The sequence below is a fragment of the Streptomyces parvus genome (assembly GCF_014648875.1).
Taxonomy (GTDB): domain Bacteria; phylum Actinomycetota; class Actinomycetes; order Streptomycetales; family Streptomycetaceae; genus Streptomyces; species Streptomyces parvus.
In genome coordinates this window covers 56,681-112,375 of the sequence record NZ_BMRY01000014.1, presented here as the reverse complement: position 1 = coordinate 112,375, position 55,695 = coordinate 56,681, and the positions used below count along the sequence as shown (strand labels likewise).

Sequence of the window (55,695 nt, the reverse complement as noted above, 5' to 3'; positions counted from 1 at the left end):
AACGGCCGGTCCGGGGGCCCTGTCCGCACTCGGTCCCCGTACACCCCGCGTGCCGTCGTCGTCCATGAACCACTGCCCCCTTGACCTGCCGGTCCGTCCGCTGCCCCGGCCAATCTAGTGCGCGCGCACGGTGAGTTCAGCAACGCGCCCGGATAGTGACCGTCGGCCCCGCCGTGGAGGCGGCCCGCGCCGGCACCGGATGCACGCCCCCACCTGTCCGCCAAGGACAAGGACACACCCCCCACCACTCCCGATCGGAGCATGCCCGCACCCCTCCCCCACCCCTAGCCTGCAGAAAAGAAGAGCGTCCGAAACACCCCCAGGAGCCCCGCATGACCGCAATCCCGCAGGAGCGCCGCGTCGTCACCGCCATCCCCGGCCCGAAGTCCATCGAGCTCCAGGCTCGTCGTACCGCGGCCGTCGCCGCGGGTGTGGGCTCGACCCTGCCGGTGTTCACCGCCCGGGCGGGCGGCGGGATCATCGAAGACGTGGACGGCAACCGGCTGATCGACTTCGGGTCCGGGATCGCCGTGACCTCCGTGGGCGCGTCCGCCGAGGCCGTCGTGCGGCGGGCCTCCGCGCAGCTCGCGGACTTCACCCACACCTGTTTCATGGTCACGCCGTACGAGGGGTACGTCGAGGTCTGCGAGCAGCTCGCCGAGCTGACGCCGGGCGACCACGCGAAGAAGTCCGCGCTGTTCAACTCGGGCGCCGAGGCCGTGGAGAACGCGGTGAAGATCGCCCGCGCCTACACCAAGCGGACCGCCGTCGTCGTCTTCGACCACGGCTACCACGGCCGCACCAACCTCACCATGGGCATGACGGCGAAGAACATGCCGTACAAGCAGGGCTTCGGCCCGTTCGCGCCCGAGGTCTACCGTGTCCCGGTCGCCTACGGCTACCGCTGGCCGACCGGTGCCGAGAACGCCGGGGCCGAGGCGTCCGCGCAGGCCATCGACGCGATCACCAAGCAGATCGGCGCCGACAACGTCGCAGCGATCATCATCGAGCCGGTGCTCGGCGAGGGCGGCTTCATCGAGCCGGCCAAGGGCTTCCTCCCGGCGATCGCGCAGTTCGCCAAGGACAACGGCATCGTCTTCGTCGCGGACGAGATCCAGTCCGGCTTCTGCCGTACCGGCCAGTGGTTCGCCTGCGAGGACGAGGGCGTCGTCCCGGACCTGATCACCACCGCCAAGGGCATCGCGGGCGGCCTGCCGCTCTCCGCCGTGACCGGCCGCGCCGAGATCATGGACGCCGCGCACGCGGGCGGCCTGGGCGGTACGTACGGCGGAAACCCGGTCGCCTGCGCCGGTGCGCTGGGCGCGATCGAGACGATGCGTGAGCTGGACCTGAACGGGAAGGCCAAGCGGATCGAGGAGGTCATGAAGGGCCGCCTCGCCGAGATGCAGGCGAAGCTCCCGAACGGCGACATCATCGGTGACATCCGCGGCCGTGGCGCGATGATCGCGATCGAGCTGGTGAAGTCCGGCACGAAGGACCCGAACCCGGAGGCGGCGGGCGCGCTCGCGAAGGCCTGCCACGCCGAGGGGCTGCTCGTCCTGACCTGTGGCACGTACGGCAACGTCCTGCGCTTCCTGCCGCCGCTGGTGATCGGCGAGGACCTGCTGAACGAGGGCCTCGACATCATCGAGCGGGCGTTCGGCACGCTCTGATTCCTCGAACCCGGGCTCGTACGGCGGCGGCCCCGCGCCGCTGCCGTACGGCGTCCGGGTGAGGGCCTGTGAAGAACGTGTGCGGGGGCGATGGCGGGAGGCGGTGGCGACTGTCGGCCGCCCCTTCGCTGCCGTACGGTTTCTGCAGATGAGAGAAACACCTCGGCCCCGGGAAACCGCGGCCGACTCCGGGTCGGGGCTTCCCCAGCACCGTCCGGGGCGTGCGTTCGCGCATGCCGGAGCCGATGGCTCCGGGACTCCTCACCGATCGGACGGCCGCCCGCCCCATACCCCCCGGGGCGCGCGGCGAACCGATCCCGCCGGCCATCCCGGAACAACCCCCCCTGTTCCCGGGTGGCCGGCCCCCCTCGTTTCCGGATATGTCCGCGGTGCTCTTGGGCTGCTCGCGGTTCTCTTCGCGGTGATCACCTGGCAGGTCGCCGTCGAAGGTCCACTGTTCCGGCTGGACGAGCGGGTGGGCGGGAAGCTCTTCGGGACCGGCCCGGCCCCGCTGACCCAGGTTCTCTCCGATCTCGGGGGGATGGCGGTGGCGCTGCCGGTGCTGACCGCCGCGATCGCGTACGCCCTCTGGCGCCGTGCCCTGCGGCTCGCGGTGTACGCGGCCCTCACCATGGCGGCGGTGCCCGCCCTGGTGATCCCGCTGAAGGTGGCCACCGCCCGGCAGGGGCCGCTGACGGAGGCCGTCAACTACTACCCGTCCGGTCATACGGCGACGGCCGCCGTGGCGTACGGGGCGACCGCCCTGGTGCTGCTGGCGCTGGAGCGTCCGGCGTGGCTGCGGGGGGCTTCCTGGCCCCGGGCGTGGATGATGCCCGTCGCCGCGATCCTGCTGACCACGGCGACGGGCATCGGTCTGGTGCTGCACGGCTACCACTGGCCGCTGGACGTGTTGGCCAGTTGGTGCCTGGGGCCGCTGGTGCTGGCGCCCCTGTGGTGGGTCAGTTGCCGAAGTAGGCGTCGAAGTTCTTCGAGAACTCCCAGTTGTTGAAGCGGTCCCAGTTGATGGACCAGGTCATCAGGCCGCGCAGATCGGACCAGGTTCCGTGGGTCTGGTACGAGCCGCAGTCGGTCTTCTTGATGAGGCAGTTGAGCGCCTTGTTGACCTCGGCGGGCGTGGTGTGGCCGTTGCCCGCCTGGGTGGAGGCCGGGAGGCCGATGGCGACCTGGTCGGGGCGGAGGCCGGGGAAGACCTTGGTGGTGTCGCCCGCCACCGGGAAGCCCGCGAGCAGCATGTCGGTCATCGCGATGTGGAAGTCCGCGCCGCCCATGGTGTGGTACTGGTTGTCGAGGCCCATGATCGGGCCCGAGTTGTAGTCCTGGACGTGCAGCAGGGTCAGGTCGTCGCGCAGCGCGTGGATGACCGGCAGATAGGCTCCGGCGCGCGGGTCCTGGCCGCCCCAGGGGCCCGAGCCGTAGAACTGGTAGCCGAGCTGGACGAAGAAGGTCTCCGGCGCCATCGTGAGGACGAAGTCGGAGCCGTACTTCGCCTTGAGGGACTTCACCGCGGAGATCAGGTTCACGATCACGGGTGAGGTCGGGTTGCGGAAGTCGGTGTCTCCCGTGTTCAGGGAGAGCGAGTGGCCTTCGAAGTCGATGTCGAGGCCGTCGAGACCGTAGGTGTCGATGATCTTCGAGACCGAGGTGACGAAGGCGTCCCGGGCGGCGGTGGAGCCGAGCTGCACCTGTCCGTTCTGGCCGCCGATCGAGATCAGCACCTTCTTGCCCGCGGCCTGCTTGGCCTTGATCGCGGCCTTGAACTCCGCCTCGGACTCGACGTTCGGGCACTCGGCGACCGGGCAGAGCGAGAAGCGGATGTCGCCGGAGGTGACGGAGGTGGGCTCGCCGAAGGCGAGGTTGATGACGTCCCAGGAGTCGGGCACGTCCGCCATCCGCGTGTAGCCGGAGCCGTTGGCGAAGCTGGAGTGCAGATAGCCGACGAGCGCCCGGGCGGGGAGCTCGGTGCCACCGCCTCCGCCGCCCTCCGTGGTGGTCGCGGTGACGGCGGCCGACTTCGCGGACTCGCCGGCCGCGTTGGTGGCGGCGACCTGGAAGCTGTACGCGGTCGAGGGCGTCAGGCCCGTCACGGTGGCGGACGGACCGGTGGCCGTGGCCACCTTCGCACCGCCGCGGTAGACGTTGTAGCCGCTCGCGCCGGACACGGCGTTCCAGGAGAGCGCGACGGAGGACGAGGTGACCGCGGTGGTCTTCAGGCCCGCGGGGACGGCGGGGATCACCACGGGATCGCCGCCGGGGCCGACGAGGGTGAGGTCGTCGACGTAGTGGGCGGGGGTGCCGTACCAGCCGTGGGTGTAGACGCTCACCGAAGTGGTGTTCGGGCCGGTGGTGAACGTGGTGCTGAGCTGCTTCCAGGCTCCGGAGGACTGGGTCCAGGTGGAGACGTCGGTGGTGCCGGTGCCGGTCGCGCCGAGGTAGACGTAGCTGCCCTGCACCCAGGCGCTCAGTGTGTAGCGGGAGTTGGGCTTCACGGCGACGTTCTGGGAGCACTTGGCGTTGTCGCTGCCCGCCGGGGTGGCCTTCAGCGCCTTGGTCCCGCCGTGCACCGGGGTGGAGACGGCCGACCCACTGGCGGCCGTACAGCTCCACCCGTCGAGCCCCGACTCGAAGCCGCCGTTGCGGGCCAGGTCCACGTCCGCCGCGCCGGCCGTCGGCGCCGTGGCGACCAGGGCACCGGCGGCGAGCACGGCGGCCGTTGCTGCGGCCAGAAGTCCGGAGAATCTGACGGTTGGTCCGGTGCGTTCCACAACAGCCTCCGCGCAGGGGTAAGTCGGCGAGTGACGTGCGCACAACATGGTCCAGACCAATCAGGTTGTCAAGACCTCTGGCAACGGTGCTCAGCCCTCGGGGCGGCGGCGATCGTCACGGGCGTCCCGGGCGGCGGCACCCGCCGCCTCGTGCATGGCGAGTTCGAGGAGCGCGGCGTCGGTGAGGGTTCCCGAGCCGTCCGGCGGGATGAGCCAGCGCACGCCTCCGGTGGCGCGCCCCGGATACGGCACGACGATCCAGGTGCCCTGGCCGCAGCCCCTGACCCCCGTGCCGATCCAGCGGGAGACGGTGCCCGGCGGGACGAAGAAGCCCATGCGGGACTCCCCGAAGTCGGCGAGGACGGGGCCCGGGCGGTCGACGAGGCGGGTGAGGACGTCGAGCGTCGGATAGCCCAGCTCACCGGGGAGGATCAGCACGTCCCAGCGCCTGCCGGCGGGAAGGAGGGCGACCCCCTGCGGGTTGCGCTCCCATTCCCACCGGCAGGCGCCGGGGTCCGGTGCCACCGATGTGAGCCACTCGATCGCGGCTTTCGTTTCCGGTCCCGTCATGACCAGCCTCCCGTGGACGTGATCACCGGCGGGGTTCCGCCGGTGCGTACACGTGCGAGAGAGCGTTCGGCCCCGACTATGACGCGGGTTCGGGCTACCAGTTGGTAGTGAAGTGGGTCACACCGTTGGACGGGGTGTCAGCTGTCGAAGCCGAGCCCCAGCTTGTCCATGGCTTTCAGCCACAGATTGCGGTGGCCGCCGTTGCTGTCGGCGCGGGCCAGGGACCGCTTGGTGATCTCGATCCCGGCCCAGGCGAACGGCTCCGGCGGGAAGGGCATCGGCTTGGAGCGGACCATCTCCAGACGGGTCCGTTCGGTCTCCTCGCCGGAGAGCAGATCGAGCATCACGTCGGCCCCGAAACGGGTGGATCCGACGCCGAGACCGGTGAATCCGGCGGCGTAGGCGACCCGCCCCTGATGGGCCGTTCCGAAGAATGCCGTGAAGCGCGAACAGGTGTCGATCGCACCGCCCCAGGCATGCGAGAAATTCAGCCCGGAAAGCTGCGGGAAGCAGGTGAAGAACTGCTCCGCCAATTTCAGGAAGGTCTCCGGACGCTGGTCGAGATCGGCGCTGAGCCGGCCCCCGTACGGATAGATCGCGTCGTACCCGCCCCAGAGGATCCGGTTGTCCGCGGAAAGCCGGAAGTAGTGGAACTGGTTGGCGCTGTCACCGAGTCCCTGGCGGCCCTTCCAGCCGATGGATGCGAGCTGCTCGGGGGTGAGCGGTTCGGTCATCAGCGCGTAGTCGTAGACCGGCACGGTGTAGGGCCGGACCCGCTTGACGAGCGAGGGGAAGATGTTGGTCCCGAGCGCGACCCGGCGGGCGAGGACACGGCCGTACGGGGTGCGGACCGCCATCCCCTCCCCCGAGCGGACGAGGTCGAGGCCGCGCGTGTGCTCGTAGATCCGTACGCCCAGTTCCTGACAGGCCCGCTTGAGGCCCCAGGCGAGCTTCGCCGGGTGCAGCATCGCGACGCCGCGCCGGTCCCAGAGGCCGCCGAGGAAGGTGGGCGAGTCGACCTCGGCGCGCAGGGCGTCCCGGTCCAGGAAGTCGACGCCGGTGATACCGAGCTCGGTGATCTCCTCGTGCCATTCCCGCAGCTCTTCGAGCTGATGGGGTTCGGTGGCGACGTCGATCTCGCCGGTCCGCTCGAACTCGCAGTCGATGCCGTAGCGGGCGACGGCGGCCTCGATGGCGTCGAGGTTCCGCTCCCCCAGCTCCTCCAGCTTCGCGATCTCACCGGGCCAGCGCTCCACGCCGTTGGCCAGCCCGTGGGTGAGGGAGGCGGCGCAGAAGCCGCCGTTGCGGCCCGAGGCGGCCCAGCCCACCTCGTGCCCCTCGATGAGGACGACGTCCCGCTCCGGATCGCGCTCCTTGGCGATGAGCGCGGTCCACAGTCCGCTGTAGCCGCCGCCGACGACCAGGAGGTCGGTGTGCTCGTCGCCGGTGAGGGCGGGGAGTGCGTCGGGCCTGGCCGGGTCGTCGAGCCAGTAGGAGACCGGCTTGGCGCCGGAGAGGGATTGTGCAGCAGTACGCATGGCAGCTGGGGCCATGGTTTCCAACTCCTTCAGGAATTTCAGTTTCGAGCGTTGCTCTTGCGGCGGTTCGCGATGAGCTGGCCGACAAGAACCATCAGTACCGCAATCACGAACATGGCGGTGCCGATGACATTGATCTGCACGGGCGTGCCGCGCTGGGCCGATCCCCAGACGAACATGGGGAACGTGACGGTGGAGCCCGCGTTGAAATTCGTGATGATGAAATCGTCGAACGAGAGCGCGAAGGCGAGCAGCGCTCCCGCCGCGATACCGGGGGCAGCGATGGGAAGGGTCACCCGTACGAAGGTCTGCACGGGGCCCGCGTACAGGTCGCGGGCGGCTTCCTCCAGTCTCGGGTCCATCGACATGACGCGCGCCTTGACGGCGGTCACCACGAAGCTGAGGCAGAACATGATGTGCGCGATCAGCACGGTCCAGAAGCCGAGCTCGGCGCCCATGTTCAGGAAGAGGGTGAGCAGGGACGCGGCCATGACGACCTCGGGCATCGCCATCGGCAGGAAGATCAGCGAGCTGATCGCGCCGCGTGCCCGGAAGCGGTAGCGGACCAGCGCGAAGGCGACCGCCGTGCCGAGCGCGGTGGCCCCCAGCGTCGCCCAGAAGGCGATCTGGAGCGAGAGGGAGAGCGAGCCGCACAGGTCGGCGACGCCGCAGGGGTCCTTCCAGGCGTCCAGCGAGAACCGCTGCCACTCGTAGTTGAAGCGCCCCTTGGGCTTGTTGAAGGAGAACACCATCACGACGATGTTCGGAAGGATCATGTACGCGAGGGTCAGCAGACCCGCGATGACGACCAGGTTCCGGCGTATCCAGCGCAGTACGGGCATCAGACCAGGTCCTCCGTCCCGGAGCGGCGGATGTAGAAGGTGACCACCATCAGGACGATCGCCATGAGGATGAACGAGAGCGCGGCGGCCGTCGGATAGTCCAGGACCCGCAGGAACTGGCTCTGGATGACGCTGCCGACCATCTTGGTGTCGGTGGAGCCGAGCAGCTCGGCGTTGACGTAGTCGCCGCTGGCCGGGATGAAGGTCAGCAGGGTGCCGGAGACCACGCCGGGCATGGAGAGCGGGAACGTCACCTTGCGGAAGGTGGTGGCGGGGGTGGCGTAGAGGTCGCCCGCCGCCTCGTGCAGCCGGCCGTCGATCCGCTCCAGCGAGGTGTAGAGCGGCAGGATCATGAACGGCAGGAAGTTGTACGTCAGACCGCAGACGACGGCCATCGGGGTGGCCAGGACCCGGTTGGACTCGGTCCAGCCGAGCCAGCTGGTGACGTCCAGGACGTGCAGGGTGTTGAGCACGTCCACGACCGCGCCGCCGTCGGCGAGGATCGTCTTCCACGCCAGCGTACGGATGAGGAAGCTGGTGAAGAACGGGGCGATGACCAGCACCAGGACGAGGTTGCGCCAGCGGCCCGCCTTGAACGCGATGAGGTAGGCGAGCGGGTAGCCCAGCAGCAGGCAGAGGATCGTGGCGGTGCCCGCGTAGAACAGGGACCGGATGAACTGCGGGTAGTACTCACGCAGCGCGTCCACGTACGTCTGGAAGTGCCAGGTCACCTCGAAGCCCTGCTCCAGCGAGCCGGTCTGTACGGAGGTGGAGGCCTGGTAGACGAGCGGCAGGACGAAGAAGACGACCAGCCAGAGGATGCCGGGGAGCAGCAGCCAGTACGGGATCAGCCGTTTGCGGGTGGAGGGCTTGCGGAGCGTGAGCTCCCGGGGCTCCTCAGGGGTCGGCGCGGGCGGCGCCTCCGTGACGCTCATTCCGCGTCCTCCACGCTGGTGGCGCCCGCGCCGATGTCCTGGGCGGCGTCGAGGCCGAAGGTGTGGGCGGGGTTCCAGTGCAGGACGACCTCGGCTCCGGGGACCAGGCGGGTGTCACGTTCGATGTTCTGCTCGTACACCTGGAGGGCGGTTCCGGCCGGGCTCTCGACGACGTACTGGGTGGAGACGCCGATGAAGCTGGAGTCGGTGATGCGGCCGGTGACCCGGTTGCGGCCCGCGGCGATGGAGTCGGCGTCGTCGGCGTGGGCGAGGGATATCTTCTCCGGCCGGATGCCGAGGAGGAGACGGCCGCCGCTGCTGGTGGAGGAGGCCGAACATCGCTCGCGGGGCAGCGTGAGCTTTCCGCCGCCGGCGGCCACCACCAGGTCGCCACCGGAGGAGACGATCTCGCCCCCGATGAGGTTGGAGGTGCCGAGGAAGTTGGCGACGAAGGTGGTACGCGGGTTCTCGTAGAGGTCGGCGGGGGCGCCGAGCTGCTCGACGCGGCCGCCGTTCATCACCGCGACGGTGTCGGCCATGGTCATGGCCTCCTCCTGGTCGTGCGTGACGTGCACGAACGTGATGCCGACCTCGGTCTGGATCCGCTTCAGCTCCAGCTGCATCTGGCGGCGGAGCTTGAGGTCGAGGGCGCCGAGCGGTTCGTCGAGCAGCAGGACCTGCGGGTGGTTGATGAGCGCGCGGGCGACGGCGACGCGCTGCTGCTGGCCGCCGGAGAGCTGATGCGGTTTGCGGCGGGCGAAGTCGCCGAGCTGGACCAGCTCCAGCATCTCGTCGACCTGCTTCTTCACCGACTTGATGCCGCGCCGGCGCAGCCCGAAGGCCACGTTCTCGGTGATGTCCAGGTGCGGAAAGAGCGCGTAGCTCTGGAAGACGGTGTTGACGGGCCGCTTGTACGGGGGCAGGTCGGTGATGTCCCGGTCGCCGAGGAAGACCGTGCCGGTGGTGGCCTCCTCCAGGCCCGCGATCATCCGCAGAGTGGTGGTCTTGCCGCAGCCGGACGCGCCGAGCAGGGCGAAGAAGGAGCCCTGGGGCACGGTCAGGTCGAGCGGGTGCACGGCGGTGAAGGAGCCGTAGGTCTTGCTGATCCCGGCGAGGCGGACATCGCCGCCCGCGGTCTGCTGCTGTGTCATGGGTCGCAGTCCCAGTGTGTTCGGGGGGAGTTCGGAGAGGGCAGGGCCGGTGGGGTGCCGGCGGGTGCCGGGTCAGGCGCCGATGAGCTTGGCGAACTTCTCCTCGTACGCCGTCTCTTCCTCCGTGCTCAGGGAGCGGAAGGAGCGGGACTTCGCCGCCATCTCCTTGTCGGGGAGGATCAGCGTGTTGGAGGCCATCGACTCGTCGATCTTCGCCAGTTCCTCGCGTACGCCGTCGACCGGGCAGACGTAGTTGATGTACGCGGCGAGCTGGGCGGCGACCGGCGGCTCGTAGTAGTAGTCGATGAGCTTCTCGGCGTTGGTCTTGTGCCGGGCCTGCGCGGGGACCAGGAGGTTGTCGCTGGAGGTGATGTAGCCGGCGGCCGGGATCGCGAACCTGATGTCCGGGTTGTCGGCCTGGAGCTGGATGATGTCACCGGCCCAGGCGACGCAGGCGGCGATGTCGCCCTTGCTGAGGTCGGCGGTGTAGTCGTTGCCGGTGAAGCGGCGGATCTGCTTCTTGTCGACGGCCTTCTGGAGCCGGCCGATCGCGCCGTCGAAGTCGGCGTCGGTGAACTTCCCCGGGTCCTTGCCCTGGTCGAGCAGGGTCATCCCGATGGAGTCGCGCATCTCGGAGAGGAAGGAGACGCGGCCCTTGAGCTTCGGGTCGTCGAGGAGCTGGGTGACGGAGTCGACCTTGCGGCCGCCCGTCGCCTTCACGTTGTACGCGATGACGGTGGGGATGCCGGTCCAGGGGTAGGAGTAGGCGCGGCCCGGGTCCCAGTCGGGGGTGCGGAACTGGGCGGAGACATTGGCGAAGGCGTGCGGGAGGTTCGAGGCGTCGAGCTTCTGCGCCCAGCCGAGCCGGATGATGCGGGCGGCGAGCCAGTCGGTGACGCATATGAGGTCGCGCCCGGTGTCCTGGCCGGCGGCGAGCTGCGGCTTGATCTTCCCGAAGAACTCGACGTTGTCGTTGATGTCCTCGGTGTACTTGACCCTGATCCCGGTGCGCTCGGTGAACGCCTCCAGGGTGGGGCGGCTCTTCTCGTCCTCGCTGACGTCCATGTACTCGGTCCAGTTGGAGAAGTTCAGCACCTTCTCCTTCGCCGAGTGGTCGTCGGACGCCAGGCCGGCGTCGGCGCGCTTGGCGGGCGGGATGCCGCACGCGCCGAGGGTGGCCATTCCGCCGACGGCGAGCGCGCCCATGCCGGAGGCGCGCAGCAGCGAGCGGCGGGTGAGGGCGCCGCGGCCGCTGGTCAGGGATCGCCTCATGGCCGCCAGTTGGACCGGCGTGAGGCGCTCGGGCTCGTAACTCTCCATACGCTGTTTGCCCTTTCGGGTGGGAGGCCGCCGGGGCCCGTCGCCGTGGACGGGCCCCGCTCGTGCGGCAGCTGCTATCGGTCCCCGAAGATCGTGCGGTGCCAGTCCTTGCGGGCGACCGCGGTGTTGTCGTACATGACGTGCTTGACCTGCGTGTACTCCTCGAAGGAGTACGCCGACATGTCCTTGCCGAAGCCGCTGGCCTTGTATCCGCCGTGCGGCATCTCGGAGAGGATCGGGATGTGGTCGTTCACCCACACACAGCCCGCCTGGATCTCGCGGGTGGCGCGGTTCGCGCGGTACAGGTCGCGGGTCCAGGCGGAGGCGGCCAGTCCGTACGGGGTGTCGTTGGCGAGCGCGATGCCCTCGTCGTCGGTGTCGAAGGGGAGGACGACCAGGACCGGGCCGAAGATCTCCGACTGGACGACCTCGCTGTCCTGGGCGGCGTCCGCGATGAGGGTCGGCCGGTAGTACGCGCCGGCGGCGAGGTCGCCGCCCGGGGCCTCGCCGCCGGTGACGACGCGGGCGTAGCCGCGGGCCCGCTCGACGAAGGCGGCGACGCGGTCGCGCTGGGCGTGGCTGATGAGGGGGCCGAGGTCGGTCGAGGCCTCGAACGGGTCGCCGAGGCGGACGGTCTCCATGAGGGCGGCGACGTCGCGGACGAAGGCGTCGTAGAGGGGGCGCTGGACGTAGGCACGGGTGGCGGCGGTGCAGTCCTGGCCGGTGTTGATGAGGGATCCGGCGACCGCGCCGTGGACGGCGGCCTCCAGGTCGGCGTCGTCGAAGACCACGAAGGGGGCCTTGCCGCCGAGTTCCAGGTGGAGGCGTTTGACGGTGGCGGTGGCGATCTCGGCGACCCGCTTGCCGACGGCCGTGGAGCCGGTGAAGGAGGTCATCACGACGTCGGGGTGGCCGACGAGGTGCTCGCCGGCGTCCTTGCCCGCGCCGGTGACGATGTTGATGACGCCGTCGGGGATGCCGGCCTCGGTGGCGGCCTGGGCGAACATCAGCGAGGTGAGCGGGGTGAGTTCGGCGGGCTTGAGGACGATGGTGTTGCCCGCCGCGACGGCCGGGAGGATCTTCCAGGCGGCCATCTGGAGCGGGTAGTTCCAGGGGGCGATGGAGCCGACGACGCCGATCGCCTCACGGCGTACGTAGGAGGTGTGGTCGCCGTCGTACTCGGCGGCGGCCTTGCCCTCCAGATGGCGGGCCGCGCCGGCGAAGAAGGCGGCGTTGTCGACGGTGCCGGGGACGTCGAACTCGGTGGAGAGCTTGACCGGCTTGCCGCACTGGAGGGATTCGGCGTACGCGAAGTCGTCGGCCTGCTCGGCGAGGACGGCCGCGAAGCGGTGCAGGGCGTCGGAGCGTTCGCCGGGGGTGGCGGCCGACCAGCCGGGGAAGGCGGCGCGGGCGGCGGCGACGGCCGCGTCCACGTCCTCGGTGCCCGCCAGCTCGTAGCGGAGCACGCTCTCGCCGGTAGCGGGGTTCACGATGTCGTGGTGGCGGCCGGACGTGCCGGGGAGCAGCTTGCCGCCGATGTACTGCGCACCTTCGGCGAAGCGGTCCTGAACCTGGAAGCCGTTGCTCATGACGCTCTCCTCCGCCGTCGTACCCGCTGGGCGGGGTCGGCGTAGCTTCTTCGTGAATTGAGTGCCGATCCTGACAGAGGGGTTCACGCCCAACAAGTGATTCCGTTGTTGCCTTTTGGTTACGCGACGGAATCTGTCGACCATGTGTCGTGTCGGTGCGGAAATCCCCGTACGGAGTGTCAGTGGCGGATGCCACACTCACATGCATGGGACCGATCGATGAGCTTCTGGCGGACGTGGCGCGGGGCAAGCGGGTGAAGTATCTGCCGTTCTGGGGGCACCGTCCGCGCCCCGACGGACGGATCGGTGCGAGCTGTCTGAGCCAGTGGTGGCCGTCGCCGTTCACGGTCGACGGGGTGACGTATGCGAGCGCCGAGCACTGGATGATGGCGGGCAAGGCACGGCTCTTCGGCGATCCGGAGGCCGAGGCGGCGGCGGTGACGGCGAAGAGCCCGGCCGCGGCGAAGAAGGCGGGGCGGCTGGTGCGCGGCTTCGACGAGGACGTGTGGATACGGGAGCGGTTCGCCCTGGTGGTGGCGGGCAGCGTGCACAAGTTCGGGCAGGACCCGGAGCTGGCCGGCTATCTGCTGGGCACCGGGGACCGGGTGCTGGTGGAGGCGTCCCCGCTGGACCGGATCTGGGGCATCGGGCTCGCGGCGGACGACGAGCGGGCGGAGCGGCCGCAGGAGTGGCGGGGGCTGAATCTGCTGGGCTTCGCGTTGATGGAGGCCCGGGAGAGGCTGCGGGTGGGCGCGACGCTCTGAGCCGTCTTCGTACGGACTCCGCTACGGCGACCGGCCGGGCCGGGATCGCTCCCTGCCCGGCCGGTCGTCGTGGCGTTCGGCGCGAGACCCCTTAGCGGCGGTCCTCGACGACCAGCGACGTGGCGAACGGGTCGTCGTAGGGGTCGTTGTAGTCGCTGTCCCGGTCGTCGGCCGTCGTGGCGGCCCAGATGATCAGGCCGAGGATCGCGGCGCCGACGACGATGCCGACGGAACCGAGGATGACCCCGGCGAGCGCCATGCCCCGGTTGGTGGCCTCGCCGCGCTTGGCACGGCCGAGGCCGATGATGCCGAAGATCAGCGCGAGGATGCCGAGGATGATGTTGAGGCCGTAGAGGCAGAAGCCGACCACGGAGATGATGCCGATCACCATGGCGGCCGTGCCCAGACCGTTGTTGGGCGCCGGGCCCCAGGCGGCCGGACCGACGCCGTAGGCGCCGTAGCCGGGGTATCCGCCGTACGGCTGCGCGGGCGGGGCCGGGTAGCCGTAGTGCACGGCGGGCGGCGGGGCCGCGTGGCCGGGGCCGTTCGGGCCGATCGGCGGCGGCGGTACGTCCGAGGGCCCCGGCCCGAAGCCGCCGGCCTGGGGTATCGGTCCTGTGCCGTCCCCCGGACCGGCGCTCGGCATCGACGTCACGGTCGGCTGGTCGTGGACCGCGGGCCGCGGGTGCGCTGCGGGCGGCTCCGTCTGCCCGCCCTGCTTGCCCAGATCCACCCTGGTGCTGTCCGGCGGTGCCCACGGATCGCGCGGCGCGGCCCCGCCCCCGGGCTGCTCTGTGTTGTCTGACATGGGCCTCCCCATCGTGGTCCCGTCATGCTACGGCCAGGCCTGACGGGCCCGGACCCCGCCTGCGATGATCGGTGCGGCCGGTACGCCCGGCCGATGTCACGCCGAACCGGGAGAATTCCGATGACCGATCCGCACCCCTTCATCGCCGGGCTGCCCAAGGCCGAGCTCCATGTCCACCACGTCGGGTCGGCCTCGCCCCGGATCGTCGCAGAGCTGGCCGCCCGCCACCCGGACTCCGAGGTCCCCACGGACCCGGAGGCGCTGGCCGACTACTTCACCTTCACCGACTTCGCGCACTTCATCGAGGTCTACCTCTCCGTGGTGGACCTGGTCCGCACCCCGGAGGACGTCCGGCTGCTCACCTTCGAGGTGGCGCGGGACATGGCCCGGCAGAACATCCGGTACGCCGAGCTGACCGTGACCCCGTACAGCTCGACCCGCCGGGGTATCCCCGAGGTCGGGTTCATGGAGGCCATCGAGGACGCGCGCAAGGCCGCCGAGGCCGAGCTGGGCGTGGTCCTGCGCTGGTGCTTCGACATCCCGGGCGAGGCCGGGCTCCAGGCGGCCGAGGAGACCGCCCGGCTCGCGGTGGAACGGCGGCCCGACGGGCTCGTCTCCTTCGGCCTCGGCGGGCCGGAGATCGGGGTGGAGCGCCCGCAGTTCAAGCCCTACTTCGACCGGGCCATCGCCGAGGGCCTGCACTCGGTGCCGCATGCCGGGGAGACCACCGGGCCGCAGACCGTCTGGGACGCGCTGACCGCGCTGCGCGCCGAGCGCATCGGCCACGGCACCAGCTCCGTACAGGACCCGAAGCTGCTGGAGCACCTGGCCGAGCACCGGATCGCCCTGGAGGTCTGCCCGACGTCGAACATCGCCACCCGCGCGGTCACCGACATCGAGCTCCACCCGATCCGCGAGATGGTGCAGGCGGGGGTGCTGGTGACGGTCAACAGCGACGACCCGCCGATGTTCGGCACCGACCTCAACAACGAGTACGCGGTGGCCGCGCGGCTGCTGGAGCTGGACGAGCGCGGTATCGCGGACCTCGCGAAGAACGCCGTGGAGGCCTCGTTCCTGGACCCGGCGGGCAAGCGGAAGCTGGCCGAGGGGATCGACACGTACACGGCGAACTGGCTCCGGACCCCCGGCCGCTGAACCCGGTCGTCACAATGGCCTCATGGCCAACACCGTCTCCCGCGTCACCGCCGTGGCACACCGCGGCGATCCGTACCTCGCCCGCGAGAACACCCTGCCCTCGATCCGCTCCGCCCTCGAACGGGGGGCGGACGCGGTCGAGATCGACGTACGGGTGACCCGCGACGGGGTGCCGGTCCTGCTGCACGACGCGACGCTTGAGCGGCTGTGGGGCCATGACCGGCGCGTGGACCGGATCGACCACGCGGAGCTGAAGGAGCTGACCGGCGGCGGGGTGCCCACGCTCCGCGAGGCGCTGCTCGCCGCCGGGGCGCACCGGGTGATGGTCGATCTGCCCGGCTCCACGGACGCCTCGGTGAAGAAGATCGTGGGGACGGTCCGCGAGTGCGGGGCGGGCGAGCGGGCGTACTACTGCGCGAACTCGGAGGCGATGCTGCGGGTGCGCGCCGCGGACCCGTCCGCCGAGATCGCCCTGACCTGGACCACGCTGGCCCCGCCGCGCCCGGAGCTGCTGGCCGCGGTGAAGCCGCGCTGGCTGAACTACCGCTTCGGCCTGATCAGCCGGGAGCTGACGGACCGGGCGCACCGGGACGGGCTGCTCGTCTCCGCGTGGACGGCCGACACGAAGCGCACCATGCGCAAGCTGATCGAGCGCGGCGTCGACTCGATCACCACCAACCGGATCGACACCCTCCACCGACTTATCGTCAACTCGCCCGGGCGCGGCGGTTCTTGATCGGTCCGGCATGATGGAGAGCCCGTAGAACACCACAGGAGCCCGCACCGCCCGCCGCCGCACTCAGCCCACGCCGCACGCGGGCCCCTCCGTCACCGAGGAGCCAGCCGTCATGGACCCCCGCCCGCAGACGACCACCGCCCGGATACGTTCCGACATCGCGCACAACGCGCGGGTGTGGAACTACTGGCTGGGCGGCAAGGACAACTACCCGGTGGACCGGGCGGTGGGCGACCGGGTCACCGGGATGTATCCGAGCATCGGTGAAGTGGCCCGCGCGGACCGGGCGTTCCTGGGCCGGGCGGTGCGCCATCTGGCGGGCGACGCGGGCGTCGACCAGTTCCTCGACATCGGCACCGGGCTGCCGACCGGGAACAACACCCATGAGATCGCCCAGCACACCGCGCCGCACTCCCGCATCGTCTATGTCGACAACGACCCGATCGTGCTGGCCCACGCCCGCGCCCTGCTGACCAGTTCGCTGGAGGGCGCGACCGAGTACATCGACGCGGACGCGCACCGCCCCGAGCAGATCCTGCGGGCCGCCCAGCCCACCCTGGACCTGGGCCGGCCGGTCGCGGTGATGATGCTCGGCATCCTGAACTTCGTGCTGGACACGGACGAGGCCCGCTCCATCGTGCGGACGCTGATGGCGGCGGTTCCCTCGGGCAGCCACCTGGTGCTGACCCACCCGACGCTGGAGCTGGGCGGCGAGGGCAACGAGGCGGCGATGCGCTTCTGGAACGAGAACGCCACCCCGCCGATCACCGCCCGCAGCCGCGAGGAGTTCGCCTCGTTCCTGGACGGACTGGAGATCCTGGAGCCGGGGATCGTCTCCTGCTCCCGCTGGCGGACGAACCCGCGGGAGCCGGAGGTCGCACAGTTCGGTGTGGTGGCCCGGAAGCCCTGAGGCTCAGGCGGTCACCGGGAGGGGCTCAGGCGCCCGCCGCGACCGGCGCCGGGTTCGCGGCGCCCGCCGCCCGCTCCAGCACCTCCAGCCGCTTGATCATGCGGCGGACGATCAGCAGCGGGATGACGCCGAAGACCCCGAACGACATGTCGATCACGCTCCACCAGAACGGAATGCCGCGGATCGGGCCGCAGATCAGGGCGAGCGGGATGATCCCGGCGCAGGCGATCATGCCGAACTCGATGACCCAGATGTTGCGGACCGGGTCGCGGTAGGGGCCGTAGAAGGCAACCGCGATGACCAGGTGGGCAAAGGCCAGCCAATCGGTGCCGTACAGCATGAAGGGCTGCTCGCGGTCGATGGTGTCGAGCCCTTCGCGGACCCGGGTGATCCACTCCATCAGACCGGGGAAGTGCTCGGGGACCGGGGAGGCGGAGGCGCTCAGCAGGTCCTCCGTCCAGCGGAGTTCGGTGACGAGCGGGAAGGCCGTGAGACCGCTCAGCACCAGACAGACGATGAAGAAGACCAGCCACCTGCGTATCCCCCGTGTGAGGGCCTGTCTTTCGCTCATATCCGCAGCGTACGCCCGTGTTTACCGCCCCTTTACGGCACCCCTGTTACCGCTTCACAAGCCGACGATGCCGTTCCACTTCTTGGCGAAGTCCATCCGTTCCTCGGAGGTGATGTCGCGGGCGATGGCGAGCCGTTCGCGCATCGCGTCGTCGGGGAAGATCAGGGGGTCCTCGGCGAGCGCGGCCGTCTCCTCGTCCCCGGAGGAGGCGAGGACATCACGGGCGGCAGGCACGGGGCAGACGTAGTTGACCCAGGCGGCGAGTTCGGCGGCGACCTCGGGTTCGTAGTAGTGGTCCACCAGCTTCTCCGCGTTGCGCTTGTGGCGGGCGAGGTTGGGGATCATCAGGGACTCGGCCCAGAGTTCGGCGCCCTCCTCGGGGACGACGAACTCGATGTCGGGGTTGTCGGCCTGGAGCTGGATGACGTCGCCGGAGTAGGCCTGGCAGGCGAGTACGTCGCCGGTGGCGAGGTCCTTGATGTAGTCGTTGCCGGTGAAGCGGCGGATGTGCTTCGAGCGGACCCGCTTCTCGACCTGTTCGCACATCGTGTGGAAGTCGTCGGCCGTCCAGCGGGTGATGTCGACGCCGTTGCCCTGCATCAGCAGCGCGAACGACTCGTCGAGCCCGGAGAGCAGGGTGACCCGGCCGCGCAGGTCGTCGGCCCACAGGTCGCCCGTGGACCGGATCTCGCGGCCGAGCTTCTTGCGGTTGTACGCGATGCCGGTGATGCCGGACTGCCAGGGGACGCTGTGGCGGCGCCCCTCGTCGAAGGCGGGGGTGCGCAGTTGGGGGTCGAGGTACTTGGCGACGTTGGGCTGTTTCGCCCGGTCCATCTCCTGGACCCAGCCGAGCCGGACGAAGCGGGCGGCCATCCAGTCGCTGATGACGATCAGGTCCCGGCCGGTCTGCTGGTGGTTCATCAGCGCGGGGCTGATCTTCCCGAAGAACTCGTCGTTGTCGTTGATCTCCTCGGTGTACGTGACGGAGATCCCGGTGCGCTGCGAGAAGGCGTCCAGGGTGGGGCGCTTCGACTCGTCCTCGTCGTCGGTGTCGATGTAGAGCGGCCAGTTGGCGAAGTGCAGGGTGTGGTCGGTGGCCGAACTGTCGTGTCCGGCCCGGTCCCCCGGCTCGACGAAGGCCGCGGGCACCCCGCAGCCGGCCAGGGTGGCACCGGCCGCTCCCGCCCCGAGGGCGCGCAGCAGGGAACGGCGGGACATGGGGTTCTTCCTGATCGCTCGCACCCGCGCAGAATGCCGGTCGGCGCTCGCGCGGACAATGGACCAAGCGTCCAGCCGGGCGGGTCCGCCCCGCACACCTTGTCCAGACACGCCTGCGGCCCCGGGCCGGAGCCCGGGGCCGCAGGACCGCGACGGTGATGCGCGGATCAGTCCTCGATGGACGTCATCACGTGCTTGATGCGGGTGTAGTCCTCGAAGCCGTACGCGGAAAGGTCCTTGCCGTAGCCGGACTTCTTGAACCCGCCGTGCGGCATCTCGGCGACCAGCGGGATGTGGGTGTTGATCCACACGCAGCCGAAGTCGAGGTTCTTGGACATGCGCATGGCGCGGGCGTGGTTCTGCGTCCAGACCGAGGAGGCGAGCGCGTACTCGACGCCGTTGGCGTACGTGACGGCCTGGTCCTCGTCGGTGAAGGACTGGACGGTGATGACGGGGCCGAAGACCTCGTTCTGGATGATCTCGTCGTCCTGCTTCAGGCCGGAGACGACGGTCGGGGCGTAGAAGTAGCCCTTGTCGCCGACCCGGTGGCCGCCCGCCTCGACCTTGGCGTGGGCGGGGAGCCGCTCGATGAAGCCGCTGACCTGCTTCAGCTGGTTGGCGTTGTTGAGCGGGCCGTACGCCACGTCCTCGTCGTCCGGCTGCCCGGTCTTCGTGTCGGCGGCGGCCTTGGCGAGCGCGGTGACGAACTCGTCGTGGATCGACTCGTGGACCAGGACGCGGGTGGCGGCCGTACAGTCCTGGCCCGCGTTGAAGAAGCCCGCCTCGGAGACGCCCGAGACCGTCTTGGCGATGTCGGCGTCCTCGAAGACCACGACGGGCGCCTTGCCGCCGAGCTCCAGGTGGACGCGCTTGACGTCCTTGGCGGCGGACTCCGCGACCTGCATGCCGGCCCGTACCGAACCGGTGATGGAGGCCATCGCCGGGGTCGGGTGCTCGACCATGGCACGGCCGGTGTCCCGGTCGCCGCACAGGACGTTGAAGACGCCCTTGGGCAGGATCTGCCCGATGATCTCGGCCATGAGGACCGTCGACGCCGGGGTGGTGTCGGACGGCTTGATGACGACCGTGTTGCCCGCGGCGAGCGCCGGGGCGAACTTCCACACGGCCATCATCATCGGGTAGTTCCACGGCGCGACCTGGGCGCAGACGCCGACCGGCTCGCGGCGGATGATGGAGGTCAGGCCCTCCATGTACTCGCCGGCCGAGCGGCCCTCCAGCAGCCGGGCGGCCCCCGCGAAGAAGCGGATCTGGTCCACCATCGGCGGGATCTCTTCACTGCGGGTGAGGCCCAGCGGCTTGCCGGTGTTCTCCGACTCTGCGGCGATGAGGTCCTCGGCCCGCTCCTCGAAGGCGTCCGCGATCTTGAGCAGGGCCTTCTGGCGCTCGGCGGGCGTGGTGTCACGCCAGGCGGGGAAGGCCGCCGCTGCGGCCTCCATGGCGGCATCGACGTCGGCCTGGCCCGAGAGCGGCGAGGTTGCGTAGACCTCTTCCGTCACCGGGCTGACCACATCGATGGTCCGCCCGTCCGCGGCGTCCCGGAACTCTCCGTTGATGTAGTTGCGCAGACGGCGCACCTCGGTGGTCACAACCACCCCTCCTGTCGGCTGTCCGATGGGTGAGACATCCACCCTAATCGCTTGGGCGACGCTTTCGACATACCCAACCGCCCCCAACTTCGGATTCAGTCGGTTCCGAGCACTCACTCAACGAATTTCATCGCTCTGGGGTTGCGAGACAGACGAGGAGCGGTGCATGGTGGGTGCGTGGCCAGTCGCAGCGCAGACTCCAGGACAGGGAACGGATCACCATCGGCGGTCGATGCCGTCTCCCTCGCAATCATCGAGCAGCTCCAGGAGGACGGACGGCGTCCGTACGCCGCGATCGGCAAGGCCGTGGGCCTTTCCGAAGCGGCCGTGCGCCAACGCGTCCAGAAGCTGCTGGACCAGGGCGTGATGCAGATCGTGGCCGTCACGGACCCGCTCACCGTGGGATTCCGGCGCCAGGCGATGGTCGGCATCAACGTCGAGGGCGACCTCGATCCGGTGGCCGAAGCCCTGTCGGCCATGGCCGAGTGCGAGTACGTGGTCATGACCGCGGGCTCCTTCGACCTGATGGTGGAGGTCGTCTGCGAGGACGACGACCACCTGCTGGAGACGATCAACAAACGCATCCGGACCCTTCCCGGCGTGCGCTCCACCGAGAGTTTCGTTTACCTGAAGCTCAAGAAGCAGACCTATATGTGGGGAACCCGATAGCCGTGAGCAAGGACCTCAGCCGAACCGCGTACGACCACCTGTGGATGCACTTCACCCGCATGTCGGACTACGAGAACGCGCCCGTTCCCACCATCGTGCGTGGCGAGGGAACGTACATCTTCGACGACAAGGGCAAGCGCTACCTGGACGGCCTCTCCGGCCTGTTCGTGGTCAACGCCGGTCACGGTCGTCACGAGCTCGCCGAGACGGCGTACAAGCAGGGCCAGGAGCTCGCCTTCTTCCCGGTGTGGTCCTACGCCCACCCGAAGGCCGTCGAGCTGGCCGAGCGGCTCGCCGACTACGCCCCGGGCGACCTCAACAAGGTCTTCTTCACCACGGGTGGCGGCGAGGCCGTCGAGACCGCCTGGAAGCTGGCCAAGCAGTACTTCAAGCTCAAGGGCCAGCCGACCAAGTACAAGGTCATCTCGCGTGCGGTCGCCTACCACGGCACCCCGCAGGGCGCGCTGTCCATCACCGGCCTCCCGGCCCTGAAGGCCCCCTTCGAGCCGCTGGTCCCCGGCGCGCACAAGGTGCCGAACACCAACATCTACCGCGCCCCGCTCTTCGGCGACGACCCCGAGGCCTTCGGCCGCTGGGCCGCCGACCAGATCGAGCAGGAGATCCTCTTCGAGGGCCCCGAGACCGTCGCGGCCGTCTTCCTGGAGCCCGTGCAGAACGCGGGCGGCTGCTTCCCGCCGCCGCCCGGCTACTTCCAGCGGGTCCGCGAGATCTGCGACAAGTACGACGTGCTGCTCGTCTCCGACGAGGTCATCTGCGCCTTCGGCCGGCTCGGCACGATCTTCGCCTGCGACAAGTTCGGTTACGTACCGGACATGATCACCTGCGCGAAGGGCATGACCTCGGGCTACTCCCCGATCGGCGCCTGCATCGTCTCGGACCGGATCGCGGAGCCGTTCTACCAGGGCGGCAACACCTTCCTGCACGGCTACACCTTCGGCGGCCACCCGGTCTCCGCGGCCGTGGGCCTCGCCAACCTCGACATCTTCGAGCGCGAGAACCTCAACCAGCACGTCCTCGACAACGAGAACGCCTTCCTGACCACGCTCCAGAAGCTGCACGACCTGCCGATCGTCGGCGACGTCCGCGGCAACGGGTACTTCTACGGCATCGAGCTGGTGAAGGACAAGGCGACCAAGGAGACGTTCACCGACGAGGAGACCGAGCGCGTCCTGTACGGCTTCCTCTCCAAGGCGCTGTTCGAGAACGGCCTCTACTGCCGGGCCGACGACCGAGGCGACCCGGTCATCCAGCTCGCCCCTCCGCTGATCTCCGACCAGTCCACGTTCGACGAGATCGAGGGCATCCTGCGGGCCGTCCTCACGGAGGCCTGGACGAAGCTCTGACCTCCGCCAGGTCCCCCGGCCGACAGCCGCCCAGCGGTCATTTCATCGGTCCACGCGGCCCGGATACACCCCTTCGAGTGACAAGGGGGTATCCGGGCCGCGTGCCGTGCTCCCGGACCGGTCCGACTATCTACGGTGCCCAGTGACCGATCGGCCGCGTCTTCGTTCCCCCGTACGGGGGACGGGAAATCTGACCTGAACCGAGGTGTACGCCATGGTGGCCCCGCCGGACAACGACGTGATCTGGGCGCGCTCACTGCACCACTCCCACAACGGATCGCCCGGTCTCGGCGGTGTCTCCATCGGCGTCCGGGACGCGGAGATCCTCGCCGTGACCGGCCCGCGCGGCAGCGGCAAGACGACGCTGCTGCACTGCCTCTCGGGCAGGCTCGTGCCCCAGGAGGGCGAGGTCTGGTTCAACAGCGTCCCCGTCCACACCATGGCCCCCCGGGTCCGCGAACAGCTGCGCCGGGAGCGTTTCGGCTGGATCTCCGCCGATCCCGAGCTGGTCCCGGAGCTGACCGTCTGGGAGAACACCGCGCTGCCCCTGCTGCTGCGCGGCGTCTCGCACCGGGCCGCCAGGAAGGCCGCCACCGAGTGGCTGGAGCGCCTGGACGTCGCCGCGTTCGCCAAGAAGCGGCCGCACGCCCTGCTCCAGGCACAGCGCCAGCGGATCTCCGTGGCCCGCGCCCTGTGCGGCGCACCGACCGTGATCTTCGCGGACGAGCCCACCGCGACCCTGCACCGCGCGGACCGCGCCCAGGTGCTGCGCACCTTCACCACGGCGGCCCGCTCGCACGGCATCACCGTCGTGCTGGCCACCCATGACGCGGAGGTCGCGGCGCTCGCCGACCGGACCGTGCCCATGCTCGACGGCCGCTGCGTCGCCACCGTCACCCTGCCCTCGAAACCGGAAGCGGAGGGCCGCGCGGCGTGCTCGCTCTCCGTCTAGCCCGCGGTTCCCATCCCCTCGTCCTGGTCCGGCGGCTGCTGGTGGCCGCCGCGTCGGCCGGTGTCGGATTCCTCCTTCTGTGCGCCCTCGGGTACGCCGCCGGGCACCCCGCGTCCGCAGGTTCGGTGCTGAGGCTGCTGTGGTGCTTCGTGCCGCTGGCCGCCACCGTGCAGTTCGCCGTGGCGGTGGCCCGGACCGACCCGAGCACCCGGCCCCGGCCGGGCCTCTCCTCGCTGGGCCTCGGCCCGGTCCGGCTCTCGGCGCTGGCCGCGGTCTCCACGGCCGTGTCGACCACGCTCGGCTCCGTCGTGGCGCTGCTCTTCTTCCTGCATCTGCGCGGCGATCTGACCGGGATGCCGTTCGACGGGGGCGCGGCGGAGTTCCTCGGCGCGGGCACTCCGCTGCCGCTGGCCGCCGCCCTGATGCTGCTGGCGCTCGTGCCGGTGGCCGCGTCGACGGCGAGCGCGCTGGCCCTTCGGTCGCGGCCCGACCCGGCACGGGACACCTTCGGCTCCGAGGAGCTGCCGGAACCCGCGCCGGCCCCGGCCGGGCTCCCCTGGGGCGTGGCGCTGACGGCGGCCGGACTCGCGGTCGAGGCGATCGCCTCACGGGGTGCGGCGGGGAACGCGTTCCCGCTGCCCGGACGGTACGACTCCACCCCGGTGGCGGTGCTGGTCGGGTGGACGCTGACCGCGGTCGGCCTGGCGATGGCCGGGCCGAGCCTCACCTATCTGTGCGGCCGTGCGCTTCAGGCGGTGCGCCCCGGGGCCGTACGGCTGCTGGCGGGCCGGGTCCTGATGGACGAGGCGCGGCGGATCGGCCGCCCGCTCGGGATCGTCTGCGCGGTGGTGTCCGCCGCGGTCGCCGCTTCGGCGCTGTACGGGGGCGACGACCGCCCGTACGGTCCGCTCACCGCGCTCGGGGCGGTGCTGGTCCTCGGCTGTACGACGGCGACGCTGCTGACCTCGGCGCTGGAGGCCAAGCACGCCCGGGCCCATACGGCCGAGGCGCTGCTCAGGATGGGCGCTCCGGCGGCCACGCTGCGCCGGGCGACGCTGCTGCGGGCGGGTGCGCTGCTGGCCCTGTTCGCCCCGCTGACCTGGGTGATCGCCCAGCTCGCGGCGCTTCCGCTGGCGTAGCCGGACGCCTCAGGGGTGGGTGGCGAGGCGGTCGGCGAGCGCGTCGAAGAAGGCCTCCCAGCCGTCCTCGGCCGCCGCGTACTGCTCGGGGGTGAGGTTCCCGCCGCGCTGCTGGAAGGCCAGTTCGGTCCGGCCGCCCCCGAGGTCGCTGAAGGTGACGGTCACGGTCTCGCCCTCGGCGTCCTCGGGGGCGGAGCCGTCCTTCAGCGTGAAGACCAGCCCGTCGGGTTCGCTGACCTCGCGGTAGACCCCGTGGAAGGGCATCTCGACGCCCGGCATCACGATGACCAGGCGCCACGAGCCCCCGGGCCGTACGTCCATCGCCACCCGGTCCAGCGGGACGTCCGCCTCGCCCCCGTACCAGGCGGCGAAGTCCTCCGGTGACGTCCAGGCCGCGAAGACCCGCTGCTGCGGGGCGTCGAGGACGCGGGTGAGGTCGATGCCCTCTCGGGTGCCACCGGTCATGGTCACGGTCCTTGTCACTGTCGCTGTCGGTGCCGTACGGCGTACGGGTACGGGGTCCGGACCTCCAGCTTGCCGGGCCCGGGGCGCGCTGTCGCGGCGTACGGCACGCGCTCCGGCGGCGTGGTCAGGGCCGCAGCAGCCCGGCCAGGGTCGCGTACGCCCCGTCCCACCCCCACGCCTCGCGGACCCACGCCCGACCCCTCTCCCCCATCGCCGCGGCCGCCGCCGGGTCCCGCAGCAGCGCGACGAGCCGGTCCGCGACGGCGGCCGTGTCCCGTCCGTCGACCACGTACCCCGTCTCCCCGTCCCGTACGGTGTCCGGCGCGCCGCCCGAGTCGCCGACGAGGACCGGCAGCCCGGCGGCCGCCGCCTCCAGGAAGACGATGCCGAGCCCCTCCACCTCCAGGCCGCGTCTGCGGGTGCGGCAGGGCATGGCGAAGACGTCGGCGGCCGCGTAGTGCTCCGGCATCTCCGGGTGCGGGCGTCCGCCGGCGAGGACCACCGCGTGCGCGACCCCGGTGTCGGCGGCGAGCCGGTGCAGGGTCCGGGCGTACGGTCCGTCGCCGGTCAGCAGGAGTACGGCGTCGGGCACCGCGCGCAGGACGGCGGGGAGGGCGCGGATCAGGGTGTCCTGCCCCTTGCGCGGGACGAGCCGCGCCGCGCAGAGGATCACCGGCCGCGCGCCGAGCCCGTACAGCTCGCGGACGCGGTTCACCGGAGTCCGTACGGCGCCGCGCGCCCCGTCCCGTACTCCGTCGCGCGCCCGTTCCCGTACGGCATCGCGCGCCCCGGGCCGTACGGCGAAGGCCTCCGCGTCCACGCCCGGTGCCAGTCGCACCATGCGGCGGGCGGCGGCCGGGCCGAGCGCGGCGGCGATGGGCGTACGGGTCGCCGCGCCCAGGTAGGTCACCGCGTCCGTACGCTCCCCGATCCGCCGCAGCAGGGCCCGGGCCCCCGGGGTCCGGGCCCACCACACCTCGTGCCCGTGCGTCGTGGCGACGGCCCGCCGCACCCCGCTCTCCCGGCGCAGCCGGTCCGCCATCAGCCCGAGCGGGGCGGCGGCCCCGAACCAGACGCTGTCGCAGCCGTGGCGGCGGGCGAGTCCGGCGGCACGGGCGGCGACCCGAGGGACGGGGAGCAGCATCCGGGCCGGGTCGCGGACCACGGGGTAGGGCAGGGCCGCGTCATGGGCGGCGGCCCCGGGTTCGGCGGAGGTGTAGACGACGACGGAGTCCGCGGGGAACCGGTCGGTCATCGCCCGGACGAAGGTCTCGATGCCGCCCTGGCGCGGCGGGAAGTCGTTGGTCACCACGAGGGTGCGGCGGCCGGTCATCGGGACACCTGCTTCCGTACGCGGAGGAACAAGAGGTGCCCGGGTGTCTCCCCGACCGCCGCCCACACCGCGAGGACCAGCGGGTGCACCAGATAGCCGAAGCGGCTCGCGGGCATGAACGCGATGGCCAGGAGCAGCCCGAGGGCGAGCCTCGTCGCCGCGTCCGCTGTGGTCGCCGGAGGCCGGAGGAGGAGGGAGAGGGCGAGGAGAAGCGCGCTCACCCCGAGCAGCAGGAGGGCGAGCGTGCGGCCGCCGGGGACGTGGGTGGCCAGCAGATGGCCGGGGAGCGGGCTCGCGGCGGACGAGACCGCGTCGGTCAGCCCGAGCGGGAAGTCGACGACATGGGCCCGGAAGGCGGCCGGGTCGCGCAGCACTGCGGGCAGGACGAGGGCGGCGGCGGTGAGCAGGGCGACAAGCCCGCAGCGCCAGGCGGCGCGTTCGGCCGGGCCGCGGCACTCCCCACGATCCGCCGATCGGGAGGCCGCCGCCTGCAGGGCCAGGGCCACCGGAATCGCGGGCCAGGCCGTCCACTTGAGGGCGGCGGCCGCACCGAGCGCCAGCCCGGACGCGCCCGCTCGTCCCCGCCCGGCGAGGGCGAGGCCGAGGCACATCAGCCCGGCCACCGGCAGATCGACGCCCCCGACCGCGAGCGGCAGCGCGACCAGCGGGCAGGCGGCGATCCACCGCAGCGGCCCGCTCCGTGACCCGGCCGGAAGGGCGAGCGCGAACGCGGCGAGGAACGCCGCGCCCATCCACAGCCGGGGGTCGGTGAGCGGACCGGGCCCGGCCACGGCCTCCGGCAGCCCGAAGACGGCCATGCCCGGGAGATACGGGTTGAAGTCCTCCGGCACCAGCGGCCGTTGGAGGTACGGCGTCCCCTCGGCGAGCAGCAGTCCGGCCGACCGCGCGACCACTCGCACCTCCAACTGGGCCCGTTCCACGGCGAGAAGCCACATCAGGGGCAGCAGCACCGCTCCGGTGATGGCGACCGCGCCGGCCGCACGGGGGCTCCGCCCGCGTACGGCGAGCAGCGCGGCGGCCAGGTAGCCGAGCGCGGCGGCGGTGCCCCAGACGCGGTGCGGGCCGAGCGAGGAGCAGGCGGCGAGCCCCAGGGCGGCGGCCGAGCACACCGCCCACCAGAGGGCGCCGTAGGGGATCGGTGGCGGCTTTCTGCGCTGGTCAGGAGGGGTGAGGGGCGTGGTCGTTGCCATGGATCCGAGGCTAGGAACGGGCCGTTCACGGATCGTCACACCACCCTCCGGTCCTCGGGCTCAACCCGTGGCATGACGGGGCCCGGGCAATTCCACCCGTGCTCCGATGCGCCCGGCCCCGGCGATGACGAAGAATCTCCGTATGACGCGCACCATCACGCCGGACCGCCCGGCCGCCGCCCCCGAAGCCCCGCCGCCGGTCCGCGGGGTGCGGCGACGGCTGCGGCACTGGGCGGCGGCCCCCTCGTACGCCTGGCTGACCGCGGCGGCGCTGACGCTCTTCGCGGTCGTGGAGCTGGCCCTCGTACCGGGTTCGGCGGTCACGGCGTTCGGGGTGGTGGTCTGTACGGCCTCGCTGGCGCTGCGGGCGACCTGGCCCGCCGTCGGGTTCCTGACCGTGGGCGCGGCCCTGCTGAGCTTCGCGACCGACGGCAACATGGCGTACGCGACCATCACGGGGTCCCTGATCGGCTGCTACACCCTGGGGCGGCACCGGGTGCAGCATCCGGCGATCCTCGTGCTGGCCGGTTCGCTGGCGGCGCTGACGGTCAACCTGGTGCACATCGACCGGTGGGCCCGGGACGGCTCCCCGGGGCTGCCCGCGCTCCAGGGGACCGACCGGTTCAGTCTCGGGCTGTACGCCGAGACGCTGGTGCTGACGGTGATGGTCCTGGGCGCGGTGAGCACGGGGGACGCGGTGCGGGCGCGCGAGGAGACCCGGCACACCCGGGCGGCCGCCCAGTCCCGGCTGCTGGAGATGGAGCGGCGGCAGGCGGCCGAGGCGGAACGGGCCGCGATAGCCAGGGAGTTGCACGACATGATCGCCCATTCGGTGTCGGTGATCGCGGTCCGGGCCGAGAGCGCCACGTACACGACCCCGGACCTCTCGCCCCCGGCGCGGGACGCCTTCCAGGAGATCGCGGGCACCGCACGTTCCTCGATGGCGGAGCTGCGGAGGCTGCTCGGGGTGCTGCGGACGGGCGACGACACTTCACGGGCCCCGCTCACCGCCCCGCAGCCCTCGCTGGCGGGTCTCGACGACCTCCTCGGCCAGCACCGGGCGGTGGGCGGCGCGGCCGAGCTGCGGATCAGCGGCGAGCGGGTCCCGCTGCCCGCGTCCTGGGAGCTGTCGGCGTACCGGATCGTCCAGGAGGCCCTGACGAACGCCCGGCGGCACGCCCCGGGTGCGCATGCGGTCGTGGAACTCCACTACGGGACCCGCCTGTTGACGGTGCGCGTGAGCGATGACGGGCCGGGCCCCGATCCGTCCGGTTCCACCGGGCGGGCGGGGCACGGGCTGGTGGGCATGGACGAGCGGGCCTCCCTGCTCGGAGGGGCGCTCACCACCGGCCGGGGCCCGGCCGGCGGCTTTCTCGTGGAGGCGGAGCTGCCGTGGTGATCCGGGTACTGGTGGCCGACGACCAGGCCGTCGTCCGGACGGCTTTCTCCGGTCTGCTGAACACGCAGGACGACATCGAGGTGGTCGGGGAGGCGGAGGACGGCGAACAGGCCGTGGCCGGCGCGGCCGAACTGCGGCCCGATGTGGCTCTGTTGGACATCCGGATGCCCCGGCTCGGCGGCATCGACGCGGCACGCGAGATCGTCGCGGCGTCGAACGGGGCGACCAGGGCGCTGATGCTGACGACGTTCGGCCTGGACGAGTACGTGTACGACGCCCTCACCGCCGGAGCCAGCGGCTTCCTGCTGAAGGACGCGACCTTCCCCGAACTGCTGCACGCGGTACGGGTGGTGGCGGGCGGCCACGCCCTGCTGGCCCCCGAGATCACGGGGAGACTCATCGCCGAGTTCGCCCGGCAGCGGGTCAGCGCTCCGCCGAAGCGCTCGGTCGAGGGGCTGACCGCGCGCGAGGCCGAGGTGCTCGTCCTGATCGCCCGGGGGCTGTCCAACGCGGACATCGCCGACCGGCTGACCATCACCGACCACACGGTGAAGACCCACATCAACCGGCTGTTCGCCAAGATGGGGCTGCGGGACCGGGCGCAGGCGGTGATCCTGGCGTACGAACTGGGTCTGGTGGTGGCGGGGAACTCAGGCGCCTGAAGGCGTCGCGGCCCCGGCCAGCACCACCGTCTCCGCCGCGTCGAAGCGGACGCCCACGACCGCGCCCTCGTCCGGGGTGTCCCGCAGGGCGCATTCGGCCTCCAGCACCGGCGCGTTCTCGGGCAGCAGCCGTACGGTCACGTGGTTTCCCCGGAAGGTGCGGACGCCGACCGTGCAGCGCAGGCCGTCCTCGGGGGCGCCGATCCGGACCCCGGCGGGCCGGACGAGCAGGTCCACCTCGCCCTGTGGGGAACCCTCGGGCACCGGGACCTTGCCCCAGGCGGTGGCGGCGGCCCGGCCGGTGACGGTCGCCGCGGTGACGTTGTCAAAGCCGAGGAACCGGGCGACGAACGCGGAGGCGGGGCGCTGCCAGACGTCCAGCGGGGTGCCCTCCTGCGCGATCCGGCCGTCCCGCATCACGACGACCCGGTCGGCGAGTGCGAACGCCTCGCCCTGGTCGTGTGTGACGGCCAGCACGGTCGTGCCCAGTTCCTGGAAAAGCGTGCGGAGTTCGACGACGAGCCGTTCGCGCAGGCTCCGGTCGAGCTGGCCGAGGGGCTCGTCGAGCATCAGGAGCTTCGGGCGGGGGGCGAGCGCGCGGGCCAGGGCGACGCGCTGCTGTTCGCCGCCGGAGAGGGCGGCGACGGCCCGGCGTTCCGCGCCCGGCAGGCCGACCAGTTCCAGGAGTTCGCGGACCCGGGCGTTCGTCTCGGCCCGTCCGGTGCCGTGCATGCGGAGCCCGAAGGCGACGTTGGAGCCGACGTCCCGGTGCGGGAAGAGCTGGTGGTCCTGGAACATCAGGCCGAGCCCGCGCCGGTGCACCGGGACGCCCGCCTGGTCCTGTCCGGCGAGCAGGACCCGGCCGGCGTCCATGGGCTGGAGCCCGGCGACGGCCCGCAGCAGGGTGGACTTCCCGCTGCCGCTGGGCCCCAGCACACAGACGATCCGGTGGTCGGCGACCTCCAGGTCCACGGCGTCGAGGGCGGCCCGCTCCCCGAACCGTACGGTGGCGGCCTGCAAGCTCAGCATGTCGTTCAGAACTCCCCGGATCGGTCGGTGCGGATGCGCTCCAGAAGCAGCAGCGACACCGCGCACACCAGCATCAGAATCGTGCTCAGGGCCATCGCCTGCCCGTAGTTGAGCTCCCCGGACCGGCCGAGCAGCCGGGCCACGGCGACCGGCAGGGTCGGGTTGTCGGGCCGGGCGATGAAGACCGTCGCGCCGAACTCCCCGAGGGAGACGGCGAACGCGAAGCCCGCCGCGACCAGCACCGCCCGTCGCACCAGCGGCAGATCGACCTCCCGCCAGGCCCGCAGGGGCGATGCCCCGAGCACGGCGGCGGCCTCCCGCAGCCGGTCGTCGACGGCCCGCAGCACGGGCAGCATGGTCCGTACGACGAAGGGGACGCCGACCAGCGCCTGGGCCAGCGGGACCAGGATCCAGGAGGTCCGCAGGTCGAGCGGCGGCTTGTCCAGGGTGATCAGGAAGCCGAAGCCGACGGTCACGGCGGACACCCCGAGCGGCAGCATCAGCAGCGCGTCGAAGCCCCGGACCAGCCGTCCGGCCCGCCGGGTCAGGGCCGCCGCCGCGAGCCCGCCGACGACGAGGGCGATGAGCGTCGCGACGAGCGCGTACCGCAGGGAGTTGCCGACGGCCTCCAGCGGTGGCACCAGGAAGGTCGAGGAGCCGCCCGCCCCGACCGACTGGAGGGCCTCGTAGTAGCCGAAGCCGTAGCCGCCGGGCCCGTCTCCTCCGTCGAGGGATCGCTCCACCAGCACACCGAGCGGCAGCAGGATCAACAACAGGGCGGTGAGCAGCACCCCGCCGAGCAACGCCCACTGGCCCACGCCACGCGGCCGTCGGGAGGTCTGCGCCGGGTCGACCAGCTTCAGCGCCCGTTCCCGGCGGCGTACGGTCGCGGCGTGCACGGCGAGGATTCCGCCGACCGCGGCGAACTGCACGAGGGTCAGCACGGCGGCCGTCGGCAGGTCCAGCAACTGTGCGGTCTGCCGGTAGATCTCCACCTCCAGGGTGGAGTACGCCGGTCCGCCGAGGATCTGTACGACGCCGAAGGAGGTGAACGTGAAGAGGAAGACCATCAGCGCGGCGGCGGCCACGGCGGGGGCGAGCGCGGGCAGCGTCACGCGGCGGAACGCGGCGAACCGCCCGGCTCCCAGCACCCGGGCGGCCTCCTCCTGGCGCGGGTCGAGCTGGGACCAGAGCCCGCCCACCGTCCGGACGACCACGGCGTAGTTGAAGAAGACGTGGGCCAGCAGGATCGCCCACACGGTGGTGTCGAGGCGGACGCCCCACAGCTCGTCGAGGAGACCGCCGCGCCCGAGCAGCGCCAGGAACGCGGTGCCGACGACGACGGTGGGCAGCACGAACGGCACGGTGACGACCGCCCGCAGCACCTGTTTGCCCGGGAAGTCGAAGCGGGCGAAGACGTACGCCCCGGGCAGCGCGATCAGCAGGGTGAGCGCGGTCGAGGCGAGGGCCTGCCAGGTGGTGAACCAGAGGACGTCGAGGATGTCCGGGCGGCTCAGCACCTCGCCGATCCGCCCGAACTGCCAGTCGCCCTCGGCCTTGAGCCCGCGGCCGACGATGGCGGTCACGGGATACGCGAAGAACAGCGCGAAGAACGCGACGGGCACGGCCATCAGGCCGAGCCGCACCGCGGCTCCGCGCCGCCCGGACCGCCGCCCGGACCCGCTGCCGACGGGCCGGGCGGCCTCCTTCTTCGGCTCTACTTCAGGACCAGCGACTGCCACGACTGGATCCACTGCTCACGGTTGGCGGCGATCTTCTCGGGCGTGACGGTGGGAGGCGTGTCGACCTTCTCGCCGTGCTTCGTGAACAGCTCCGGCAGCTCGGCGTCCTTGACGACCGGGTTGACGAACATGTTCAGCGGCATGTCCTCCTGGAACGTCTTGCTGATCATGAAGTCCAGCAGGGCCTTGCCGCCCGCCTCGTTCTTCGCCCCGGTCAGCAGCCCGGCGTACTCGGTCTGCCGGAAGCAGGTGCCGGTGGCGACCCCGGTGGGGGCCTCCTTCGGCTGCGGGTCGGCGTAGAGCACCTCGACGGGCGGGCTGGAGGCGTAGGAGACGACGAGCGGCCGGTCGGCCTTGGCCTTCTTGCCGCCGGCGGAGCCGGAGAACTCCTCGTTGTACGCCTGCTCCCAGCCGTCGACGACCTTGACGCCGTTGGCCTTCAGCTTCTTCCAGTACGCCTCGTAGCCGTCCTCGCCCTCGGCGGCGATGGTGCCGAGGAGGAAGCCGAGACCGGGTGAGGAGCCGGCCGCGTTCTCCGTGACGAGGAGGTTCTTGTACGCGGGCTTCAGCAGGTCCGCGAAGGTCTGCGGCGGGGCGAGCTTCTTGTCGGCGAAGTACTTCTTGTCGTAGTTGACGCAGATGTCACCGGTGTCGACGGGCGTGACGCGGTGCTTCTCGTCCGTCTGCGTGTCCGGCGCGAGGCGCTCCAGGCCCTTGGCCTCGTACGCGGTGAAGAGACCGTTGTCGAGGGCGCGGGAGAGCAGGGTGTTGTCGACGCCGAAGAAGACGTCGCCGCGCGGGGAGCCCTTGGTCAGGATCTCCTGGTTCAGCGCGGCCCCGGCGTCGCCGCTCTTGAGGGTCTTGACCGTGTAGCCGGTCTCCTTCGTGAACTCCTCCAGCACCTCCTTCGAGACATTGAAGGAGTCGTGGCTGACCAGGGTCACGGTCTTGGATCCGCTGCCCTTGGACGCCCCGGAGCCCGCGGAGCCGTCGTCGCTGCCGCAGCCGGCGAGCACGGTGACGCCGAGCGCCGCGGCGAGCGCGGTCGCCGCGTACTTCGTGGTGGTGTTCATGTGATTCCTCCTGGAGGTGACCAGGAAGAGACGCGGCCCCGCCCGCTGTCCGGCGAACCGGAAGCGGGCAGGGCGCAACAGCTTGAGTAAGGTCCGAACTTCCTACCCGGAATGACCCGGGCGAGGTTCAGAGGGTCTGCGGCCAACCTGTCCTTGGTGCCGCACTCTCAGCGCTGTGGCGCTCCCCTGTCGGAATATGAAGTTGATTTCAGCCCAGGCTACACCGGCGGTTTTCGGCCGGACCGGCGAGGCCGGGGAACCCGGGGCCCGGAATCCGCCCGCCCGGGAACCTCCCGGGACAGAACACCTAGCGCTCGGAGGCCGCCAGCTGGCCGCAGGCCCCGTCGATCTCCTGGCCGCGGGTGTCCCGGACGGTGACGGGCACGCCGTGGGCCGCGATGGCCTCGACGAACGCCTTCTCGTCCTCGGGGCGTGAGGCGGTCCACTTGGAGCCGGGCGTGGGGTTCAGCGGGATCAGGTTGACGTGCACCCGCTTGCCCTTGAGGAGCCGGCCGAGCAGGTCGCCGCGCCAGGCCTGGTCGTTGATGTCGCGGATCAGGGCGTACTCGATGGAGATCCGGCGGCCGGACTTCTCCGCATACTCCCAGGCGGCGTCCAGGACCTCGCGGACCTTCCACCGGGTGTTGACGGGGACCAAGGTGTCGCGCAGCTCGTCGTCCGGGGCGTGCAGCGAGACGGCGAGGCGACACTTGAAGCCCTCGTCGGCGAAGCGCAGCATGGCCGGGACGAGGCCCACGGTGGAGACGGTGATCCCGCGCTGCGAGAGCCCGAGGCCGTCCGGCTCGGGGTCGGTGAGCCGGCGGATGGCGCCGACGACCCGCTTGTAGTTGGCGAGCGGCTCGCCCATGCCCATGAAGACGATGTTGGAGAGCCGCGCGGGACCGCCGGGCACCTCGCCGTCGCGCAGGGCGCGCATGCCGTCGACGATCTGGTGCACGATCTCGGCGGTCGACAGGTTTCGGTCGAGGCCGGCCTGCCCGGTGGCGCAGAAGGGGCAGTTCATCCCGCAGCCGGCCTGCGAGGAGATGCACATCGTGACGCGCTCCGGATAGCGCATCAGGACGGACTCGACGAGGGTCCCGTCGTGCAGCTTCCACAGGGTCTTACGGGTGGTGTCGTCGTCGCAGCTGATGTGCCGGATGACGGACATCAGCTCGGGGAACAGCGCCTCGGCGAGCTTCTCCCGCGACGCGGCCGGGATGTTGGTCCACTCGGCCGGGTCGTGCGCGTACCGCGCGAAGTAGTGCTGCGAGAGCTGCTGGGCGCGGAACGGCTTCTCGCCGGTCGCGGCGACCGCTTCCTTGCGCTCGGCGGGCGTGAGGTCGGCGAGGTGCCGCGGGGGCTTCTTGGCTCCGCGGGGCGCGACGAAAGTGAGTTCTCCGGGCTTAGGCATGGTTCATCCAGTGTCGCAGACATACGGGTGAGGGCCCGCCGCCCTGTGGACGACGGACCCTCACTCGTGGAACGTGCAGGTGGGACGGGGTCCCGGGGTGCTGCGGCGGTCAGCCGGAGCCGACGAACAGCACCAGCAGCAGCCACACCACCGGTGCGGTCGGCAGCAGCGAGTCCAGCCGGTCCATGATGCCGCCGTGACCGGGGAGCAGGGTGCCCATGTCCTTGATCCCGAGGTCCCGCTTGATCATGGACTCGCCCAGGTCGCCCAGGGTGGCGCTGGCCGCGACCGCCAGGCCGAGCAGCAGGCCCTGCCACCAGGCGCCGTCGTCGATCAGGAACTCCATGCAGAGCGCGCCGGCGACCATGGCGAAGGCGACCGCGCCGAGCAGGCCCTCGCGGGTCTTGCCGGGGCTGATGCGCGGGGCGAGCTTGTGCTTGCCGAAGCGCCAGCCGACCGCGTACGCCCCGGTGTCGCTGACCACCGTGAGGACAAGGAAGGTCAGCACCCGCCACGACCCGTCGTCCGCCGTGAGCAGCAGGGCGACGAAGGTGGCCAGGAACGGGACGTAGAACGCCGCGAAAACCCCGGCGGTGACGTCCTTGAGATACCCCTCCGGCGGCTCGGTCATCCGCCAGACCAGCACCGCGAGGGCGGTCAGGGCCATGGCGACCCAGGCGCCCTCGGGGCCCCGGGCGTACCCGGCGACGACCATCGCGGCTCCGCCGACGGCCAGCGGGATCAGGGGCGCCTTGATGCCCTTGCGCTCCTGGAGGCGGGAGGTGAGCTCCCAGAGGCCGACGACGACGGCGATCACTATGACGCCGATGAAGACGGCCTTCACGATGAACAGCGAGACGCCGATGACGGCGCCGAGGCCCACGCCGACCCCTATGGCGGCGCGCAGATCACGCCCCGCGCGCTTCTTCTGCGGCGGGGACGGCGGCGGGGTGGACATGGGCTCCTGCGGCATCTCGTCACGGAACAGGGGGCCGCTGATGCGCGCGGCGTCCCCGTCCCGGTCGTCGCGGCTCTGCGGCTCTCTGTCTGCGTCTCTACCTGCGTCGGGAACGTCCGGCACGATGGGCATGGGCCGAGTCTGCTGGGCGCCGTGCACATCGTGGGCAGGACCCGCCGGGGCAACCCTCATCTCGGGCGTGCCCCAGTATCCGGCTCCTTGCGGGGCGCCCCAGGAAGAGTCGTTCATCAGACTTCGAGCAGCTCGGCTTCCTTGTGCTTGAGCAGCTCGTCCACCTGCGCGACGTACTTCGCGGTGGTGTCGTCGAGCTCCTTCTCGGCGCGGCGCACCTCGTCCTCGCCGGACTCCTTGTCCTTGACGAGCTTGTCGAGGTTCTCCTTGGCCTTGCGGCGGATGGAGCGGATCGAGATCTTGGAGTCCTCGGCCTTGGTCTTGGCGACCTTGATGTACTCCTTGCGGCGGTCCTGGGTGAGCTCGGGGAAGGTCACCCGGATGATGTTGCCGTCGTTGCTCGGGTTGACGCCGAGGTCGGAGTCGCGGATCGCCTGCTCGATGTTGCGCAGCGCGGTCTTGTCGAACGGCGTCACGACGGCCATCCGCGGCTCGGGAACCGAGAACGAGGCCAGCTGGTTGATCGGGGTCAGCGCGCCGTAGTAGTCGGCGACGATCTTGTTGAACATCGCCGGGTGCGCGCGGCCGGTACGGATCGCGGCGAAGTCCTCTTTCGCGACGACAACGGCCTTCTCCATCTTCTCCTCGGCCTCGAGGAGGATTTCTTCGATCACCACGTGCTCCTGCGTGTCTTGGGTGGGCCCGGCGTCGTCATCGCCGCGCCCTGCGGGTCCTGCGTCGCGTCCTCACCTGCACGGTGTCCGACCGGCAGGCCGTTGTCCATCCTGGGGGGCCGTCAGGCCCGGGTGCTCTCGTCGCTCACGAGCGTGCCGATCTTCTCACCCTTGACCGCGCGAGCGATATTGCCCAGGGCGGTCAGCTCGAAGACGAGGATCGGCAGCTTGTTGTCACGGCAGAGCGTGATGGCGGTGGCGTCGGCGACCTTCAGGTCGCGGGCGATCACCTCGCCGTACTCCAGTGCGTCGAACTTCACCGCGCCGGGGTTGGTCTTCGGGTCGGAGTCGTAGACCCCGTCCACGCCGTTCTTCCCCATGAGCAGCGCCTCGGCGTCGATCTCCAGGGCGCGCTGCGCGGCGGTGGTGTCGGTGGAGAAGTACGGCATGCCCATACCGGCACCGAAGATCACCACGCGCCCCTTCTCCAGGTGCCGTACGGCACGGAGCGGGATGTAGGGCTCGGCGACCTGGCCCATGGTGATGGCGGTCTGGACGCGCGAGTCGATGCCCTCCTTCTCCAGGAAGTCCTGGAGCGCCAGGCAGTTCATGACGGTGCCGAGCATGCCCATGTAGTCGGACCGGGCCCGGTCCATGCCGCGCTGCTGGAGCTCGGCACCACGGAAGAAGTTGCCTCCCCCGATGACCACCGCGATCTGGGCGCCGTCGCGGACGACGGCGGCGATCTCGCGGGCGATGGTGTGCACGACGTCGGGGTCGACGCCGAGACCGCCGCCGCCGGCGAATGCCTCACCGGAGAGCTTCAGCATGAAGCGCCCGGAACCCTTGTCGTCGTCGCGCTTGTCGTCGGCCGGAATGGCGTCCGCGCCCTTGTCCATGGAAATTCTCCTCGTGCACATACGAAGAAGGCCATTGCCGGTGGGTCCGATGTCCCTACAGCGGCAATGGCCTCCTCGTCAGATCTGCGGTCGTCCGGCGTGGGTGCGGCCGTCGACTGCGTCAGACCCTATCGGGTCCGACGCTGTTCGCCCGGACGGACTCAGATGCCGACCTTGATGCGCGAGAAGCGCTTCAGGGTGACACCGGCCTCGTCCAGGACCTTCTGGACGGACTTCTTGGCGTCCAGCGCGTACGGCTGGCCCAGGAGGGTGGCCTCCTTGAAGAAGCCGTTGACCCGACCCTCGACGATCTTCGGGAGGGCGGCCTCGGGCTTGCCCTCGGCGCGGGTGGTCTCCTCGGCGACGCGGCGCTCGGCCTCGACGACCTCGGCCGGGACGTCCTCGCGGGACAGGTACTTCGGGGCGAAGGCGGCGATGTGCTGCGCGATGCCCTTGGCCAGCTCGGCGTCGGCCTTGTCCAGCTCGACCAGAACACCGATCTGCGGGGGCAGGTCGGGCATGGTGCGGTGCATGTACACGGAGACGTACTCGCCGGTGAACTGCGCGAAGCGGTCCAGGACGATCTTCTCACCGAGGTTGGCGTTGGCCTCGTCGACGTACGCCTGGACGGTCTTGCCGGGCTCGATCTCGGAGGCGAGGAGCGCGGCGATGTCGGCCGGGGAGGTCGCGGCGACGTGCGCGGCGAGCGTGTTGGCGACGGCCTGGAACTTGTCACCCTTGGCGACGAAGTCCGTCTCGCACTTCAGCTCGAGCAGAACGCCGGACGTCTTGTCCTCGGAGATGAGGGAGACGACGGCGCCGTTCTCGGCGGAACGGCCCTCGCGCTTGGCGACGCCCTTCTGGCCCTTGATACGGAGCGCCTCGACGGCCTTGTCGACGTTGCCGTCGGCCTCGTCGAGCGCCTTCTTGCAGTCCATCATGCCGGCGCCGGTGAGCTCGCGGAGCTTCTTGACGTCAGCGGCGGTGTAGTTCGCCATGAGTCTGTATGTCTCTCTCGAAGTCTGAAAGATCTACGGGTGAACGGCGGGGGCGACGCTTGTGGCGTCGGCCCCCGCCGTCAGCAGCCGTGACGGGTGTCAGGCCTGCTCGGCGTCCGCGGCCGGAGCCTCGGCCTCGGCGACGGCCTCGGCCGGCTTCTCGGCGTCGGCGACCTTCTCGGTCTCGGCGGAGGACTGGACCTCGGCGGCAGCCGCGGTCTCGTCCTTCTTGTCGCCCTCGAGCAGGTCGCGCTCCCACTCGGCCAGCGGCTCGCCGGCGGCCTTCTCGCCCGGCTTCGAGTCACCGGTGGCGGCACCGGAGCGGGCGATGAGGCCCTCGGCGACGGCGTCGGCGATCACGCGGGTGAGCAGGGTGACGGAGCGGATCGCGTCGTCGTTGCCCGGAATCTTGTAGTCGACCTCGTCGGGGTCGCAGTTGGTGTCGAGGATCGCGACGACCGGGATGTGGAGCTTGCGCGCCTCACCGACGGCGATGTGCTCCTTCTTGGTGTCGACGATCCAGACGGCGCTGGGCACCTTCTGCATCTCGCGGATACCACCGAGGGTCTTCTCCAGCTTGGCCTTCTCGCGCGAGAGGACCAGGAGCTCCTTCTTGGTGAGGCCGGAGGCGGCCACGTCCTCGAAGTCGATGAGCTCGAGCTCCTTCAGACGCTGAAGGCGCTTGTAGACGGTGGAGAAGTTGGTGAGCATGCCACCGAGCCAACGCTGGTTGACGTACGGCATGCCGACGCGCGTCGCCTGCTCGGCGATGGCCTCCTGGGCCTGCTTCTTCGTACCCACGAACATGATGGAGCCGCCGTGGGCGACGGTCTCCTTGACGAACTCGTAGGCGCGGTCGATGTACGACAGCGACTGGAGCAGGTCGATGATGTAGATGCCGTTGCGCTCGGTGAAGATGAAGCGCTTCATCTTCGGGTTCCAGCGACGGGTCTGGTGACCGAAGTGGACGCCGCTTTCCAGCAGCTCCCGCATCGTGACGACGGCCATGGCCGTACTCCTTGAGGTACTCGGTTATCGCGACCGCAGGTTTGCGTTCGCGCCTGACGCCCCGACGCGCCGTGCCACGAGGGACCGAGGAGCGCGGCCACCTCCGAGAAGAGGGAGGTGGCGGGGCGTGCGAAGTCGACCCGGTGACCCGGATCGCCGTAAGAAGTGTACGGGACCGGCTGAGTGCCGGGTGACGGCGATGTCCATGGCCAGGTGACGGCGGCGCCACCATCGGGTGACGGGGATGTCCACAACCGGTGAGTAGTCCACAGGAACGGTCCATGATCCCCGGAATCCTGGCCTCCGGGACATGGTGACGGACATGCGCCACCACCCCGGCTCACGCCGCTCCCCCGCCCACCGCCCTCTGCTGCCGCTCCTGCCCCTGGGCCTCCTGGGGCTGCTGCTGTACGTGCTGCTTCCGCTCGGCCCTGCCGGTCAGCGCGTGCTGACCGGGGCGTCGGCGTCCCTCCCGGGTGCGGATGCCGGTGTGAACGCGGACGGAGGCGCCCGGAGCTGGCCGCTGGCGGGGAGACCGGCGCTGTTGCGGGGGTGGGAGCCGCCCGCCGGTCCGTACGGGCCCGGCCACCGCGGCGTGGACCTCGCGGCGGTGCCGGGTGCACGGGTGCTGGCAGCAGCCGACGGCCGGGTTTCGTTCGCGGGGCGGGTGGCAGGGCGCGGGGTGCTCGCCATCGAGGTGGCCGGGAGCGGTTCGCCGCCGCTGCGCACCACGTACGAGCCGGTGCGGCCACTGGTCGAGAAGGGCGAGGACGTGCGCGCGGGACAGCCGGTCGGGGTGCTGGAGGCGGGGCCGTCCCACTGCACGGCGGGCTGCCTGCACTGGGGACTGCGCCGCGGGGACGCCTACCTGGACCCGCTCTCGCTGCTGCCGCCCGCACTGCTGCGGAGAGGACCTTCACGATTGCTGCCGGTGTTCGGGGTGCCGGAGCCGGGCCCACCCAGCCCCTCCGGCACTCGGAGAGCGGAGTCCGGGGCGAAGCCACACCCACCCAGCCCCTCCGGCGTTCGAGGAACGAGGCAGGGGGCAGAGCCACACACAGCCAGCCCCTCCGGCGCTTGAGGAGCGGGGTCCGGGGCGGAGCTCCGGTTCGGGAAGCGGCGGGGGCGTTCCGCCGGAGGCAGGTGCGGGTCAGCCGCTCACACCGCGCAGGACCATCGCCACGGCGGTGTCCGCGATGACACCCGGCTCCTCGGCGACGCCCAGTTCGATCCGTCGTACGGCGGCGTCGACCGACCCCTGCAGGAGCATGGCGGCCAGCCTCGGCTGGGTGTGGCCCAGGTCGCCGAGCGCTTCGACGATCATGGTGATGAGCCCGCCGTGCGCGGCCCGGATCTTCTCCCGGGCGCCGGCGTCCAGCTCGCTCGCGGAGATCGCGACGACCGCGCGGTGGCGGCGGTCCCCGACGAGGTCGAGCTGCCGGCGCACATACGCCTCGATCTTCGCCTCGGGCGTCTCGGCGCGCTGCATGGCGTTCTCGACCTCGGCCGCCCAGACGGGGAAGTCGACGGCGCACAGCTCCTCGACGACGGCGGCACGGGAGCGGAAGTACTCGTACACGGAGGACCGCGCGAGGCCCGTGCGCTCGGCGAGTGCGGGGAAGGTCAATGCCTCCGTACCGCCCTCGGACAGCAGGGAGCGCGCGGCGTCCAGGAGGGCGCCGCGCTGCATGGTCCGGTGCTCGGCCACGGAGGCCGCTCGAATCCTGGGCACGCATCCACTCTACGGCGGCAGGCGCGTGGAGGAAGGGCACAGCCACCGATCGGGCGGCCGGGGAGGGCCGGAAAGGGGATACCGCCGGGGGTCAGCGGCCCGCGTCGGCCAGCTTCGCCCGGAGCTGGAGCACGGACTTGGTGTGGATCTGGCTGACCCGGCTCTCGGTCACCCCGAGGACGTTGCCGATCTCCGCGAGGGTGAGGCCCTCGTAGTAGTAGAGGGTCACCACGGTCTTCTCGCGGTCGGGGAGGGTGTTGATGGCCCGCGCGAGGAGTCTTCGCAGCTCGCGGTCCTCGGCGACCTCCACCGGATTGTCGGCGGCGGTGTCCTCCAGGGTGTCCATCAGGCTCAGCCGGTCGCCGCCCTCGCCGCCGACGTGCAGCAGCTCCTCCAGGGCGACCACATTGGCCAGCGACAACTGGCTGAAAACGGCGTGCAGTTCCTCCAGTGCGATGCCCATCTCCGAGGCGACCTCGGCCTCCGAGGGCGTACGCCGGAACTGTGCCTCCAGCGTGGCGTACGCGCGCTCCACGTTTCGCGCCTTCTGCCGGACGGACCGGGGGATCCAGTCCAGGGCCCGGAGTTCGTCGATCATCGCGCCGCGGATCCGGGTGATCGCGTACGTCTCGAACTTGATGGCCCGTTCGATGTCGAACTTCTCGATGGCGTCGATCAGCCCGAAGACCCCGGAGGAGACGAAATCGGCCTGCTCGACGTTGGAGGGCAGCCCCACGCTCACCCGGCCCGCGACGTACTTCACGAGCGGCGAGTAGTGCAGGATCAGCTGCTCCCGCAGCCGCTCGTCGCCCGTGGCCTTGTAGGAACGCCACAATTCGTCGAGGGAGGAGGGGGCGGGAGGGCGCACAGTGCCACGCGCAACCGGTGGTTTCGCCGCGCGGTCAGACCCGGAGGTGTGCTGGGGCATGTGGTGCCTTGAGCCGTTCTGCCGTGAAGTGCTGGGGGACTTGTGTCTGAAGCGGAATCCTTGTGAGCGTAGCGTGACTGCGGCGTCGCAGTCCGCGCAGGACGGGAGTTCCCCGCCGCGCGATTGCCTGTCGCCCCTTGCGTCGTCCGCGCCCGCCCGGGACCGGGGCCGTCGCCGTTGGCGCGGGTCCCGGACAGGTCACCGATCGATCGTGCGAGGTCACCGGCCTTACCTTTTCACCCGAATGCTCCAGGTCAAGTACCGCCTCGCCGCGCGTCGTCGTTGCGTGCCGAAGGAAGCGTCAACCGCCAGCCGTCGCCTTCGCGTTCGACGAACCCCAGTGAGTGGAGTTCGTACAGTCGACCGAGCGTTTCGTCGGCCGAGATCCCCGCGGTGCGTGCGAGGTCACGGGGGTGGGTGACCCCGTGGTACGGGAGCGCGTCGAGGACCCGTGCGGTGACCGCGTCCAGGTGGTCCCTGGGCAGCACGGGGCCGCGGCGGACCGGCGGGAGGTCGCCGATGTCCCCGACCAGTTCGACGACCTCGTCCGCGTCGGTGACGAGCACGCCCTCGCCGCGCAACAGTTCGTGCACCCCTGCCGAAAGCCCACTGGTGGCCGGCCCGGGCACTCCCATCGAGAAGCGGCCGAGCCGTTGTGCCTGGCGGGCGGTGACCAGCGAACCGCTACGGTATTCGGCCTCGACCACGACCGTGCCCCTGGTCAGCGCCGCGATGACGCGGTTGCGCAGGATGAACCGGCTGCGGGTGGGGTGGGCGGACGGCGGTAACTCGGCGACGACGAGCCCTTGTTCGGCCATGCGTCCGAGCAACTCGGCGTGCCCGCGCGGGTAGGGTACGTCGACACCGCACGCCAGCACCGCCGTCGTCGCCCCGCCCGCGGCGAGCGCACCCCGATGGGCGGCCCCGTCCACTCCGAACGCCGCCCCCGACACCACCACCCAGCCGCGTTCGGCGAGCCCGGAGCCGAGGGTGGCCGCCATGTGCGCCCCGTACGGGGTGCAGGCCCTGGCGCCGACCACCGCGACCGAGCGCAGGGACCACAGCCGCAGGTCGGGCCGCCCCCGCACCCAGAGCCCGACGGGCCGGGCGTCGCCGAGGTCGTCCAGCTGGCTCGGCCACTCCCGGTCGCCCGGGCAGACGAAGCGCCCGCCCACCTCTTCGACCGCGGCCAGGTCCCGCCTCGGCTCCGCGGCGGCCGCCCGCAGCCGGTAGCCCCCGAGACGGGCGGCGGTCATGCCCGGCAGCCTCTCGGCGGAGCCGTCCTCGACGGTGAGCCTCCGTATCAGCTCGACCGGACCGGTGAGCCGCAGCCACCGCCCGGCACGCTCGTCCCCCGGCTCCAGCACCCGCGTCAACGCGGCCCTGGCCAACCGCTGAGCCTCGCGCTCCTGGCCCCTCGACTCCGGTCCGCGACCCCGGCCCCCGTCACGCTCCCGGCCGGGGCCATGTGCCGGGAAGAGGCCGTGCTCCCGCTCCCCCGTCACGCCGGTCACCGCTCCCCCACCCCCATCGGCACCCCGCGCTGGATGCCCGTCCGCAGCTCCAGGGCGACCGCGACGTCCGAGGCGTCCGGGCGGTCGGCGCCGCGCAGGTCCGCCACTGTCCAGGCCACCCTCAGCACCCGGTCCAGGCCGCGCGCCGTGAGGATGCCGCGTTCCAGGTCCCGTTCCGCCGCCACCAGCGCCCCCGGGGCCACGAGCAGGCGGGTCCGCAGCTCGTGGCCCGAGACCTCGCTGTTCGTGGTCCACGGGGTGCCGGCCAGCCGCTCGGCCGCCCTGGCCCTGGCGTCCCGCACCCGGGCGGCGACGGCCTCCGTCGACTCGCCCCGGCCGCCCCGACCCAGGAGGTCCGCGCGGTCGACCGGCTCCACCTCGACCCGCAGGTCCACCCGGTCGAGCAGGGGGCCGGACAGCCGCGCCTGGTAGCGGCGGACCACCGAGGGCGGGCACTCGCAGCCCGCGCCCGTGAGCGTATGACGGCCGCAGGGGCACGGATTGGCCGCCAGGACCATCAGGAACCGGGCGGGCAGCCGCACCACCCCCGCCGCCCGCGCGACCACCACATGGCCCGACTCCAGCGGCTGGCGCAGCGCGTCCAGGGCCTTGCCCGAGAACTCGGGGGCCTCATCGAGGAAGAGCACGCCCCGGTGGGCCAGCGAGACCGCGCCCGGCCTGGGGATTCCGTTGCCGCCGCCCACCAGGGACTGCATGGTCGCCGAGTGGTGCGGGGCGCAGTAGGGCGCCCGGGAGACGAGCGGTTCACCCGGGGGGAGGATGCCCGCCACGGAGTGGACCGCCGTCACTTCGAGGGATTCCTGCCGGGTCAGCGGCGGCAGGACCGCGGGCAGTCGCTCGGCCAGCATGGTCTTGCCCGCGCCCGGCGGGCCCGAGAGGAGTAAGTGGTGTCCGCCGGCCGCGGCCACCTCCAGCGCCAGGCGCGGGCGCAGTTGCCCCGCGACGTCCGCCAGGTCCGGCCGGTGCCCGTCGCCCCGCGCGGCGGCCGGTGCGAGCCCCGTACCGAGGCCGGTGCCGGAGATCATGAGCCCGGCAAGCATGGCGTCGGGGCGCCCCTGGCCGTCGGCGGGTTCCTCGGGCACCGGTTCGTCGCACAGGACGGCGATGAGCTGGCGCAGGCTCCGGACGCCGAGGACCGAGACCCCCGGCACCAGGGCCGCCTCCCCGGCCGTCTGCTCGGGGACGACGACCTGCTCGTACCCCGCTTCGGCCGCCGCGAGGACCGCGGGCAGCACGCCCCGTACCGGACGCACCCGGCCGTCCAGGCCCAGTTCGCCGATCATCACCACATCGGCGACCATCGCGGGGTCGATCCGCTCCGCCGCACCGAGCACCGCGCACGCCACAGCGAGATCGAAACCCGAACCGCTCTTCGGGACGGAGGCCGGGGAGAGCCCGACCGTGAGCTTCTTCTGCGGCCACTCGGCCCCGGAGTTCACGACGGCCGCCCGCACCCGGTCCCGGCTCTCCACCAGGCTCTTGTCCGGCAGCCCGACCAGGGTGAAGGCCGCCACCCCCGGCTCCAGGTCCGCCTGGACCTCCACCACCACACCCTCGACGCCGACCAGCGCCACGGAACACGCGCGTGCGAAGCCCATCAGGACACCCCCCGGGCGTGCTCCGTGACCGGGGCCCCGCGCCGGGGCACGATCACCCCGACCAGATCGATGCGGACCCCGCCGGGCGGCGGCCCGCCGTGCCGCTCCAGCCAGATCCCGGCGAGCCGTCGCAGCCGGTCCGCCTTGACCGGGCCGACCGCGGCCATCGGGTGTTCGAACGCGTCCGACCTGCGGGTCTTCACCTCGCAGAAGACCAGCGCGTCCCCGTCCCTGGCCACGATGTCGACCTCGCCGGCGCGACAGCGCCAGTTCCGCCCGACCACCGTCATCCCGGCGTCCGTCAGCAGCCGCGCCGCCAGATCCTCGCCGTACCGCCCGAGTGCCCCCCGTGCGTTCATATCGGCACCACCTCCGGCACCGACTGTGACCCGGCCCGCCGAAAGATGTGGATCTTGGTGGACAACTCCGCGGATGTGGAAAACCCGGCCACCCACACGGGTGACCGGGCTATTCCTTGCAGCGCGCGTGTCGGCGGCCCCGGCTCCATGGGGCCGCGCGGGGGTCAGCCTCCCGGAAGTTCCAGATCGCTCTTGTTGAGCTCTTCGATGTTGACGTCCTTGAAGGTCAGCACGCGGACCTGCTTGACGAACCTGGCAGGCCGGTACATGTCCCAGACCCAGGCGTCCGCCATGGACACCTCGAAGAAAACCTCACCCTGGACGGAGTGCACCTGCATCTCGTAGTCGTTGGTGAGGTAGAAGCGCCGTTCGGTCTCGATCACATATTTGAACAGACCGACGACATCGCGGTACTCCCGGTAGAGCTTCAGCTCCATCTCGGTCTCGTACTTCTCGAGGTCCTCGGCGCTCATGGCATGTTTCCCCTTCAGCCGTGCGTGCCCCCATTGTGCGTCAGCCTTCGGCACCCCTGGACGATTAGACGATTTCGGGGGCCAGAACCATCGGATCACGCGGGGGACCCTCGTCGAGGAGCGTGCGCAGCAGCTCGGCGAGTCTGGTCGGGTACACCGTCTCACGCGTCGCGAGCAGTTCGGCGGAAGTCCACCACCTCAGACCGGCGACGCTGCGCAGTTCCAGGTCGGTGAGGCCCTGCGGGGCGGTGGCGGTCTGCTTCGTACGGGCCAGGTAGTACCACTCGTCCTGGTCCCAGCGCCGCCCGTCGAACGGGAAGGAGCAGATCCGGGTCCAGAGGAGCGGGCCCAGCTCGATGTCCGTGATCCCGGTCTCCTCGGCCAGCTCCCGGCGGGCCGCCTGCTCCCGGGTCTCGTCGCCCTCCAGGCCGCCGCCCGGGGTGAACCACCAGGTGTCGGCCGGATCGTCCGGCTCATGGCCGTGCAGCAGCAGGACGCGGTCGTCGGGGTCCAGCAGGACCACGCGGGCGACCTTACGGGCTCCGGAGGTCACCGGGCCCCTCCGGCAGGCGCCTTCCGGCGGCCCAGGCGCGCCGCCACGGGCCCGTACACCGCCCCGCCGAGGATCAGGGCGACGCCCACCAGGATCGCTCCCAGCTGGAGCGGCAGGGGCCCGGCGGCGGACACCCCGCCGGGCAGCGCGGCGAAGGAGGAGGGCCGGTCGATCATGCCGTTCATCGGCCAGGCCACCGCGTCCACCCGGGCCTGGACGGCGCTCAGCGGTACGGAGCCCTGGCCGGCCTCCTGGAGGTGGACCCGGGAGTCGAGGGAGGTGGCCCGTTCGTCGCCGAGGAGGAAGATCTTGCCCCGCGGCACGGTGGCGGAGAACTCCTGGGGCGAGGCGGGGGCCGCCTTGCCGCCGGCGGCCGTCGGATCCTGCTCGACGTACGGCTCGTCGACGGGGGTCCCGTTGACGGTGAGGCGGCCGTCCTTGTCGCAGCAGGCCACCTTGTCGCCGCCGATCCCGACGACGCGCTTCACCATCGGTGTGGCGGCCCAGACCTCGTCGGTGAAGACCACCACGTCACCGCGCCGGACGTCGGCCCCGTCTATCCGCTCGGCGAGCACCCGGTCGCCGGGTTTCATCGTCGGGGCCATGGAGTCGGTCGGGATCGTGTACGGCTGGTAGACCACCGCCGCCCAGGCGAAACCGCCGAGGAAGAGCACACAGCCGACGGCCACGGCGAGGCCCGACACCATGGCGCCGAGCCGGCCGCGGCCGTCTTTCCTGCTTCCTGTACCGCTCATCCCAGCGCTCCCCCGTCGGAGATCGACAATCGCTGATCCGAGTCGGCACCCTACCCGGCGGTACGCCGGGCGGTCAGCCTCCGGCGGCGCCACAACACGAGGGGCACCGCTCCGGCTACGCCCAGTGCCGCCGGCGCCATCGCGACGGCCGTGTTCAGCCCGGGCTGGTCGAAGGTGTCGGGGACCGGAAGGGTCGCCCAGCGGCCCAGCGGCCAGGCGACGACGATGGCGCGGCCGACGACTTCGTCGTTGGAGACCGTGCCCTGTCCCGGGAGCTCCTGGTGGTAGCGCGAGTCCAGGGAGTTCTGCCGGTGGTCGCCCATGACGAAGATCCGGCCCTCGGGCACCTTGATCGGGCCGAAGGGCTTGTCGTTGCACGGGGTGTTCCCCGGGAAGATGAACGACTTCTCGTCCAGGCTCTTCCCGTTGACCGTGACCGGGCCGTTCTCCTTGCACTCCACGGTGTCGCCGCCGACCGCGACGACCCGCTTGATCAGGTCCTTCTCCTCGGAGGACGGCATCAGGCCGATGAAGCTCAGGAACTTCTGCACCGCGTTGGGCTCCGGGGTCGCGGTGTCCTCCAGCCAGCCGCCCGGGTCGTGGAACACCACGACCTCGCCGCGCTCCGGCTCCGAGCCGAACCACGGGGTCAGCTTGTCGACCAGCACCCGGTCGCCCCGCTGCAGCGTGTTCTGCATGGAGTCCGAGGGGATCGAGAACGCCTGGACCAGGAATGTCTTGATCAGCAGCGCCAGGATCAGAGCGATACCGATGAGCAGCGGCAGCTCCACCCAGAAGGAGCGCTGCTTCTTGGCCTTCGGGGGCTCACCGCCGCCCGGGGCGTCGCCCTCACCCTCCGGCGGGACCGCCGCCCCGCCCGCGGGAGACTCGTCGCGCTCCGGCCGGTCCTCGGGTTCGTCGTGTCCGGATCGTGCGCCGACCGCCAAATCCCCCACATCCACTCCTCAATACGTGCCACTGCCCGCGCCCCATCAGACGCAGGCCCACCACTCCCATAACGAGCGGGAGTTCCGCAGGGGTCGGGAGCCGGATCATTCCGTCGCGATCCGGAGGTGCCACACTATTCGACGGTGCCCCGGCCGCCGCCTTCGATGCGCGCGAGTCCGGGACCGCGCGGAAGGCGTCGCGCTCCTCCAGGGTGCTCCAGTGTCCGAACGGCCAGGCGATCACGACGGCCCGCCCCACGACCTCCTCCTCGGCGACCGTGCCCCGGTCGGGTTCGTCGAGGTGGAAGCGGGAGTCGGCGGAGTCGGAGCGGTGATCCCCCATCACGAAGAGCCGGCCTTCGGGGACCTTCACCTCGAACGAGATGGTCGAGGGCCGGTCGTCGGGGTGGAGGTACGTCTCGGCCAGCGGTACGCCGTTGACGGTGACCCGGCCGTCCTCGCCGCAGCACTTCACGGTGTCGCCGCCGACCGCGATGACCCGTTTGATCAGGTCCTGCTCGTCGTCGGACGGCAGCAGTCCGATGAAGGTCAGCAGTTCGGTGGCCTGCTTGACGCCGATCGGCGCGTCGTCCTTCTGGCCGGGGTTCTCCTGCTGGAGCCAGCCGCCGGGGTCCTTGAAGACCACGACGTCGCCGCGCTGCGGCTTGGACCCGAACCACGGGGTCAGCTTGTCGACGAGCACCCGGTCGCCGATCCGGATGGTCTGTTCCATCGACCCGGACGGGATGACGAACGCCTGGACCAGGAACGTCTTCAGGACGAGCGCGATCAGCAGCGCCACGACGACGAGGACGGGTATCTCCTTCACCGCGGACCTGCGGCGCTTGCGCCGGACCTTGTTGGCGAGCCTGCGGCGCTCCGCCCGGGTGGGCAGCGAGCGCGGCGCGGTCGGCCTGGTCCCGGTCGGCAGGGACGCGCGGGGGTCGGTCGCGCCGCGCGGGCGTCCGCGGTTACCCATGCGCCGCGCCAGGTGCCCGTACGTCGCCGAAGGCGCCGGTCCCGGTGAGCGGGCCGACCCGGGCGGGCGGCCAGCCCAGCCAGTCCACCCGGCCGGTCACCCGCTCGACGGGCACCATCCCGCCGCCGGGCGATCCGAGGCGGTCCCGGGAGTCGCTGGAGCGGCTGCGGTGGTCGCCCATCATCCAGAGGGTGCCGGCGGACACGACGATGTCGAAGGGCACCCGGGAAGCGGTGTCACCGGGGTACAGATAGGGCTCGTCCACCACGGTGCCGTTGACCGCGAGCCTCCCCTGCTTGTCGCAGCACACGACCCGGTCGCCGCCCACGCCCACCACCCGCTTCACGAAGTCGGTGTCGGCGGGCTCCGCGAGCCCGAGGGAGGCCGCCGCCCCGCGCACCAGCCCGGCCAGCGGGTTCGCGTCGAGGTCCTCCCGTACGAACGATCCCGTGCCGTCGAAGACCACCACGTCGCCACGCTGCGGCTCGGCACCGAAGCGGTACGCCAGCTTGTTCACGAGCACCCGGTCGCCGACCTGCAGCGTCGGCTCCATCGAGCCGCTGGGGACCAGGAAGGGCTGGACGACGTACGAGCTGAACAGCAGCAGGGCGACGGTGGCCAGGATCGCCCCGGCGAGCACCCGCCGCCAGGACAGTACGGAGGCGACACGGGCCCGCGTACGCGAAAAGCGCGACCCCTCCCCGGACCCCGCGTCGGGTTCCGAGGAGCGGTCGCGCTCCGAGTGCTGTGCTTGCGTGTCCATCGCGGCCGAAGCTTATCCGGCCAGGCTGTGGACGGGTCACCCGCAGGGGGATGACCGGGCGACAGCTCAGTTGTCGCGCTTCTCCTTGATCTTCGCGGCCTTGCCGCGCAGCTCACGGAGGAAGTACAGCTTGGCGCGGCGGACGTCACCGCGGGTGACGAGCTCGATCTTCTCGAAGATCGGGCTGTGCACCGGGAAGGTGCGCTCGACGCCGACGGAGAACGAGACCTTGCGGACCGTGAAGGTCTCGCTGACGCCCGCGCCCTGGCGGCGGATGACAACACCCTTGAACTGCTGGATACGGGAGCGGTTGCCCTCGATCACGCGCACGTGGACGTTGACGGTGTCACCGGGGCGGAACGCCGGGACGTCCGACCGCAGGGTGGCGGCATTGACGTCATCGAGCAGGGAAGCCATGGTTTCTGCTTTCTTCGCCGATGCCACAGGTCATCGACGGAAATGTCGTTGAGGAGTTTTCGGTGTGCTGATCGCGTCGGGCGGGCGTCTTTCCCCCTGTGGCAGGGGCGCACTCCGGACGTACAGCAGCGTCCTATTCTTCCACGGCGGTGGGCCTGCGCCAAAATCGGCCGCCGGGCTCCGGTGCGAAGCCGAGGATGGAGAGGATCTCGCGGTCCTTCTTGTCGAAGGCGCTCGCCTCGCACCGCTCGATCAGATCGGGTCGGTTGAGGGCGGTACGGGCGAAGGCCTGGTCCCGCCGCCAGCGCGCGATCTTCCCGTGGTGGCCGCTGAGCAGGACGTCCGGGATGGACCGGCCGCGCCACTCGGGCGGCTTCGTGTAGGCGGGGCCCTCCAGGAGATTGGCCATCGCGCCCGGGGCGAAGGAGTCGTCCCGGTGGGATTCGGCGTTGCCGAGGACACCGGGCAGCAGCCGGGCCACCGCCTCCGTGATCACCAGGACGGCCGCTTCCCCGCCGGCCAGCACGTAGTCCCCGATGGAGACCTCGACGACCCTGAGCCGGGTGGCGTACTCGTCGATCACCCGGCGGTCGATGCCCTCGTACCGGGCCGGGGTGAAGAGCAGCCAGGGCTCGGCGGAGAGTTCGACGGCCAGTTCCTGGGTGAACGGCCGGCCGCTGGGCGTGGGCACGACGAGGACCGGGGAGTGCGCCCCGGCCTCGTAGCCGTCGGCCAGGGACGCGTCCAGGGCGTCACCCCAGGGCTCGGTCTTCATGACCATGCCGGGTCCGCCGCCGTAGGGGGTGTCGTCGACCGTGTTGTGCCGGTCGTACGTCCACTGCCGCAGGTCGTGTACGTGGACGTCCAGCACGCCGCGGGCGCGGGCCTTGCCGACGAGGGAGACGTTCAGCGGTTCCAGGTACTCCGGGAAGATCGTGACGACATCGAGCCGCATCAGGCGTCGCCCTTCGGCGTCTCGCCCGCGTCCTCGGAGGTCGCGTCGCCGGAAGCCGAGTCACCGGAGGCCGCCTCGCCGGTCTCCTCGTCGCGGGAGGAGGCGATCACGGCCTCGCTCTCGTCGATCAGACCGGGCGGCGGGGTGATGACCGCGCGCTGTTCCTCCAGGTCGATCTCGGTGACGATCTCCTCGACGAAGGGGATCATCACCTCGCTGCCGTCGGGGCGCTCCACGATGAACAGGTCCTGCGAGGGAAGATGAGAGATCTCGGTGATCCGGCCGATCTCGGTGCCGTCGGCGAGCACCACGTCGAGGTCGATCAGCTGGTGGTCGTAGAACTCGTCCTCCTCCTCGGGCAGTTCGTCCGGGTCCACCTCGGCGATCAGGAGGGTGTTACGGAGGGCCTCGGCGGCGGTGCGGTCGCGTACGCCCTCGAAGCGCAGCAGGAGCCGGCCGCTGTGCACCCGGCCCGCCTCGACCGTCAGCGGACCCGTCGCCGCCGGTTCGGTGGCCAGGACGGCGCCGGGGCCGAGCCGCAGCTCCGGCTCGTCCGTTCGTACCTCGACGGTGACCTCGCCCTTGATGCCGTGGGCGCGGCCGATCCGCGCGACTACCAACTGCACGCTGTTCTCCGATTGATGGGGTGCGGACGTGGAGGTGGAGACGTCCGGGTGGCCGACGACAAAGGCCGGGGACGGCCCGAAGGCCCTCCCCGGCCCTGGCCGGTGTTCAACTCGCTGATCAGCGAACCTGGTCCACATCGACGAGGTCGACGCGGATACCGCGGCCGCCGATGGCACCCACGACCGTACGCAGGGCGCGAGCGGTGCGGCCGTTGCGGCCGATCACCTTGCCGAGGTCGTCGGGGTGGACCCGGACCTCCAGCACGCGCCCGCGACGCAGGGTGCGCTCGGCAACCTGCACGTCGTCGGGGTTGTCGACGATGCCCTTCACGAGGTGCTCGAGAGCCTCCTCGAGCATGCTCAGGCCTCGGTCGACTCGGTGGACTCGGCAGCGTCAGCCGCCTCGTCCGCCTTCTTGTCGGACTTCTTGGCCTTGGGGGTGATGGCCTCACCCTTGGCCTCGTCGCCGTCCGCGGACAGCGCCTCGAACAGCGCGCGCTTGTCAGCCTTGGGCTCCGGCTGCAGCAGCGGCGCGGGGGCCGGGAGACCCTTGTGGGCCTGCCAGTCACCGGTGAGCTTCAGGATCGCGAGAACCGGCTCGGTCGGCTGGGCGCCGACGGACAGCCAGTACTGCGCGCGCTCCGAGTTGACCTCGATGCGCGAGGGGTTCTGCACCGGGTGGTACAGGCCGATCTCCTCGATGGCCCGGCCGTCACGGCGGGTACGGGAGTCGGCGACGACGATGCGGTAGTGAGGCGAACGGATCTTGCCCAGACGCTTCAGCTTGATCTTGACTGCCACGGAAGTGGTGTCTCCTGGTCTCTGACGTGGTTGGGCACAACGAAGATGCCACGTGGGGTTGCGGTACTCGTGTGCCCGATGGACGCGTCAGCCGGAGGAGAGAGGGGTCCTGTGCGACTGTCGAGTACAGCTAGCCATTGTGCCACACCACATCGGCTCACCCCACCGCGACCGCCGCTTCCGGGATCCGGAACGGCTTGCCGCAGCCGCCGCAGACGATCGGCGCCTGCGCCAGGACCGACGGGACGACGCGGACGTTGCGTCCGCAGTCGCAGACGGCCTTGACCCGCACGCCGCCTCCGGAGGAACCGTGCCGGGCGGCAGGTCCGCGGAAGGAGCGCTTGGTGTCGGCGGCGGTGGCGACGGTGTGCGCCTTGAGGGCGCGCTGCAGCCGTTCGGTGGTCGGACGGTACCGGCGCTTGGCTTCCGGATTCAGCGTGACCAGGGAGAATCCGCTGCTGGGGTGGGGTTCCTCGGCATGATCGAGGCCCAGCTCCTCGGCGATCGCGAGGAAGCGTCGGTTGTGGTAGCGGCCGGCGCGGGAGGTGTCTCGGACTCCTCTCGCGGCGGCGATGCCGTGGACTGCCTCGTGGAGCAGTCGCTCGAAGGAGAGCTCGGCGCCACAGGCGGACGAGGACTCTCCGATCAGGGACTCGGGCGCGGCAAGATCGGGCAGCTCGGGGTGGTACCGCTGAATGTCGGCCCACGCCTGTGCCAGCTCTGCGGCAAGTACAGGTGGTGTCGTGCTCACGTCGTGACAACGAGCCCGAGTGCCGTGGTGTTCCTATTCCGGGGCATCCCAAATAATTTGCACGTACCAGTCAGTTGCCGTTGATGCGTCCGGACGAGGGCGGGTACGCAGAACTGCGGAGAAGACGCACAGCTCGCACCAAGGTGGTGCACAGCGTGCGGTACGCCCGGCGGCCGCGGATGTCAGGTGCGCGGGCGGCGCGCGGGGCTGACGGATCCGCCCGGAACACTACCCCCCTCTCCGCTCGACGTGCCCGGCGCGGGGTGTCGGGTAAGACTGGTCGGAGAGCAGACATGGGACGGGGCGCACGACCGGGGCACGCAAGCACTGCTCCACAACCCCTGGACGGAACGGCGGATGAGCAGTTCTCTGGCTACGGGGGTGCGGAACACTCGCACACGGGGGACGTCCACTCGGGCACGACCGACCTCTTGGCGGATTGGGGCACTTTCCATGACACCAACGCTCGTCCGGAACCAGCTGGGCGCGGACGCCTCCGCCCCGGCGGACGCCGGTACCCGCGCACGCGACTGGGCCGAGATCCAGGAACGCATGCTCGCGCCGCTCTACGAGGCGGTGTACGACCGGATGGAGATCGGGGCCGCCACCCGGATGCTGTCCCTCGGCTGCGGTTCGGGCCTCGCGATGCTCGTCGCGGCGGCCCGGGGGGCGCACGTCACGGGTGTGGACTCCGACCGGGAGCGCCTGGCGCTGGCCCGCGCGCGGCTGCTGCCCGACGCCGGCTGGGACGACGCGCCCGCGCACTCCCCGCATCCGGCCCGCCGTCGGGCCCGGCTGGTGGCGGAGGGGGGTCCCGCGCCGGTCGGCGCGGACGGTGCTCCGTACAACCTGATCACGGTCTTCGAGCCGATCGGCTGCGCGGCCGGTGACTCCGAGGGGCTGGTGCCGGCGCTGCGCTCCGCGGTGCCGCTGGCCGTCCGGGGCGCGGCGGTGGTGCTGACCGGCTGGGGTCCGCCGGAGCGCTGCGCCACGGCCGCGGTGCTGCGGGTGGCCGCCCGGCTGGCGGACACCGCACGTCCGCCGCGTACGGAGCCGGGCCGGTGGCGGCCGACGCTCCGGGACGATCTGGAGGACGTGGCCGCGCGGGCCGGGCTGAAGCCGGACGGTTCGGGGCGGGTGTCCTGCCCGTTCGGTTACGCGGACGTGGGCAGTGCCGTGCGTGGGCTGCTGTCCACCGGACTCTTCGACGCCGCCGTACGGGCCACGGACCGTTCCCAGGTGGAGAAGGAGGTCGCGGAGGCCCTGCATCCGTACCGGCGGGAGGACGGCACGGTGTGGATGCCGAACGTCTTCCGCTACTTGGTCTGCGTGACCTGAGCGCCGTACGTGTAAGGGGCGCCCTCTCTCAAGGGCGCCCCTTACACGTACGCGCTACATGAACTTCTTGAACTCGTCCGGGAGCTCGAAGTCCTTGCCGCCGTCCTGGGCGGGAAGGCCGAACGCGCCGCCCTGGGCCGCGGCCTGCTCGCGGCGGGCCGCCGCGGCCTGCTCCTCGGCCTTGCGCTTCATCGGGTTGCCGCTCTTGCGCTTGCCCTTGGCCTGCTTGACCTGCTTCTTCTGCCGGCCGGGGCCGCCGCCCATGCCGGGCATCCCCGGCATCCCGGGCATGCCGCCGCCCTGGGCCATCTTCGACATCATCTTGCGGGCCTCGAAGAAGCGCTCCACCAGGCTCTTGACGGCGGAGACCTCGACACCCGAACCCTTGGCGATACGGGCCCGGCGCGAACCGTTGATGATCGTCGGCTCGGCGCGCTCCTTGGGCGTCATCGACTTGATGATCGCGGCGGTGCGGTCGATGTCGCGCTCGTCGATGTTGTTGATCTGGTCCTTGATCTGCCCCATGCCGGGCAGCATCCCGAGCAGCTTGGAGATGGAGCCCATCTTACGGACCTGCTCCATCTGGGCCAGGAAGTCGTCGAGGGTGAAGTCCTTCCCACCCTTGCTCGACTGGAGCTTCGAGGCCATTTTGGCGGCCTCTTCCTGGCTGAACGTCTTCTCCGCCTGCTCGATCAGGGTGAGCAGGTCACCCATGTCGAGGATGCGGGAGGCCATCCGGTCCGGGTGGAACGCGTCGAAGTCCTCCAGCTTCTCGCCGTTCGACGCGAACATGATCTGCTTGCCCGTGACATGGGCGATCGACAGGGCCGCGCCACCGCGGGCGTCGCCGTCGAGCTTGGAGAGGACCACGCCGTCGAAGCCGACGCCGTCGCG

At 71.1% G+C, this 55,695-nt stretch carries 57 protein-coding genes (2 of these 57 only partly in view); 14 read left to right on the top strand and 43 right to left on the bottom strand.

Annotated features, from left to right (window positions below; all coding sequences use genetic code 11):
* Positions 1-66: the beginning of an ATP/GTP-binding protein gene (locus tag IE140_RS31965; protein WP_189460924.1), read on the bottom strand. The gene continues 2,463 nt to the left of window position 1, outside the view; only the first 66 of its 2,529 coding nucleotides appear in the window; the start codon lies at positions 64-66; the stop codon falls past the left edge of the window.
* A 266-nt stretch (positions 67-332) separates the two neighbouring features.
* On the opposite strand from IE140_RS31965, the gene gabT reads away from it, so the two are divergent.
* Positions 333-1,673, top strand: a complete 1,341-nt coding sequence (gabT, locus tag IE140_RS31960) for a 4-aminobutyrate--2-oxoglutarate transaminase (RefSeq protein ID WP_032770081.1) — start codon at positions 333-335, stop codon at positions 1,671-1,673.
* 148 nt (positions 1,674-1,821) lie between these two features.
* Positions 1,822-2,682, top strand: a complete 861-nt coding sequence (locus IE140_RS31955; RefSeq protein WP_150194305.1) for a phosphatase PAP2 family protein — start codon at positions 1,822-1,824, stop codon at positions 2,680-2,682.
* Here IE140_RS31955 and IE140_RS31950 read toward each other — a convergent pair.
* From IE140_RS31950 to IE140_RS31915, 8 genes are all read right to left on the bottom strand, one after another.
* The gene (locus IE140_RS31950; RefSeq protein ID WP_150194307.1) at positions 2,633-4,456 is read right to left on the bottom strand and encodes a chitinase; all 1,824 of its coding nucleotides are present in this window, start codon (positions 4,454-4,456) and stop codon (positions 2,633-2,635) included. The two genes, IE140_RS31955 and IE140_RS31950, sit on opposite strands and share 50 nt — an antisense overlap.
* Positions 4,457-4,546: 90 nt before the next feature.
* Entirely contained in the window at positions 4,547-5,026 is a 480-nt protein-coding gene (locus IE140_RS31945; RefSeq protein ID WP_098898116.1) for a hypothetical protein, read from the bottom strand.
* A gap of 137 nt (positions 5,027-5,163) precedes the next feature.
* Complete coding sequence (locus tag IE140_RS31940; protein ID WP_150194309.1) at positions 5,164-6,579, bottom strand: NAD(P)/FAD-dependent oxidoreductase; 1,416 nt, start codon at positions 6,577-6,579, stop codon at positions 5,164-5,166.
* Between the two features lie 23 nt (positions 6,580-6,602).
* Complete coding sequence (locus IE140_RS31935) at positions 6,603-7,406, bottom strand: ABC transporter permease (RefSeq protein WP_100564937.1); 804 nt, start codon at positions 7,404-7,406, stop codon at positions 6,603-6,605.
* Positions 7,406-8,341, bottom strand: coding sequence for an ABC transporter permease (locus tag IE140_RS31930; protein WP_150194310.1), 936 nt, complete (start codon positions 8,339-8,341; stop codon positions 7,406-7,408). Before IE140_RS31930 ends, IE140_RS31935 begins: the two co-directional genes overlap by 1 nt.
* Entirely contained in the window at positions 8,338-9,492 is a 1,155-nt protein-coding gene (locus IE140_RS31925) for an ABC transporter ATP-binding protein (RefSeq protein ID WP_150194313.1), read from the bottom strand. The genes IE140_RS31930 and IE140_RS31925 overlap by 4 nt, the downstream gene beginning before the upstream one ends.
* Before the next feature lie 72 nt (positions 9,493-9,564).
* Entirely contained in the window at positions 9,565-10,812 is a 1,248-nt protein-coding gene (locus tag IE140_RS31920) for an ABC transporter substrate-binding protein (RefSeq protein WP_093442667.1), read from the bottom strand.
* Between the two features lie 74 nt (positions 10,813-10,886).
* Entirely contained in the window at positions 10,887-12,401 is a 1,515-nt protein-coding gene (locus IE140_RS31915) for a gamma-aminobutyraldehyde dehydrogenase (protein WP_150194315.1), read from the bottom strand.
* A 206-nt stretch (positions 12,402-12,607) separates the two neighbouring features.
* Here IE140_RS31915 and ybiA point away from each other — a divergent pair, with 206 nt between their 5' ends.
* Positions 12,608-13,165, top strand: coding sequence for a riboflavin biosynthesis intermediates N-glycosidase (ybiA, locus tag IE140_RS31910; RefSeq protein ID WP_088572774.1), 558 nt, complete (start codon positions 12,608-12,610; stop codon positions 13,163-13,165).
* 91 nt (positions 13,166-13,256) lie between these two features.
* Here ybiA and IE140_RS31905 read toward each other — a convergent pair whose 3' ends face one another.
* A complete protein-coding gene (locus IE140_RS31905; protein WP_150194317.1) occupies positions 13,257-13,973 on the bottom strand; it encodes a DUF4190 domain-containing protein in 717 nt (238 codons plus the stop codon).
* Positions 13,974-14,093: 120 nt separating this feature from the next.
* Here IE140_RS31905 and IE140_RS31900 point away from each other — a divergent pair, with 120 nt between their 5' ends.
* From IE140_RS31900 to IE140_RS31890, 3 genes are all read left to right on the top strand, one after another.
* Positions 14,094-15,128 (top strand): adenosine deaminase, encoded by a 1,035-nt coding sequence (locus IE140_RS31900; RefSeq protein WP_150194319.1) that lies wholly within the window; start codon positions 14,094-14,096, stop codon positions 15,126-15,128.
* 22 nt (positions 15,129-15,150) lie between these two features.
* The gene (locus IE140_RS31895; RefSeq protein ID WP_093442678.1) at positions 15,151-15,864 is read left to right on the top strand and encodes a glycerophosphodiester phosphodiesterase; all 714 of its coding nucleotides are present in this window, start codon (positions 15,151-15,153) and stop codon (positions 15,862-15,864) included.
* A gap of 112 nt (positions 15,865-15,976) precedes the next feature.
* Entirely contained in the window at positions 15,977-16,774 is a 798-nt protein-coding gene (locus IE140_RS31890; RefSeq protein WP_150194321.1) for an SAM-dependent methyltransferase, read from the top strand.
* A gap of 25 nt (positions 16,775-16,799) precedes the next feature.
* Here the strand turns inward: IE140_RS31890 and IE140_RS31885 are convergent, their stop codons facing one another.
* From IE140_RS31885 to IE140_RS31875, 3 genes are all read right to left on the bottom strand, one after another.
* Positions 16,800-17,345, bottom strand: coding sequence for a hypothetical protein (locus IE140_RS31885; protein WP_189460923.1), 546 nt, complete (start codon positions 17,343-17,345; stop codon positions 16,800-16,802).
* A gap of 54 nt (positions 17,346-17,399) precedes the next feature.
* Complete coding sequence (locus tag IE140_RS31880; protein ID WP_150194323.1) at positions 17,400-18,563, bottom strand: polyamine ABC transporter substrate-binding protein; 1,164 nt, start codon at positions 18,561-18,563, stop codon at positions 17,400-17,402.
* 167 nt (positions 18,564-18,730) lie between these two features.
* Positions 18,731-20,170 (bottom strand): gamma-aminobutyraldehyde dehydrogenase, encoded by a 1,440-nt coding sequence (locus IE140_RS31875; protein WP_030810218.1) that lies wholly within the window; start codon positions 20,168-20,170, stop codon positions 18,731-18,733.
* 177 nt (positions 20,171-20,347) lie between these two features.
* Between IE140_RS31875 and IE140_RS31870 the strand changes: the two genes are divergently transcribed.
* The 4 genes from IE140_RS31870 to IE140_RS31855 all read left to right on the top strand — a co-directional run bounded on the left by IE140_RS31870 (position 20,348) and on the right by IE140_RS31855 (position 24,294).
* A complete protein-coding gene (locus IE140_RS31870) occupies positions 20,348-20,839 on the top strand; it encodes an Lrp/AsnC family transcriptional regulator (protein ID WP_030587953.1) in 492 nt (163 codons plus the stop codon).
* The gene (locus IE140_RS31865) at positions 20,824-22,203 is read left to right on the top strand and encodes an aspartate aminotransferase family protein (RefSeq protein ID WP_030715690.1); all 1,380 of its coding nucleotides are present in this window, start codon (positions 20,824-20,826) and stop codon (positions 22,201-22,203) included. Before IE140_RS31870 ends, IE140_RS31865 begins: the two co-directional genes overlap by 16 nt.
* A 214-nt stretch (positions 22,204-22,417) precedes the next feature.
* Positions 22,418-23,155: an ABC transporter ATP-binding protein gene (locus tag IE140_RS31860; RefSeq protein WP_093809829.1), complete on the top strand. Its 738-nt coding sequence runs from the start codon at positions 22,418-22,420 to the stop codon at positions 23,153-23,155.
* Positions 23,137-24,294 (top strand): hypothetical protein, encoded by a 1,158-nt coding sequence (locus tag IE140_RS31855; RefSeq protein ID WP_032782269.1) that lies wholly within the window; start codon positions 23,137-23,139, stop codon positions 24,292-24,294. Before IE140_RS31860 ends, IE140_RS31855 begins: the two co-directional genes overlap by 19 nt.
* 9 nt (positions 24,295-24,303) lie before the next feature.
* On the opposite strand, the gene IE140_RS31850 is transcribed toward IE140_RS31855, so the two are convergent.
* From IE140_RS31850 to IE140_RS31840, 3 genes are all read right to left on the bottom strand, one after another.
* On the bottom strand, positions 24,304-24,759 hold the full coding sequence (locus tag IE140_RS31850) for an SRPBCC family protein (protein WP_006127928.1): 456 nt from the start codon (positions 24,757-24,759) through the stop codon (positions 24,304-24,306).
* A gap of 124 nt (positions 24,760-24,883) precedes the next feature.
* On the bottom strand, positions 24,884-26,092 hold the full coding sequence (locus IE140_RS31845; protein WP_189460921.1) for a glycosyltransferase family 4 protein: 1,209 nt from the start codon (positions 26,090-26,092) through the stop codon (positions 24,884-24,886).
* The gene (locus IE140_RS31840) at positions 26,089-27,303 is read right to left on the bottom strand and encodes a hypothetical protein (protein ID WP_150194325.1); all 1,215 of its coding nucleotides are present in this window, start codon (positions 27,301-27,303) and stop codon (positions 26,089-26,091) included. The genes IE140_RS31845 and IE140_RS31840 overlap by 4 nt, the downstream gene beginning before the upstream one ends.
* 142 nt (positions 27,304-27,445) lie before the next feature.
* Here IE140_RS31840 and IE140_RS31835 point away from each other — a divergent pair, with 142 nt between their 5' ends.
* Together IE140_RS31835 and IE140_RS31830 are read left to right on the top strand one after the other, a co-directional pair.
* Entirely contained in the window at positions 27,446-28,702 is a 1,257-nt protein-coding gene (locus tag IE140_RS31835) for a sensor histidine kinase (RefSeq protein WP_150194327.1), read from the top strand.
* Positions 28,696-29,364, top strand: a complete 669-nt coding sequence (locus IE140_RS31830) for a response regulator (RefSeq protein ID WP_150194329.1) — start codon at positions 28,696-28,698, stop codon at positions 29,362-29,364. Before IE140_RS31835 ends, IE140_RS31830 begins: the two co-directional genes overlap by 7 nt.
* Here the strand turns inward: IE140_RS31830 and IE140_RS31825 are convergent.
* The 9 genes from IE140_RS31825 to rpsB form a co-directional block, all read right to left on the bottom strand.
* On the bottom strand, positions 29,353-30,393 hold the full coding sequence (locus IE140_RS31825) for an ABC transporter ATP-binding protein (RefSeq protein WP_150194331.1): 1,041 nt from the start codon (positions 30,391-30,393) through the stop codon (positions 29,353-29,355). The genes IE140_RS31830 and IE140_RS31825 overlap by 12 nt on opposite strands.
* Positions 30,394-30,398: 5 nt before the next feature.
* On the bottom strand, positions 30,399-32,024 hold the full coding sequence (locus tag IE140_RS31820) for an ABC transporter permease (protein ID WP_093442738.1): 1,626 nt from the start codon (positions 32,022-32,024) through the stop codon (positions 30,399-30,401).
* An 86-nt stretch (positions 32,025-32,110) separates the two neighbouring features.
* On the bottom strand, positions 32,111-33,208 hold the full coding sequence (locus tag IE140_RS31815) for a thiamine ABC transporter substrate-binding protein (protein ID WP_150194332.1): 1,098 nt from the start codon (positions 33,206-33,208) through the stop codon (positions 32,111-32,113).
* Between the two features lie 307 nt (positions 33,209-33,515).
* A complete protein-coding gene (gene rlmN, locus IE140_RS31810) occupies positions 33,516-34,622 on the bottom strand; it encodes a dual-specificity RNA methyltransferase RlmN (protein WP_006127920.1) in 1,107 nt (368 codons plus the stop codon).
* Between the two features lie 109 nt (positions 34,623-34,731).
* Positions 34,732-35,829, bottom strand: coding sequence for a phosphatidate cytidylyltransferase (locus IE140_RS31805; RefSeq protein WP_093442700.1), 1,098 nt, complete (start codon positions 35,827-35,829; stop codon positions 34,732-34,734).
* Positions 35,829-36,386, bottom strand: coding sequence for a ribosome recycling factor (gene frr, locus IE140_RS31800; RefSeq protein ID WP_006127917.1), 558 nt, complete (start codon positions 36,384-36,386; stop codon positions 35,829-35,831). The genes IE140_RS31805 and frr overlap by 1 nt, the downstream gene beginning before the upstream one ends.
* Before the next feature lie 122 nt (positions 36,387-36,508).
* Positions 36,509-37,285, bottom strand: a complete 777-nt coding sequence (gene pyrH / locus IE140_RS31795) for a UMP kinase (RefSeq protein ID WP_032782223.1) — start codon at positions 37,283-37,285, stop codon at positions 36,509-36,511.
* Between the two features lie 161 nt (positions 37,286-37,446).
* Positions 37,447-38,283, bottom strand: a complete 837-nt coding sequence (gene tsf / locus IE140_RS31790; RefSeq protein ID WP_006127914.1) for a translation elongation factor Ts — start codon at positions 38,281-38,283, stop codon at positions 37,447-37,449.
* Between the two features lie 99 nt (positions 38,284-38,382).
* On the bottom strand, positions 38,383-39,291 hold the full coding sequence (gene rpsB, locus IE140_RS31785) for a 30S ribosomal protein S2 (protein ID WP_019766411.1): 909 nt from the start codon (positions 39,289-39,291) through the stop codon (positions 38,383-38,385).
* 322 nt (positions 39,292-39,613) lie between these two features.
* Between rpsB and IE140_RS31780 the strand changes: the two genes are divergently transcribed.
* Complete coding sequence (locus tag IE140_RS31780) at positions 39,614-40,372, top strand: murein hydrolase activator EnvC family protein (protein ID WP_229826971.1); 759 nt, start codon at positions 39,614-39,616, stop codon at positions 40,370-40,372.
* A gap of 69 nt (positions 40,373-40,441) precedes the next feature.
* On the opposite strand, the gene IE140_RS31775 is transcribed toward IE140_RS31780, so the two are convergent.
* The 17 genes from IE140_RS31775 to IE140_RS31695 all read right to left on the bottom strand — a co-directional run bounded on the left by IE140_RS31775 (position 40,442) and on the right by IE140_RS31695 (position 53,463).
* Positions 40,442-40,999, bottom strand: a complete 558-nt coding sequence (locus IE140_RS31775; protein WP_006127911.1) for a TetR/AcrR family transcriptional regulator — start codon at positions 40,997-40,999, stop codon at positions 40,442-40,444.
* A 115-nt stretch (positions 41,000-41,114) separates the two neighbouring features.
* Positions 41,115-41,951 carry an RNA polymerase sigma factor WhiG gene (gene whiG, locus IE140_RS31770; RefSeq protein WP_073213833.1) on the bottom strand — a complete coding sequence of 279 codons (837 nt, stop codon included), beginning with the start codon at positions 41,949-41,951 and terminating at the stop codon, positions 41,115-41,117.
* Positions 41,952-42,205: 254 nt separating this feature from the next.
* A complete protein-coding gene (gene dprA, locus IE140_RS31765) occupies positions 42,206-43,579 on the bottom strand; it encodes a DNA-processing protein DprA (RefSeq protein WP_506417308.1) in 1,374 nt (457 codons plus the stop codon).
* Positions 43,462-45,084, bottom strand: a complete 1,623-nt coding sequence (locus IE140_RS31760; protein ID WP_189460919.1) for a YifB family Mg chelatase-like AAA ATPase — start codon at positions 45,082-45,084, stop codon at positions 43,462-43,464. Before IE140_RS31760 ends, dprA begins: the two co-directional genes overlap by 118 nt.
* A complete protein-coding gene (locus tag IE140_RS31755; RefSeq protein WP_150196022.1) occupies positions 45,084-45,443 on the bottom strand; it encodes a YraN family protein in 360 nt (119 codons plus the stop codon). Before IE140_RS31755 ends, IE140_RS31760 begins: the two co-directional genes overlap by 1 nt.
* Positions 45,444-45,607: 164 nt before the next feature.
* The gene (locus tag IE140_RS31750; RefSeq protein ID WP_003965949.1) at positions 45,608-45,916 is read right to left on the bottom strand and encodes a DUF2469 domain-containing protein; all 309 of its coding nucleotides are present in this window, start codon (positions 45,914-45,916) and stop codon (positions 45,608-45,610) included.
* 64 nt (positions 45,917-45,980) lie between these two features.
* Complete coding sequence (locus IE140_RS31745) at positions 45,981-46,469, bottom strand: NUDIX hydrolase (protein WP_006127906.1); 489 nt, start codon at positions 46,467-46,469, stop codon at positions 45,981-45,983.
* Complete coding sequence (lepB, locus tag IE140_RS31740; protein WP_093442708.1) at positions 46,466-47,224, bottom strand: signal peptidase I; 759 nt, start codon at positions 47,222-47,224, stop codon at positions 46,466-46,468. The genes IE140_RS31745 and lepB (IE140_RS31740) overlap by 4 nt, the downstream gene beginning before the upstream one ends.
* Before the next feature lie 50 nt (positions 47,225-47,274).
* Complete coding sequence (gene lepB, locus IE140_RS31735; RefSeq protein ID WP_093809692.1) at positions 47,275-48,171, bottom strand: signal peptidase I; 897 nt, start codon at positions 48,169-48,171, stop codon at positions 47,275-47,277.
* Positions 48,074-49,150: a signal peptidase I gene (gene lepB, locus IE140_RS31730; RefSeq protein ID WP_093442713.1), complete on the bottom strand. Its 1,077-nt coding sequence runs from the start codon at positions 49,148-49,150 to the stop codon at positions 48,074-48,076. The genes lepB (IE140_RS31735) and lepB (IE140_RS31730) overlap by 98 nt, the downstream gene beginning before the upstream one ends.
* Positions 49,143-49,913, bottom strand: coding sequence for a signal peptidase I (lepB, locus tag IE140_RS31725; RefSeq protein WP_150196024.1), 771 nt, complete (start codon positions 49,911-49,913; stop codon positions 49,143-49,145). Before lepB (IE140_RS31725) ends, lepB (IE140_RS31730) begins: the two co-directional genes overlap by 8 nt.
* A gap of 66 nt (positions 49,914-49,979) precedes the next feature.
* Complete coding sequence (gene rplS / locus IE140_RS31720) at positions 49,980-50,330, bottom strand: 50S ribosomal protein L19 (protein ID WP_006127901.1); 351 nt, start codon at positions 50,328-50,330, stop codon at positions 49,980-49,982.
* Positions 50,331-50,463: 133 nt separating this feature from the next.
* Positions 50,464-51,285, bottom strand: coding sequence for a tRNA (guanosine(37)-N1)-methyltransferase TrmD (trmD, locus tag IE140_RS31715; protein WP_109180263.1), 822 nt, complete (start codon positions 51,283-51,285; stop codon positions 50,464-50,466).
* Complete coding sequence (gene rimM, locus IE140_RS31710; RefSeq protein WP_150196026.1) at positions 51,285-51,911, bottom strand: ribosome maturation factor RimM; 627 nt, start codon at positions 51,909-51,911, stop codon at positions 51,285-51,287. Before rimM ends, trmD begins: the two co-directional genes overlap by 1 nt.
* A gap of 118 nt (positions 51,912-52,029) precedes the next feature.
* Entirely contained in the window at positions 52,030-52,269 is a 240-nt protein-coding gene (locus IE140_RS31705; RefSeq protein ID WP_003965959.1) for an RNA-binding protein, read from the bottom strand.
* Positions 52,270-52,271: 2 nt separating this feature from the next.
* The gene (gene rpsP / locus IE140_RS31700; RefSeq protein ID WP_006127898.1) at positions 52,272-52,712 is read right to left on the bottom strand and encodes a 30S ribosomal protein S16; all 441 of its coding nucleotides are present in this window, start codon (positions 52,710-52,712) and stop codon (positions 52,272-52,274) included.
* Positions 52,713-52,869: 157 nt separating this feature from the next.
* Entirely contained in the window at positions 52,870-53,463 is a 594-nt protein-coding gene (locus tag IE140_RS31695) for a hypothetical protein (RefSeq protein ID WP_003965961.1), read from the bottom strand.
* Between the two features lie 453 nt (positions 53,464-53,916).
* Between IE140_RS31695 and IE140_RS31690 the strand changes: the two genes are divergently transcribed.
* On the top strand, positions 53,917-54,801 hold the full coding sequence (locus tag IE140_RS31690; RefSeq protein ID WP_006127897.1) for a methyltransferase domain-containing protein: 885 nt from the start codon (positions 53,917-53,919) through the stop codon (positions 54,799-54,801).
* A gap of 54 nt (positions 54,802-54,855) precedes the next feature.
* Here the strand turns inward: IE140_RS31690 and ffh are convergent, their stop codons facing one another.
* Positions 54,856-55,695 carry the 3' portion of a signal recognition particle protein gene (gene ffh, locus IE140_RS31685; protein WP_032770120.1) on the bottom strand. It continues 714 nt past the right edge of the window, so 840 of the gene's 1,554 nt are visible here — the last part of the coding sequence; the start codon falls outside the window, past its right edge — the gene reads right to left on this strand; it ends in the stop codon at positions 54,856-54,858.

Bases quoted from the DNA above. Each gene is read 5' to 3' on its own strand.
- gabT (WP_032770081.1), top strand. From the start codon at position 333: ATGACCGCAATCCCGCAGGAGCGCCGCGTCGTCACCGCCATCCCCGGC.
- IE140_RS31955 (WP_150194305.1), top strand. From the start codon at position 1,822: ATGAGAGAAACACCTCGGCCCCGGGAAACCGCGGCCGACTCCGGGTCG.
- IE140_RS31945 (WP_098898116.1), bottom strand. From the start codon at position 5,026: ATGACGGGACCGGAAACGAAAGCCGCGATCGAGTGGCTCACATCGGTG.
- IE140_RS31940 (WP_150194309.1), bottom strand. From the start codon at position 6,579: ATGGCCCCAGCTGCCATGCGTACTGCTGCACAATCCCTCTCCGGCGCC.
- IE140_RS31935 (WP_100564937.1), bottom strand. From the start codon at position 7,406: ATGCCCGTACTGCGCTGGATACGCCGGAACCTGGTCGTCATCGCGGGT.
- IE140_RS31930 (WP_150194310.1), bottom strand. From the start codon at position 8,341: ATGAGCGTCACGGAGGCGCCGCCCGCGCCGACCCCTGAGGAGCCCCGG.
- IE140_RS31925 (WP_150194313.1), bottom strand. From the start codon at position 9,492: ATGACACAGCAGCAGACCGCGGGCGGCGATGTCCGCCTCGCCGGGATC.
- IE140_RS31920 (WP_093442667.1), bottom strand. From the start codon at position 10,812: ATGGAGAGTTACGAGCCCGAGCGCCTCACGCCGGTCCAACTGGCGGCC.
- IE140_RS31915 (WP_150194315.1), bottom strand. From the start codon at position 12,401: ATGAGCAACGGCTTCCAGGTTCAGGACCGCTTCGCCGAAGGTGCGCAG.
- ybiA (WP_088572774.1), top strand. From the start codon at position 12,608: ATGGGACCGATCGATGAGCTTCTGGCGGACGTGGCGCGGGGCAAGCGG.
- IE140_RS31905 (WP_150194317.1), bottom strand. From the start codon at position 13,973: ATGTCAGACAACACAGAGCAGCCCGGGGGCGGGGCCGCGCCGCGCGAT.
- IE140_RS31900 (WP_150194319.1), top strand. From the start codon at position 14,094: ATGACCGATCCGCACCCCTTCATCGCCGGGCTGCCCAAGGCCGAGCTC.
- IE140_RS31895 (WP_093442678.1), top strand. From the start codon at position 15,151: ATGGCCAACACCGTCTCCCGCGTCACCGCCGTGGCACACCGCGGCGAT.
- IE140_RS31890 (WP_150194321.1), top strand. From the start codon at position 15,977: ATGGACCCCCGCCCGCAGACGACCACCGCCCGGATACGTTCCGACATC.
- IE140_RS31885 (WP_189460923.1), bottom strand. From the start codon at position 17,345: ATGAGCGAAAGACAGGCCCTCACACGGGGGATACGCAGGTGGCTGGTC.
- IE140_RS31880 (WP_150194323.1), bottom strand. From the start codon at position 18,563: ATGTCCCGCCGTTCCCTGCTGCGCGCCCTCGGGGCGGGAGCGGCCGGT.
- IE140_RS31860 (WP_093809829.1), top strand. From the start codon at position 22,418: ATGGTGGCCCCGCCGGACAACGACGTGATCTGGGCGCGCTCACTGCAC.
- IE140_RS31850 (WP_006127928.1), bottom strand. From the start codon at position 24,759: ATGACCGGTGGCACCCGAGAGGGCATCGACCTCACCCGCGTCCTCGAC.
- IE140_RS31845 (WP_189460921.1), bottom strand. From the start codon at position 26,092: ATGACCGGCCGCCGCACCCTCGTGGTGACCAACGACTTCCCGCCGCGC.
- IE140_RS31840 (WP_150194325.1), bottom strand. From the start codon at position 27,303: ATGGCAACGACCACGCCCCTCACCCCTCCTGACCAGCGCAGAAAGCCG.
- IE140_RS31835 (WP_150194327.1), top strand. From the start codon at position 27,446: ATGACGCGCACCATCACGCCGGACCGCCCGGCCGCCGCCCCCGAAGCC.
- IE140_RS31825 (WP_150194331.1), bottom strand. From the start codon at position 30,393: ATGCTGAGCTTGCAGGCCGCCACCGTACGGTTCGGGGAGCGGGCCGCC.
- IE140_RS31820 (WP_093442738.1), bottom strand. From the start codon at position 32,024: ATGGCCGTGCCCGTCGCGTTCTTCGCGCTGTTCTTCGCGTATCCCGTG.
- IE140_RS31815 (WP_150194332.1), bottom strand. From the start codon at position 33,208: ATGAACACCACCACGAAGTACGCGGCGACCGCGCTCGCCGCGGCGCTC.
- rlmN (WP_006127920.1), bottom strand. From the start codon at position 34,622: ATGCCTAAGCCCGGAGAACTCACTTTCGTCGCGCCCCGCGGAGCCAAG.
- IE140_RS31805 (WP_093442700.1), bottom strand. From the start codon at position 35,829: ATGAACGACTCTTCCTGGGGCGCCCCGCAAGGAGCCGGATACTGGGGC.
- pyrH (WP_032782223.1), bottom strand. From the start codon at position 37,285: ATGGACAAGGGCGCGGACGCCATTCCGGCCGACGACAAGCGCGACGAC.
- tsf (WP_006127914.1), bottom strand. From the start codon at position 38,283: ATGGCGAACTACACCGCCGCTGACGTCAAGAAGCTCCGCGAGCTCACC.
- rpsB (WP_019766411.1), bottom strand. From the start codon at position 39,291: ATGGCCGTCGTCACGATGCGGGAGCTGCTGGAAAGCGGCGTCCACTTC.
- IE140_RS31780 (WP_229826971.1), top strand. From the start codon at position 39,614: ATGCGCCACCACCCCGGCTCACGCCGCTCCCCCGCCCACCGCCCTCTG.
- whiG (WP_073213833.1), bottom strand. From the start codon at position 41,951: ATGCCCCAGCACACCTCCGGGTCTGACCGCGCGGCGAAACCACCGGTT.
- IE140_RS31760 (WP_189460919.1), bottom strand. From the start codon at position 45,084: ATGGGCTTCGCACGCGCGTGTTCCGTGGCGCTGGTCGGCGTCGAGGGT.
- IE140_RS31755 (WP_150196022.1), bottom strand. From the start codon at position 45,443: ATGAACGCACGGGGGGCACTCGGGCGGTACGGCGAGGATCTGGCGGCG.
- IE140_RS31750 (WP_003965949.1), bottom strand. From the start codon at position 45,916: ATGAGCGCCGAGGACCTCGAGAAGTACGAGACCGAGATGGAGCTGAAG.
- lepB (WP_093442708.1), bottom strand. From the start codon at position 47,224: ATGAGCGGTACAGGAAGCAGGAAAGACGGCCGCGGCCGGCTCGGCGCC.
- lepB (WP_093442713.1), bottom strand. From the start codon at position 49,150: ATGGGTAACCGCGGACGCCCGCGCGGCGCGACCGACCCCCGCGCGTCC.
- lepB (WP_150196024.1), bottom strand. From the start codon at position 49,913: ATGGACACGCAAGCACAGCACTCGGAGCGCGACCGCTCCTCGGAACCC.
- rplS (WP_006127901.1), bottom strand. From the start codon at position 50,330: ATGGCTTCCCTGCTCGATGACGTCAATGCCGCCACCCTGCGGTCGGAC.
- trmD (WP_109180263.1), bottom strand. From the start codon at position 51,285: ATGCGGCTCGATGTCGTCACGATCTTCCCGGAGTACCTGGAACCGCTG.
- IE140_RS31705 (WP_003965959.1), bottom strand. From the start codon at position 52,269: ATGCTCGAGGAGGCTCTCGAGCACCTCGTGAAGGGCATCGTCGACAAC.
- IE140_RS31690 (WP_006127897.1), top strand. From the start codon at position 53,917: ATGACACCAACGCTCGTCCGGAACCAGCTGGGCGCGGACGCCTCCGCC.